67 protein-coding genes (1 of these 67 cut by a window edge) are annotated in these 54289 nt (G+C 58.7%); 37 read left to right on the top strand and 30 right to left on the bottom strand.

All coding sequences use genetic code 11. The annotated features are described in order from the left end of the window. From MHN28_RS20950 to MHN28_RS20940, 3 genes are all read left to right on the top strand, one after another. On the top strand, positions 1–2326 hold the 3' portion of the coding sequence (locus MHN28_RS20950; RefSeq protein WP_239344514.1) for an AAA family ATPase. Its footprint begins 1130 nt before the window's first position; only the last 2326 of its 3456 coding nucleotides appear in the window; its start codon lies off the left edge, out of view; its stop codon occupies positions 2324–2326. A gap of 54 nt (positions 2327–2380) precedes the next feature. Continuing rightward, complete coding sequence (locus MHN28_RS20945; protein WP_239344512.1) at positions 2381–2731, top strand: hypothetical protein; 351 nt, start codon at positions 2381–2383, stop codon at positions 2729–2731. Positions 2732–2868: 137 nt separating this feature from the next. Beyond that, entirely contained in the window at positions 2869–3546 is a 678-nt protein-coding gene (locus MHN28_RS20940) for a popeye domain-containing protein (protein WP_239344510.1), read from the top strand. A gap of 27 nt (positions 3547–3573) precedes the next feature. Here MHN28_RS20940 and MHN28_RS20935 read toward each other — a convergent pair whose 3' ends face one another. From MHN28_RS20935 to MHN28_RS20925, 3 genes are read right to left on the bottom strand one after another with little or no spacing between them, the layout of a single operon-like run. Then, the gene (locus tag MHN28_RS20935) at positions 3574–4737 is read right to left on the bottom strand and encodes a lytic murein transglycosylase (protein WP_239344509.1); all 1164 of its coding nucleotides are present in this window, start codon (positions 4735–4737) and stop codon (positions 3574–3576) included. Between the two features lie 11 nt (positions 4738–4748). Beyond that, the gene (gene cbiB, locus MHN28_RS20930; RefSeq protein ID WP_239344508.1) at positions 4749–5669 is read right to left on the bottom strand and encodes an adenosylcobinamide-phosphate synthase CbiB; all 921 of its coding nucleotides are present in this window, start codon (positions 5667–5669) and stop codon (positions 4749–4751) included. After that, positions 5666–6631: a threonine-phosphate decarboxylase gene (locus MHN28_RS20925; RefSeq protein ID WP_239344507.1), complete on the bottom strand. Its 966-nt coding sequence runs from the start codon at positions 6629–6631 to the stop codon at positions 5666–5668. The genes cbiB and MHN28_RS20925 overlap by 4 nt, the downstream gene beginning before the upstream one ends. A 183-nt stretch (positions 6632–6814) precedes the next feature. Here MHN28_RS20925 and MHN28_RS20920 point away from each other — a divergent pair, with 183 nt between their 5' ends. Then, positions 6815–7177: a response regulator transcription factor gene (locus tag MHN28_RS20920; RefSeq protein ID WP_239344506.1), complete on the top strand. Its 363-nt coding sequence runs from the start codon at positions 6815–6817 to the stop codon at positions 7175–7177. Here MHN28_RS20920 and MHN28_RS20915 read toward each other — a convergent pair. Beyond that, the gene (locus tag MHN28_RS20915; protein ID WP_239344505.1) at positions 7159–8148 is read right to left on the bottom strand and encodes a glutathione S-transferase family protein; all 990 of its coding nucleotides are present in this window, start codon (positions 8146–8148) and stop codon (positions 7159–7161) included. The genes MHN28_RS20920 and MHN28_RS20915 overlap by 19 nt on opposite strands. A 201-nt stretch (positions 8149–8349) precedes the next feature. Between MHN28_RS20915 and MHN28_RS20910 the strand changes: the two genes are divergently transcribed. Next, on the top strand, positions 8350–8703 hold the full coding sequence (locus MHN28_RS20910; RefSeq protein ID WP_239344504.1) for a hypothetical protein: 354 nt from the start codon (positions 8350–8352) through the stop codon (positions 8701–8703). Here the strand turns inward: MHN28_RS20910 and MHN28_RS20905 are convergent. Together MHN28_RS20905 and MHN28_RS20900 are read right to left on the bottom strand one after the other, a co-directional pair. Then, positions 8700–9131: a murein L,D-transpeptidase family protein gene (locus tag MHN28_RS20905; RefSeq protein WP_239344503.1), complete on the bottom strand. Its 432-nt coding sequence runs from the start codon at positions 9129–9131 to the stop codon at positions 8700–8702. The two genes, MHN28_RS20910 and MHN28_RS20905, sit on opposite strands and share 4 nt — an antisense overlap. A 99-nt stretch (positions 9132–9230) precedes the next feature. Further along, on the bottom strand, positions 9231–10403 hold the full coding sequence (locus MHN28_RS20900; RefSeq protein WP_239344502.1) for a MalY/PatB family protein: 1173 nt from the start codon (positions 10401–10403) through the stop codon (positions 9231–9233). Positions 10404–10497: 94 nt separating this feature from the next. Between MHN28_RS20900 and def (MHN28_RS20895) the strand changes: the two genes are divergently transcribed. From def (MHN28_RS20895) to speB, 6 genes are all read left to right on the top strand, one after another. Then, complete coding sequence (gene def, locus MHN28_RS20895) at positions 10498–11016, top strand: peptide deformylase (protein WP_239344501.1); 519 nt, start codon at positions 10498–10500, stop codon at positions 11014–11016. Beyond that, entirely contained in the window at positions 11013–11507 is a 495-nt protein-coding gene (def, locus tag MHN28_RS20890; protein WP_239344500.1) for a peptide deformylase, read from the top strand. Before def (MHN28_RS20895) ends, def (MHN28_RS20890) begins: the two co-directional genes overlap by 4 nt. A gap of 2 nt (positions 11508–11509) precedes the next feature. Beyond that, entirely contained in the window at positions 11510–12424 is a 915-nt protein-coding gene (fmt, locus tag MHN28_RS20885) for a methionyl-tRNA formyltransferase (RefSeq protein ID WP_239344499.1), read from the top strand. Between the two features lie 6 nt (positions 12425–12430). Next, positions 12431–12667: a hypothetical protein gene (locus tag MHN28_RS20880; protein ID WP_239344498.1), complete on the top strand. Its 237-nt coding sequence runs from the start codon at positions 12431–12433 to the stop codon at positions 12665–12667. A 1-nt stretch (position 12668) separates the two neighbouring features. Further along, positions 12669–12905 (top strand): GlsB/YeaQ/YmgE family stress response membrane protein, encoded by a 237-nt coding sequence (locus MHN28_RS20875; RefSeq protein WP_239344497.1) that lies wholly within the window; start codon positions 12669–12671, stop codon positions 12903–12905. Positions 12906–12968: 63 nt separating this feature from the next. Next, the gene (speB, locus tag MHN28_RS20870; protein ID WP_239344496.1) at positions 12969–13790 is read left to right on the top strand and encodes an agmatinase; all 822 of its coding nucleotides are present in this window, start codon (positions 12969–12971) and stop codon (positions 13788–13790) included. Here the strand turns inward: speB and MHN28_RS20865 are convergent. From MHN28_RS20865 to MHN28_RS20840, 6 genes are all read right to left on the bottom strand, one after another. Next, on the bottom strand, positions 13787–14410 hold the full coding sequence (locus tag MHN28_RS20865; protein WP_239344495.1) for a trimeric intracellular cation channel family protein: 624 nt from the start codon (positions 14408–14410) through the stop codon (positions 13787–13789). The genes speB and MHN28_RS20865 overlap by 4 nt on opposite strands. Next, positions 14407–14874, bottom strand: coding sequence for a ribonuclease HI (gene rnhA / locus MHN28_RS20860; protein WP_239344494.1), 468 nt, complete (start codon positions 14872–14874; stop codon positions 14407–14409). The genes MHN28_RS20865 and rnhA overlap by 4 nt, the downstream gene beginning before the upstream one ends. Further along, entirely contained in the window at positions 14867–15454 is a 588-nt protein-coding gene (locus MHN28_RS20855; RefSeq protein WP_239344493.1) for a class I SAM-dependent methyltransferase, read from the bottom strand. The genes rnhA and MHN28_RS20855 overlap by 8 nt, the downstream gene beginning before the upstream one ends. Then, positions 15451–15903, bottom strand: a complete 453-nt coding sequence (locus MHN28_RS20850) for a DUF3429 domain-containing protein (RefSeq protein ID WP_239344492.1) — start codon at positions 15901–15903, stop codon at positions 15451–15453. The genes MHN28_RS20855 and MHN28_RS20850 overlap by 4 nt, the downstream gene beginning before the upstream one ends. Then, positions 15900–16850: a 4-hydroxy-3-methylbut-2-enyl diphosphate reductase gene (gene ispH, locus MHN28_RS20845; protein ID WP_239344491.1), complete on the bottom strand. Its 951-nt coding sequence runs from the start codon at positions 16848–16850 to the stop codon at positions 15900–15902. The genes MHN28_RS20850 and ispH overlap by 4 nt, the downstream gene beginning before the upstream one ends. A gap of 192 nt (positions 16851–17042) precedes the next feature. Beyond that, positions 17043–17615 carry an NYN domain-containing protein gene (locus MHN28_RS20840; protein WP_239344490.1) on the bottom strand — a complete coding sequence of 191 codons (573 nt, stop codon included), beginning with the start codon at positions 17613–17615 and terminating at the stop codon, positions 17043–17045. A 141-nt stretch (positions 17616–17756) separates the two neighbouring features. Here MHN28_RS20840 and folK point away from each other — a divergent pair, with 141 nt between their 5' ends. The 9 genes from folK (at position 17757) to rnc (ending at position 25003) form a co-directional block, all read left to right on the top strand. Further along, on the top strand, positions 17757–18326 hold the full coding sequence (folK, locus tag MHN28_RS20835; RefSeq protein WP_239344489.1) for a 2-amino-4-hydroxy-6-hydroxymethyldihydropteridine diphosphokinase: 570 nt from the start codon (positions 17757–17759) through the stop codon (positions 18324–18326). Between the two features lie 94 nt (positions 18327–18420). Beyond that, positions 18421–18774 carry a DNA-directed RNA polymerase subunit omega gene (rpoZ, locus tag MHN28_RS20830; protein WP_155142277.1) on the top strand — a complete coding sequence of 118 codons (354 nt, stop codon included), beginning with the start codon at positions 18421–18423 and terminating at the stop codon, positions 18772–18774. Between the two features lie 26 nt (positions 18775–18800). Beyond that, positions 18801–20933, top strand: a complete 2133-nt coding sequence (locus MHN28_RS20825; RefSeq protein ID WP_239344488.1) for a bifunctional (p)ppGpp synthetase/guanosine-3',5'-bis(diphosphate) 3'-pyrophosphohydrolase — start codon at positions 18801–18803, stop codon at positions 20931–20933. Positions 20934–20949: 16 nt separating this feature from the next. Next, complete coding sequence (locus MHN28_RS20820) at positions 20950–21648, top strand: DUF2062 domain-containing protein (RefSeq protein ID WP_239344487.1); 699 nt, start codon at positions 20950–20952, stop codon at positions 21646–21648. Further along, positions 21641–22387, top strand: a complete 747-nt coding sequence (locus MHN28_RS20815; protein WP_239344486.1) for a pyridoxine 5'-phosphate synthase — start codon at positions 21641–21643, stop codon at positions 22385–22387. Before MHN28_RS20820 ends, MHN28_RS20815 begins: the two co-directional genes overlap by 8 nt. Beyond that, the gene (locus MHN28_RS20810) at positions 22384–23007 is read left to right on the top strand and encodes a LysE family translocator (RefSeq protein WP_239344485.1); all 624 of its coding nucleotides are present in this window, start codon (positions 22384–22386) and stop codon (positions 23005–23007) included. Before MHN28_RS20815 ends, MHN28_RS20810 begins: the two co-directional genes overlap by 4 nt. Further along, positions 23004–23423, top strand: a complete 420-nt coding sequence (gene acpS / locus MHN28_RS20805; RefSeq protein WP_239344484.1) for a holo-ACP synthase — start codon at positions 23004–23006, stop codon at positions 23421–23423. The genes MHN28_RS20810 and acpS overlap by 4 nt, the downstream gene beginning before the upstream one ends. Positions 23424–23480: 57 nt before the next feature. After that, positions 23481–24320, top strand: a complete 840-nt coding sequence (gene lepB, locus MHN28_RS20800) for a signal peptidase I (protein WP_239344483.1) — start codon at positions 23481–23483, stop codon at positions 24318–24320. After that, complete coding sequence (gene rnc / locus MHN28_RS20795) at positions 24317–25003, top strand: ribonuclease III (protein WP_239344482.1); 687 nt, start codon at positions 24317–24319, stop codon at positions 25001–25003. Before lepB ends, rnc begins: the two co-directional genes overlap by 4 nt. Here the strand turns inward: rnc and MHN28_RS20790 are convergent. Both MHN28_RS20790 and MHN28_RS20785 read right to left on the bottom strand, forming a co-directional pair. Beyond that, positions 25000–25662, bottom strand: coding sequence for a hypothetical protein (locus MHN28_RS20790; protein ID WP_239344481.1), 663 nt, complete (start codon positions 25660–25662; stop codon positions 25000–25002). The two genes, rnc and MHN28_RS20790, sit on opposite strands and share 4 nt — an antisense overlap. A gap of 95 nt (positions 25663–25757) precedes the next feature. Continuing rightward, on the bottom strand, positions 25758–26102 hold the full coding sequence (locus MHN28_RS20785) for a hypothetical protein (protein ID WP_239344480.1): 345 nt from the start codon (positions 26100–26102) through the stop codon (positions 25758–25760). 286 nt (positions 26103–26388) lie between these two features. Here MHN28_RS20785 and MHN28_RS20780 point away from each other — a divergent pair, with 286 nt between their 5' ends. Then, complete coding sequence (locus MHN28_RS20780) at positions 26389–26586, top strand: hypothetical protein (protein WP_239344479.1); 198 nt, start codon at positions 26389–26391, stop codon at positions 26584–26586. 39 nt (positions 26587–26625) lie between these two features. Here MHN28_RS20780 and MHN28_RS20775 read toward each other — a convergent pair whose 3' ends face one another. After that, a complete protein-coding gene (locus MHN28_RS20775; protein ID WP_239344478.1) occupies positions 26626–28002 on the bottom strand; it encodes a multicopper oxidase family protein in 1377 nt (458 codons plus the stop codon). 158 nt (positions 28003–28160) lie between these two features. Between MHN28_RS20775 and era the strand changes: the two genes are divergently transcribed. Both era and MHN28_RS20765 read left to right on the top strand, forming a co-directional pair. Beyond that, the gene (gene era, locus MHN28_RS20770) at positions 28161–29069 is read left to right on the top strand and encodes a GTPase Era (protein WP_239344477.1); all 909 of its coding nucleotides are present in this window, start codon (positions 28161–28163) and stop codon (positions 29067–29069) included. Beyond that, positions 29066–29395: a DUF1491 family protein gene (locus MHN28_RS20765; RefSeq protein ID WP_239344476.1), complete on the top strand. Its 330-nt coding sequence runs from the start codon at positions 29066–29068 to the stop codon at positions 29393–29395. The genes era and MHN28_RS20765 overlap by 4 nt, the downstream gene beginning before the upstream one ends. 3 nt (positions 29396–29398) lie before the next feature. Here MHN28_RS20765 and MHN28_RS20760 read toward each other — a convergent pair whose 3' ends face one another. Together MHN28_RS20760 and MHN28_RS20755 are read right to left on the bottom strand one after the other, a co-directional pair. Continuing rightward, complete coding sequence (locus tag MHN28_RS20760) at positions 29399–29704, bottom strand: hypothetical protein (protein ID WP_239344475.1); 306 nt, start codon at positions 29702–29704, stop codon at positions 29399–29401. Between the two features lie 105 nt (positions 29705–29809). After that, a complete protein-coding gene (locus tag MHN28_RS20755; protein WP_239344474.1) occupies positions 29810–30250 on the bottom strand; it encodes a cupin domain-containing protein in 441 nt (146 codons plus the stop codon). A 240-nt stretch (positions 30251–30490) separates the two neighbouring features. Here MHN28_RS20755 and MHN28_RS20750 point away from each other — a divergent pair, with 240 nt between their 5' ends. Both MHN28_RS20750 and recO read left to right on the top strand, forming a co-directional pair. Beyond that, positions 30491–31390 carry a porin family protein gene (locus MHN28_RS20750; RefSeq protein ID WP_239344473.1) on the top strand — a complete coding sequence of 300 codons (900 nt, stop codon included), beginning with the start codon at positions 30491–30493 and terminating at the stop codon, positions 31388–31390. A 79-nt stretch (positions 31391–31469) separates the two neighbouring features. After that, entirely contained in the window at positions 31470–32195 is a 726-nt protein-coding gene (gene recO / locus MHN28_RS20745; RefSeq protein WP_239344472.1) for a DNA repair protein RecO, read from the top strand. Here the strand turns inward: recO and MHN28_RS20740 are convergent. The 3 genes from MHN28_RS20740 to MHN28_RS20730 all read right to left on the bottom strand — a co-directional run bounded on the left by MHN28_RS20740 (position 32179) and on the right by MHN28_RS20730 (position 35072). Beyond that, complete coding sequence (locus MHN28_RS20740; protein ID WP_239344586.1) at positions 32179–32571, bottom strand: META domain-containing protein; 393 nt, start codon at positions 32569–32571, stop codon at positions 32179–32181. The genes recO and MHN28_RS20740 overlap by 17 nt on opposite strands. Positions 32572–32608: 37 nt before the next feature. Next, entirely contained in the window at positions 32609–33163 is a 555-nt protein-coding gene (locus MHN28_RS20735) for a hypothetical protein (protein ID WP_239344471.1), read from the bottom strand. Positions 33164–33380: 217 nt separating this feature from the next. After that, entirely contained in the window at positions 33381–35072 is a 1692-nt protein-coding gene (locus tag MHN28_RS20730) for an acyl-CoA dehydrogenase family protein (RefSeq protein WP_239344470.1), read from the bottom strand. A 145-nt stretch (positions 35073–35217) separates the two neighbouring features. On the opposite strand from MHN28_RS20730, the gene MHN28_RS20725 reads away from it, so the two are divergent. Next, on the top strand, positions 35218–35982 hold the full coding sequence (locus MHN28_RS20725; protein WP_239344469.1) for a sulfite exporter TauE/SafE family protein: 765 nt from the start codon (positions 35218–35220) through the stop codon (positions 35980–35982). On the opposite strand, the gene MHN28_RS20720 is transcribed toward MHN28_RS20725, so the two are convergent. The 3 genes from MHN28_RS20720 to MHN28_RS20710 form a co-directional block, all read right to left on the bottom strand. Next, complete coding sequence (locus MHN28_RS20720; RefSeq protein ID WP_239344468.1) at positions 35979–36521, bottom strand: hypothetical protein; 543 nt, start codon at positions 36519–36521, stop codon at positions 35979–35981. The two genes, MHN28_RS20725 and MHN28_RS20720, sit on opposite strands and share 4 nt — an antisense overlap. 33 nt (positions 36522–36554) lie before the next feature. Beyond that, positions 36555–36845, bottom strand: coding sequence for a hypothetical protein (locus tag MHN28_RS20715; protein WP_170764026.1), 291 nt, complete (start codon positions 36843–36845; stop codon positions 36555–36557). Between the two features lie 370 nt (positions 36846–37215). After that, complete coding sequence (locus tag MHN28_RS20710; protein ID WP_239344467.1) at positions 37216–38814, bottom strand: phosphoenolpyruvate carboxykinase; 1599 nt, start codon at positions 38812–38814, stop codon at positions 37216–37218. 348 nt (positions 38815–39162) lie between these two features. On the opposite strand from MHN28_RS20710, the gene MHN28_RS20705 reads away from it, so the two are divergent. Genes MHN28_RS20705 through MHN28_RS20675 form a run of 7 tightly spaced genes read left to right on the top strand, consistent with a single transcriptional unit; the run spans position 39163 to position 44575 of the window. After that, a complete protein-coding gene (locus tag MHN28_RS20705; RefSeq protein ID WP_239344466.1) occupies positions 39163–39867 on the top strand; it encodes a response regulator transcription factor in 705 nt (234 codons plus the stop codon). 32 nt (positions 39868–39899) lie between these two features. After that, a complete protein-coding gene (locus MHN28_RS20700; RefSeq protein WP_239344465.1) occupies positions 39900–41609 on the top strand; it encodes a sensor histidine kinase in 1710 nt (569 codons plus the stop codon). A 3-nt stretch (positions 41610–41612) separates the two neighbouring features. Next, on the top strand, positions 41613–42083 hold the full coding sequence (locus MHN28_RS20695) for an HPr kinase/phosphorylase (protein WP_239344464.1): 471 nt from the start codon (positions 41613–41615) through the stop codon (positions 42081–42083). Beyond that, positions 42080–42961 (top strand): RNase adapter RapZ, encoded by an 882-nt coding sequence (gene rapZ, locus MHN28_RS20690; RefSeq protein ID WP_239344463.1) that lies wholly within the window; start codon positions 42080–42082, stop codon positions 42959–42961. The genes MHN28_RS20695 and rapZ overlap by 4 nt, the downstream gene beginning before the upstream one ends. Further along, positions 42958–43350, top strand: coding sequence for a PTS sugar transporter subunit IIA (locus MHN28_RS20685; RefSeq protein ID WP_239344462.1), 393 nt, complete (start codon positions 42958–42960; stop codon positions 43348–43350). Before rapZ ends, MHN28_RS20685 begins: the two co-directional genes overlap by 4 nt. A gap of 17 nt (positions 43351–43367) precedes the next feature. Next, on the top strand, positions 43368–43637 hold the full coding sequence (locus MHN28_RS20680; protein WP_170428736.1) for an HPr family phosphocarrier protein: 270 nt from the start codon (positions 43368–43370) through the stop codon (positions 43635–43637). Positions 43638–43675: 38 nt separating this feature from the next. Beyond that, a complete protein-coding gene (locus MHN28_RS20675; RefSeq protein ID WP_239344461.1) occupies positions 43676–44575 on the top strand; it encodes a lysophospholipid acyltransferase family protein in 900 nt (299 codons plus the stop codon). Positions 44576–44651: 76 nt separating this feature from the next. Here the strand turns inward: MHN28_RS20675 and MHN28_RS20670 are convergent, their stop codons facing one another. Further along, positions 44652–45527, bottom strand: a complete 876-nt coding sequence (locus tag MHN28_RS20670; RefSeq protein ID WP_239344460.1) for a 3-hydroxybutyryl-CoA dehydrogenase — start codon at positions 45525–45527, stop codon at positions 44652–44654. 161 nt (positions 45528–45688) lie between these two features. On the opposite strand from MHN28_RS20670, the gene MHN28_RS20665 reads away from it, so the two are divergent. After that, the gene (locus tag MHN28_RS20665) at positions 45689–46510 is read left to right on the top strand and encodes a DUF6473 family protein (protein ID WP_239344459.1); all 822 of its coding nucleotides are present in this window, start codon (positions 45689–45691) and stop codon (positions 46508–46510) included. A 60-nt stretch (positions 46511–46570) separates the two neighbouring features. On the opposite strand, the gene MHN28_RS20660 is transcribed toward MHN28_RS20665, so the two are convergent. The 6 genes from MHN28_RS20660 to MHN28_RS20635 all read right to left on the bottom strand — a co-directional run bounded on the left by MHN28_RS20660 (position 46571) and on the right by MHN28_RS20635 (position 50807). Next, on the bottom strand, positions 46571–47500 hold the full coding sequence (locus MHN28_RS20660) for an electron transfer flavoprotein subunit alpha/FixB family protein (RefSeq protein ID WP_239344458.1): 930 nt from the start codon (positions 47498–47500) through the stop codon (positions 46571–46573). Continuing rightward, positions 47500–48258 (bottom strand): electron transfer flavoprotein subunit beta/FixA family protein, encoded by a 759-nt coding sequence (locus tag MHN28_RS20655; protein ID WP_239344457.1) that lies wholly within the window; start codon positions 48256–48258, stop codon positions 47500–47502. The genes MHN28_RS20660 and MHN28_RS20655 overlap by 1 nt, the downstream gene beginning before the upstream one ends. 184 nt (positions 48259–48442) lie before the next feature. Continuing rightward, entirely contained in the window at positions 48443–49015 is a 573-nt protein-coding gene (locus MHN28_RS20650) for a cob(I)yrinic acid a,c-diamide adenosyltransferase (RefSeq protein WP_239344456.1), read from the bottom strand. Continuing rightward, positions 49016–49219, bottom strand: a complete 204-nt coding sequence (locus MHN28_RS20645) for a twin transmembrane helix small protein (protein WP_239344455.1) — start codon at positions 49217–49219, stop codon at positions 49016–49018. 79 nt (positions 49220–49298) lie between these two features. Then, entirely contained in the window at positions 49299–50126 is an 828-nt protein-coding gene (locus MHN28_RS20640) for an SDR family NAD(P)-dependent oxidoreductase (protein WP_239344454.1), read from the bottom strand. A 69-nt stretch (positions 50127–50195) separates the two neighbouring features. Beyond that, positions 50196–50807: an SH3 domain-containing protein gene (locus tag MHN28_RS20635; RefSeq protein WP_239344453.1), complete on the bottom strand. Its 612-nt coding sequence runs from the start codon at positions 50805–50807 to the stop codon at positions 50196–50198. Positions 50808–51009: 202 nt separating this feature from the next. On the opposite strand from MHN28_RS20635, the gene MHN28_RS20630 reads away from it, so the two are divergent. The 3 genes from MHN28_RS20630 to MHN28_RS20620 all read left to right on the top strand — a co-directional run. After that, a complete protein-coding gene (locus tag MHN28_RS20630; RefSeq protein WP_239344452.1) occupies positions 51010–53358 on the top strand; it encodes a DNA topoisomerase IV subunit A in 2349 nt (782 codons plus the stop codon). 97 nt (positions 53359–53455) lie between these two features. Beyond that, the gene (locus MHN28_RS20625) at positions 53456–54049 is read left to right on the top strand and encodes a hypothetical protein (RefSeq protein ID WP_239344451.1); all 594 of its coding nucleotides are present in this window, start codon (positions 53456–53458) and stop codon (positions 54047–54049) included. A 113-nt stretch (positions 54050–54162) separates the two neighbouring features. Beyond that, positions 54163–54289, top strand: a 127-nt coding sequence (locus MHN28_RS20620) for a GTP-binding protein (protein ID WP_231739787.1), incomplete at its 3' end; no start/stop codon positions are given.

The following is a 54289-nucleotide window of genomic DNA, read 5'->3' as shown; positions in this document are numbered from 1 at the left end:
GCAGGATCGCGAAGATCACCTATCGCAGGAAACCGAGGATATGGCGCGACTGGTGGCCCGTCACCAGTCAGCACAACGTTTGGTCGAAGACAGCCGTAAGACATTGGCCCGGTCCGAGGGCGATGAAGAGAAAGCCCGTGCCGCTGTGGACGAGGCGCGCGAAGCTTTGACCCGCGCCAGCGAAGCGTTTGAAGCGGCGCAAGAGGGTGAAGAAGAAGCCCGCGAGGCCGCTGAGGCGGCAGAGGAGGCGTTGGCCGCAGCGGACGAACTGCGCAACGACACGCAAGCGCGCGAAGCCGAGGCGCGGGCGCAAAGATCCGAGGCCGAAGGCGAGTTGGGGGCCATCCGCGCCGAAACTACCACTCTGGCCAAGCTGGTCGAACGGGACACGGCCGAAGGCGGTCAGGTTCTGGACCTCCTGCGTGTTGAACCGGGCTTTGAAAAGGCGCTGGGTGCGGCTTTGGCCGATGATCTGCGCGCACCTTTGGTTGAGGGCGATGGCCCGTCTGGCTGGGTGCAGGTAGCAGGTTACGACGCTGATCAGCCGCTGCCAGATGGGGTTGAGCCGTTGGCGCTGCATGTTTCGGGACCGGACCGGCTGAGCCGCCGGATCGCTCAGATTGGGTTGGTCGACGCGGACCGGGGCGCGCGGTTGCAAGCTTCGCTGAAGCCGGGGCAGCGGTTGGTGTCCCGTTCGGGAGACCTGTGGCGGTGGGACGGCTTCCGTGCCTGGGCTGAGGATGCACCCAGCGCTGCGGCCCTGCGGCTGGAGCAGCTCAACAAACTGGAGGCGCTGAAGCAAGAGCTGACCCGAACCGAAGCGCAGGCCGAAGGCGCCCGCGCGGCGCATGAAGCCCTGTCGCAGCAACTGGCCGATGTAACCGAAGCAGACCGCCGTGCGCGTGAAGCACGGCGCGCTGCCGATCAGCGTATGGCCGAAACTGCACGTCAACTCAGCCGCGCCGAGGCGGATCGCAACTTGGCACAAGGGAAGCTTGAGACGCTGACTCTGGCCGTTGACCGCCACAAGGAAGACGCCATGTCGGCGCGCGCTCAACTACGCGAGGCTGAGGGCGCTTTGACCGAGCTGGGCGATCTCGACAGCGCCCGCGCGCAGGTCGAGGACATCAAACAAACGGTCGAGGCAGCGCGGATCACGATGTTGACCCATCGTTCGACCCATGACGAGCTGCGCCGCGAGGGCGAAGCACGGACCCGGCGTACGCAAGAGGTGACCAAGGACCTGAGCGGTTGGCGGCATCGGTTGGAAACGGCTGAGAAACGTATCTCGGAACTGGCCGAACGTAAGGAAAGCTCTGAGGATGAACTGTCCGAGGCAATGGCCGCCCCAGGTGAAATCGCCGAGGCACGCGAAGAGCTGAACGAGTTGATCGACGCGGCCGAAGCCCGCCGCGCTGAGGCCGCTGACAAGCTGTCTGAGGCCGAAACTCAGCAACGTGAGGTCGTGCTGGCCGAACGTGAAGCCGAACGATTGGCGTCTGAAGCCCGTGAAACCCGCGCGGCTGCCGAGGCGCGTTGCGACGCTGCCAAGGAAAGCGTCGTTGCGGCGGCGGAACGTATTGCCGAGGATCAGCAGCTGACCCCGAACCAGTTGCTCAACCAGTTGGACGTGAACCCGGATCAGATGCCCGCCGCCGATGCGCTGGAAGCCGAAGTGAACCGTCACAAACGGCAGCGTGATGCGATGGGAGCCGTGAACCTGCGCGCCGAGGAAGATGCCAAGGAAGTTCAGGAAGAATTCGACACGCTGAACAGCGAAAAAGCCGATCTGGAAGAGGCGATCAAGGCCTTGCGCAGCGGTATCGCCAGCCTCAACCGCGAAGGGCGCGAACGCCTTTTGACTGCGTTCGAGCAAGTAAACTCGAACTTCGCAATGCTGTTCAAGCACCTGTTCGGCGGTGGTGAGGCCAATCTGGTCATGGTGGAAAGCGACGATCCGCTGGATGCGGGGCTTGAAATCATGTGTCAACCGCCGGGCAAGAAACTCTCGACCCTCAGCCTGCTTTCGGGTGGAGAACAAACCCTGACCGCGACGGCGTTGATCTTTGGCGTCTTCCTCGCCAACCCCGCCCCGATTTGCGTGCTGGATGAGGTCGACGCGCCGCTGGATGATGCAAACGTCACCCGCTTCTGCGATCTGCTGGACGAGATGTGCCGCCAGACCGACACGCGGTTCCTGATCATCACCCACCACGCGGTGACCATGGCGCGGATGGATCGTCTGTTTGGTGTGACCATGCAGGAGCAGGGCGTCAGCCAGTTGGTTTCGGTCGACCTAAAGAAGGCCGAGCAGATGGTCGCCTGACCGTTCACCGCAACGTTATGCTCGTTTCACGCGCGCTCGGGGTAGGGTGTCAGCATGACTCGTTTTCTGATCCCTATTCTGTTGGCCGCTGGGCCACTTTCAGCGGCGGAATGGCCCACGAAACCCGGCGATGTCCCGCTTAATGCCGAAGAACTGGATGCTTTGGCCGGGCGGACGTTGACCTTCTATGATGACGGCCAGTCCAGATTCTCTGCGGGCGGAGCATACTCTTACACCTATGCCAGTGGAGAGTCGGCGTTTGGCACATACAGTGTTGCCGAGGATGGCAGTGTCTGCATCGCGTACCGTAACGGTTTCAGTCGCTGTGATCTCTATGTCCGCAGTGGTGAGCGGTTGATCCTGATCGACGAAAAGGGCGACCGGTATCCGGTGCGGCCCGAGTAACAGACCCTCGGTCTGCCACCGGGGCACCAGTGGTTTAGCGTTCGTTCTGGGCACCTGTAGGGTAATCATCTCCTACGTTGCTGTTTGCCTACAGTCCTTTACGGTGTTCCGCATCCGCGCAGAAACGAGGTGACGGTATGCTGGGTTTGGACGTATTGGTCAATGCGGCGAACATTTTCTACCTATTGTCTTATTCAGCAAAAGACATTTTTTGGCTGCGTGTTCTGTCCGTCATAGGCGCTTGTTTGCTGCTGCCTTACTACTACCTGCAAAGCGCACCGCTTTGGGCACCCATTGGGTGGAATCTGTTTTTCACCGTAATCAATATCTATTGGATTGTTCGAATAATGTTGGAACGCCGCCCCGTGCCTTTCACGGATGAAGAGCGGCATCTTTATGAAACCGCGCTTCGTAACTTTACGGAACAAGAGGCGTTCAAGCTTCTTCGGATGGGCGAATATGAGACCGTTCCATCGGGGACCAGCCTGCTAACACAAGGCGCTAAAGTTACTCAGCTTTCGCTCATCGTGGACGGCGCGGCCAGAGTTGAAATGAACGGATCACACGTGGACCAGCTGGGAAGTGACCGGTTTCTGGGCGGAACAGCATTTCTGAGTGACCACAACACGTTCACGGCCCCGGTGACGGTTGTGACAACTCGTGAGACGCGTGTTCTGGTTTGGAAGTTTTCAAAGCTTGAGGCCGAGTTCAAGAAGAATACGAACCTTCAGATTTCCATTGAGGCCAGCCTCGGGCTGGAGATCTCACGCTTTCTGCAATCGGCACGGCTACGGTTGCCGCAACCGGCACCATAGGGGGCCGATCGAAGCGTTCGTGTAGTCTTACAATTGGTTCAGCAGGTCCACGGTGGGCCATGCGTCTGCGGGCAGTCCCAGGCGCGCTTGTTCAGATTGAACCGCAGCACGCGTACCCGCCCCTAAAATTCCGTCGATGTTGCCCACATCGTGGCCACGCGCCTGTAGCTTGCTTTGCAGTTGCTTCATCTGAGCCCCCGAAAGCGCCTGCGCTGTGTTGCCTGCGTCATAGATCTGCGCGCCTTCCAGTCTGGTTCCAAAATAGGCGGCGGTTAGAACGTAGACAAAGCTCTGGTTCCATTCGAAATAGACGTCGAAGTTTGGATAGGCCAGAAATGCGGGGCCCTGATGCCCCTGCGGCAGGATCAGAGATGCGGGCAAGTCGCTCAATGACCCGCTGCGTGCCTGAACGCCCATTGCCTGCCACTCTGACACCGGGCGCGGTTTGCCGGGACCCGACAGCGACCAATCCATCTGCGCGGGAACTGTCACCTCTTGCAACCATGGCTCACCCGGTCTCCAGCCCAGATGAGACAACATCTTGGCCCCAGACATGAGTGCGTCCGGCGCCGAGGTTTTCAGCGACACCGTGCCGTCACCATCCCCGTCTACGCCATTTTCAAGAATGTCTCGGGGTAACATCTGCACCATCCCGATCTCGCCTGCCCAGGCACCGGTTGTGCGGGCGGGGTCGAAATCGCCTTGATCGTACAGCTCGATCGCTGCAAAAACCTGCGGTCGAAACAGCTCGGGACGGCGGCAGTCATGGGCCAGCGTCACCAGCGCGTTGCGTGTGTTGAAATCGCCCTGCACCGCGCCGTAGTCGGTTTCAAACGCCCAAAAGGCCAACAGAACACCACGTGACACGCCGTATTCCCGCTCGATCCGGTCAAACACGGCGTCGTATTTTCGAGACATGGCCTGCCCGCGATCAATGCGGTTTTGCGAGATCAGGCGACGCGAAAAGTCGACAAACGGTTTCTGGAACACCCCCTGCGCCCGGTCAGCCTTGAGCACGGCACCGTCCTGCTGAACGCCTTTGAAAAAGCTGTCCACCGTAGATTTGTCGAACCCTTGTTCAATGGCTTCGGCCTTCAGACCGTTCACGAAGGAGTTGAACCCGCCACCGCATTGGGCCAGGGCGGGCGAGGCGAAAAGGGCGGCGGCAACGATGCCTGAGAGAATATGCATGTTCGGGTCCGTCAGAATATGAAACTTGCCCCAACCCACACCGACACGAGGCCCAACGCAAGCCCCCAAACCTTCCAAAGCATATCGCATGCGCGGAAAACCTCTGACGCGCCGATTTCGCGCGGGGCTTCGCCGTTGACCCAGGCCAGGTCGCGGATCCGTCCGTCATAGCTGCGCGGCCCGGCGAGGGCGACGTTCAGAGCCCGCGCCATTGCAGCCTCGGGCCAGCCTGCATTGGGTGAGATATGGCGGCGCGCATCTGCGACCATCTCGGACCAGCGCGCCCATTGGCCAGACAAGGCGACGATCATCACGCCGGTCAGCCGGGCAGGGATCAGGTTTAGCACGTCGTCCAGACGGGCCGCGGCCCAGCCGAACTCGCGGTATTTTTCGTTACGGTACCCGATCATGCTGTCGGCGGTGTTGACCGCCTTGTAGATCAGCAGCCCCGGAAGGCCCGCGATCAGGAACCAGAATGCAGGCGCGATCACCCCATCGCTGAGGTTTTCCGCCGCGCTCTCAATGGCGGATCGGGCAACCTGCGCCTCAGTCATATCGCGTGTATCGCGTGAAACGATCATTGCGACTTTGGCGCGGCCCTCGGCTAACGAGATCCGCAACCCTTCGCCCACGTCGCGGACATGAGACACCAGCGATTTCTGAGCCAAGAGGATTGCGCAGATTATGACCTCGACCACCGGCCCAAGCAAAGTGAGCGCGTACCCAAGGACCAAGGCTCCGACGACCAGCACCAACACGACGGCAGCGCCTTTCAGGCGTCGCTGCGGACCCTGGTTCAGGCGTTTATCCAGCCACCCGATGACGTTGCCGATTATTACCGCTGGATGGCGGATGCGTGACCATAGCCAGTCGGGCTCTCCCAAGGCAGCGTCCAGACACATGGCGCAGACCAAAAGGAAAGCGGTGCTCACAGCGCCGCCTCCAGCCGGTCCCAGCCGTCAGAGGGGGGAAGGCCGAGGCGCAGATAGGTTTGCGAATAGGGGAAAACGCGGCTCCAGATTTGGTTGCGGGCCAGCTTGTCTTGCCAGTTCGCCGCGTTGTCGACCTCGTAAAGGCGGAACAGGGTGGTTCCGCCGACAAGCGAAGCCCCATTGGAAAGGACCAACCGATCGAGCCGATCGGCCGCATCGCTTAGTTTCTGACGTGCGGAATCGGCCCATTCGGTATCCCGCAACGCCTGTTCTCCGATCCGCAGGGCAGGGCCGGAAACGGACCATGGCCCGGTCAGATCGTTCAGCCGAGAGATCAGGTCGGGCTGACCGATCGCAAAGCCAAGCCGCAATCCGGCGAGCCCCCAGAATTTGCCAAAACTCTTCAGTACGATCACACCGGGTTGGTCAGACAGATGGATCAAAGATGCCTCAGGACAAACATCGCAAAAGCTCTCATCAATTACGGTCAATGGGGCATCCACGTCGGCGGTGGTCCAGATGCGGCCATCCGGGTTGTTGGGGTGCACGATGACGCGGGCTTCGGCTGGTCGGTCCGGCTGAACGTTCCAACCCTGCGCCGAAAAGGCGGCTGCATGTTCGTTGTACGTGGGGGCAGTGATTTGCACGCGTCCAGTCGTTGCAAGCGCAGGGATTCGGGCGATAACCGCTGACGCGCCGGGGGCAGGCAATATCGCGGCGCTGTCCGGTACTGACCAGAACCGGCGCGCGGCGATGGACAGCCGTTCGAAAGCGCCGTGATCGGGCAGCGCGGTCCAGTCAGAATGGATCAGACCCGATACTTTGTAAGGGTGTGGGTTGATGCCTGTGGACAGGTCTATCCATTCTTCCCGTTTGCCGCCGTATTGCGCGATGGCGCCGTCCAGACCGCCGCCGTGGTCGCGCGCGGCACGAGGGTTCAGTTTTTCATCTTGGCTTGCCATCGGGGTTCTCGCCGGAATTGCCTGTTTAGGCCTGCTTCAAGCGGATTTTTGCCGTTTGCACAAGCAAATCCGCGTGATCAGCCCGATTGGCCAGCGCCGTTAACACTTTGTTAAGGAATAAGCGTGATCACAAACCACGGGGGTCGGCACCACATACTCTACCAAGTGCCGAGGTTGTTGCAAATGAATGTTTTGATTGTTGAGAGTAACCCCGACCTTGGTCGGGTCTGGCAAAGGCATCTGGAACGGCAAGGCGCTGAAGTGACGCTTGTTGCCGGGCAAGAGGCGGCTATCCTTGCGCTTTATGGTACGGATTTCGATATCATCGTGCTGGATCTGGTTCTGGAAACCGGCAGCGCGCTGGCCGTGGCGGATTTCGCCAGCTATCGCCGCCCCGAAGCGCGGGTAATCTTCGTCACCAACACCACGTTCTTTTCGGATGGGTCGATTTTTGCCCATAGCCCGAATGCTTGCGCTTATGTGCAAAGCGGTACGCCGCCAGAGGATCTGGCGGCGATGGTCGAACATTACGCGGCGGGCCGCTGATCGCGCCCGTGCGGCTCCATGTAATCCAGCACCGGGTTTGTCGGGATGATGCGATGCGGATTGATGCTGTCGTGGCTGTAGTGATAATGGCGCACGATGTGCTGCATGTTCACAGTCGATGCGACGCCCGGCCACTGATATAGCTCACGGGTAAAGGCCCACAAGTTCGGGTAATCGATCAAGCGCCGCCGGTTGCATTTGAAATGCAAGTGATAGACCGGGTCGAACCGGATCAGTGTTGTGAACAACCTCCAGTCGGCCTCGGTTATGCGGTTGCCCATCAGGTAACGGTTCGAGGCCAGCCGGTCTTCGAGCCAATCTAAGGTTTCGAACAGTGGGTTCACAGCGTCGTCATAGGCTTGCTGGGTAGTCGCAAAACCGGATTTGTAGACGCCATTGTTGACGTTGGAGTAGATGCGCGCGTTCACCTCTTCAATCTCATTGCGCATCGCCTCGGGCCAGTAATCATCGGTATTGCCGGTGATCCCGTCGAAGGCCGAGTTGAACATGCGGATGATTTCAGAGCTTTCGTTCGAGACAATTGTCTGTTGCTCCTTGTCCCAGAGGATCGGCACAGTGACCCGACCGGAATAGGAGGGGTCGGCTTTGGTATAGACCTGATGGGCATGACTCAGCCCATAAAGCGTGTCACCCGTGGCCCCATGGTCGTCACGTTCAAAAGTCCAGCCTTGATCCAACATATCGGGATTTACGACGGAAACTGAAATGTGATCGCTCAGCTCTTTCAACTCGCGAAAGATCAGGGTGCGGTGCGCCCATGGACAGGCATGGCTGACGTACAGATGATAGCGGCCGGATTCGGCTTTGAAACCACCTTTGCCCGAAGGCCCGGCGCTGCCGTCGGCTGTCATCCAATTGCGAAACTGTGCTGCGCTTCGTTTGAATGCGCCGCCGGTAGATTTTGTGTCATACCACGTATCGTGCCATTTGCCGTCGACCAAAAGGCCCATCTTCAATCCTCCGAATAGCGGTTTGGTCAAACATAGTGGGTCGAAGATGCGGTTCCTACGCGAGCGCGCGCGCACTTTGCCTGCGCACATGCACAATTCGGCTGGGATTTCTGTGCAACAAATTTAAATTCGAACGCTCTCGTTCATTGGATTTTTACGATCTTGGCTTCACAATATAAGTCATTGCCGGGGGAAGGTTTTATGACGACATATATTTCAAAGGAAATAACGGCCGAACTGGATGCGGCGCGAATCGCGGGGTTGAAGAAGACCAGCCGTCTGCGTGTCAATATAGGCGACAATACCTACAAAATTTTGAGATTGTGGAAAGACGGTTTTACTGTCGAGGCGGAAACCACGCCGCAATTGCGTGGGCTTGTCGACATCTATGACGGGGCCAACCACCTGTATCAGTGTCTCATCATCGCGGATGAGGATGAGGCGGGTGAAATGCGCTATGAGTTCAAGCGTAGTACTGCCGCTGCTGACAAGGCGCCGCTCGACTTTTATCGCGCTCCGGACGCGCCGATCGCGCTGCTTGGGAACGAGGACTAAGGGCGGATTTCAACCACAGTGCCGTCGGGTGTTAGACTCCATAGGCGCTCCATTTCCGCATTCGACAAGGCAACGCATCCGGCCGTCCAGTCACCGGGTAGCGTCATACCGGCGACGCCATTTGGTTGTCCGTGAATAAAGATGTCGCTGCCCGGGTCAACGCCCTGAAGATTGGCACGTTCGATGTCATGCAACTGCGGGTAATCGATCCCGAGTGACAGGTGAAATGCGCTTTGGGGGTTGCGGCGGTCGATCCTGAAGATGCCGATCGGGGTTTTCCCATCTCCTTCTTGCTGCTTGTCGCCCTCTGGCGCAAACCCCAAGGCAACATCCGCTTGCATCACAACCGCGCCGTTTTGAGTTGCCGTTAGACGGCGAGCGGACTTTTCGATCAGGATGTGGTCGATCCATGCGGCTTGCGGCGCCATCGCCGGCGCGAGAGGGCGTGGACCAAAACGATGCCAGCCAAACCACGCCGCTCCCGCCACAATTGTAAGCAGTGATATGAGCGCAAACCGACGCACGGCTTACTGCAGATCGGCAAACGCCTGTTTCAGCCGCAAGCACGCTTCTTCAACCCGGTCGCGTTGGGTGGCCAGATTGAATCGTTCGAACGTCTCACCACCCATACCAAAACCTGGACCGGAAGATGTGGCGATCTGTGCGTCCTCACGCAGACGCCGTACAAACTCGTCGTGGTTCATACCCGTTCCCGAAAAGTCGACCCAAGCCAGGTAGGTGGCTTGCAAAGGCATGGACCACAGGCCGGGGATTTCGGCTATGGCCGCATCAAAGACGGCGCGGTTCCCCGCCAGATGCGCGACCTGATCATCGACCCACGCCGCGCCCTCGGGTGAATAGGCGGCGGTAATCATGGCCACCCCAAGCGCGCTGGGATCATAGTCCAGCGTCTGAATGCGGCGGCGCATCGCCGCGCGCAGCTTGGGATCGGGAATGATCATGTTGCCAGTGCGCTGACCGGCGATGTTGAATGTCTTGGACGCCGCGGTCAGGGTCACGGTCCAAGGTCGCGCGTCCGGCGCCGCAACATCCATCGGCACAAACTTGTGTCCGGGATAAACCAGATCGTGATGAATCTCGTCCGAAACAAGGATCAGCCCGTTGCGCTCTGCAAAGGCAGCCACGGCGCGCAGCTCGTCCGGCGTCCAGACCCGACCAGACGGGTTCTGGGGCGAGCACCACAGCAGCATCTTTTCTGACCCGTCCAGGCGCGATTGGGCATCATCCAGATCAAGTCCGTAGGTATCGCCCTGCCGAACCAATGGGCACTCAACGACGCTGCGGCCGGTTTTGTTCACCTTGTGCGCGAACTCATGATAGACGGGCGTGAAGATCACAACGCCATCACCGGGTTCGGTCCAGACGTCCAGACACAGGGCAATCGCGTTGCCCAAACCTTGCGAGGTCAGGACCCAGTCTGTGTCGATCTCCCAGTTGTGGCGGTTCTTCATCCACCACTGAACCGACGCCAGATAGTCCGGATGCATCCAGGAATAGCCAAAGACGCCGTGTTCTGCGGCTTTCCGGACCGCATCAATCACGCAAGGGGCTGTGGGATAGTCGGAATCTGCCGTCCACATGGCCAGCCCGTCTTCGGGCGAGACGCCATACAGCCGCTCCATCTTGTCCCATTTTGTACTGTTGGTTCCCCGGCGGTCGATCAGGTCGTTGAAAGTCATGTCTGCTCCATCTGTCCGGACGAAAGCTAGCCACAAATTCAGCAGGCGCAAGGGGGGCGTTGCGGCGGGGGGCGGGATGGCCTAAATCAACCCCATGAAACGCAATATCCTGATCCATCCCGATCCCCGCCTGAAAAAGGTCTGCGCGCCTGTGGCCGACATCAGCGACGAACTGCGCAAGCTGGCCGATGACATGCTGGAGACGATGTACGACGCGCCCGGCATCGGCCTTGCCGCGCCCCAGATCGGCGTGCTTGACCGGCTGATCGTGATGGATTGCATCAAGGAAGAGGGTGAAGCGCCCCGTCCGCTGATCATGTTCAATCCCGAGATCATTGCATCATCGGACGAAACCAACGTGTATGAAGAAGGCTGTCTTTCGATCCCCGAGCAGTTTGCCGAGGTAACCCGTCCCAAAGTGGTCGACGTGTCGTGGATCGACCGGGATGGCAACTTGCAGCAAGAAACATTCGACGGGTTGTGGGCCACATGCGTGCAGCATGAGATCGACCATTTGAACGGCAAGCTGTTCATCGACTATCTCAAGCCGCTGAAACGCCAGATGATCACGCGGAAGATGCAGAAACTGAAACGCGAGCAGGCCCGCGCATGACCGCCCGCACCTGCCTGCCATGGCCCGACAAACGCCTGCGGACCAAGGCCGAAGATGTTACCGAGATCACGGATGAAATCCGCGCTATCTGGGACGATATGATCGACACGATGGAGGCGATGCCCGGTGTTGGCCTCGCTGCGCCCCAGATCGGGGTCATGTTGCGGCTGGCCGTTGTCGATGGGTCGACCGAACGAGGCAGGGCCGTGCGTCTGGCGAATCCGAAGATCCTGCACAGCTCAATCGAACTGCGCGAACATGACGAGGCCAGCCCGAACCTGCCTGGTGTCTCGGCCAAGGTGAAGCGACCGCGTGCGGTTACGGTCAAGTTTCTGAATGAACAGGGTATGGTGGATCGCCGCGACTTTGTCGGGATCGAGGCCACTAGTGTTCAGCATCAGATCGACCATCTGAATGGCCAGATGTATTTCGACCGGCTCAGCAAGGTCAAACGGGACATGCTGCTGCGCAAAGCCAAGAAACAGGGGTAATCATGCGCGTCATTTTCATGGGTACGCCCGACTTTTCAGTCCCGGTGCTGGATGCACTGGTCGAGGCGGGGCATGAGATCGCCGCCGTCTATTGTCAACCTCCGAGACCGGCGGGGCGGGGCAAAAAGGACCGCCCGACGCCGGTTCACGCACGGGCTGAGGCCCTGGGGCTGACCGTCCGCCACCCGGATTCTCTGAAATCGGCCGAGGAACAGGATGCCTTTGAGGCGCTGAACGCGGATGTCTCCGTCGTGGTGGCTTATGGCCTGATTCTGCCGCAACCCATTCTGGACGCGCCAAAGCAGGGGTGTCTGAACATCCACGCCAGCCTGTTGCCGCGCTGGCGCGGGGCGGCCCCGATTCATCGCGCAATCATGTCTGGCGATGCGCAGACCGGTATCTGCATCATGCAGATGGAGGCCGGGCTGGACACAGGTCCTGTTCTGCTGCGCGAGGAGACGGATATCGGCATCGAAGAGACCACCGATCAATTGCACGACCGCCTTTCGGTTATGGGTGCGAACCTGATCGTTGAGGCTCTGCGTGATTTGCCCAACCTGACGCCCGAACCCCAGCCCGAAGTTGGCGTTACCTACGCCGCCAAGATCGACAAGGCCGAGGCCCGGATCGACTGGTCCCGGACTGCGGTTGAGGTTGACCGGCAAATTCGCGGACTGTCACCGTTTCCCGGTGCCTGGACCGAGTTCGAAGGCGCGCGCATCAAGCTGCTGGCCTCACGAATGGCTGAAGGGCAAGGCATACCCGGTCAGGTTCTGGATGATGCCCTGACCGTCGCCTGCGGCGAGGGCGCGGTAGACCTGTTGCGCTTGCAACGGGCGGGAAAAGGCGCGCAGGATAAGGAAACCTTTTTGCGGGGCTTGTCCATTCCGGCTGGCAGTCGCCTGTCTGCGGAGTAGCGCCCAATGTTCATGGTTCTTATGGGCACTGTCGTGATTGCCGGGATCGTCGGCTACCTGTCCGAGGCGACGGGTTTTACGCACAACGGATACCTGCCATCCATCATCATCTGTGTTGGTGGCGCATTTCTGTTCTATTTCGTGCGTATCATGTTCGGCATCAGCTTTGGCCCACCGGGCCTGAACGCCGTAATCTCATCCATCGGTGCGTTGATCATCGTGCCGACCCACTGGAGGAAGTGACATGCCCGTCATCGCCCTGATCGTCATCGGTGCCGCTGCAGGGTTCCTAGCCACGCGCCTTATGCGGATCGAGGCGAGTATTCCCACCACAATGCTGATCGGCATCGTCGGGGCGCTGGTGGGGGGATTCCTGTTGCGTGCGTTGATCACCGTAGCGGGCTGGCTGTCGGGCTTTGTCGGTGCGGTGCTGGGCGCCTTGCTGGTGATCTGGATCTGGCAGACTTACCTGCGCCGCTAACCTCTTGACCTTTGGGCGGGATAACGGCCAGATCGCCGGAACACATTGCCCAAAAGGTATCTCATGCCCCATGATCTGAACCCTGGTGACGTTGCCCTGATGGGCGTTCCGCTGGATCTGCACTCGTCCTTCCTGCAGGGTCCTGCTTTTGCGCCGGGCCGTATCCGCGAGGCGTTGCATTCCGGTGCCGCCAACCTGACCGCTGAGGATGGAACAGATCTGGGCGCAACGGATCGCTTCAGGGATACCGGCGATCTCGACGTGTTCGAGATGGCGGGGCAGGAACCCATTGACCGGATTGAGGCCGGGGCAGCCGCCCGTATCGAAACCGGCGCACGGCTTTTGTCGTTGGGAGGTGATCACTCGGTGGCTTTTCCACTGATCAAGGCCCATGCCGAACGGTACGGGGGGTTGAACATCTTGCATATCGACTCGCATCCGGATCTCTATGACAGTCAGCAGATCGGCCCTCTGGGCCACGGCTGCCCGTTTGCGCGGGTGATGGAAACCTGCAAGATCAACCGACTGGTGCAGGTGGGCATCCGTACCATGAACAAGCATCAGCAGGAGCAGGCCGACAAGTTCGGGGTCGAGGTGATCGATATGCGAAACTGGCGGCCAGATCTTGAGATCAGCTTTGACGGCCCGGTATATCTGTCATTGGATCTGGATGCGCTGGACCCGGCCTTTGCTCCGGGCGTTTCGCATCATGAGCCCGGAGGACTGAGCACCCGTGAGGTCATCAACCTGATCCATCGATTCGAAGGCCAGTTGGTCGGTGCGGATATTGTCGAGTTGAACCCGCATCGTGATCCTTATGGCATGACCGCAATGGTGGCAGCGAAGTTCGTCAAAGAGATCGGTGCGCGACTGTTGTCACGCTAATGACGCGGTGGCCGGCTTTTGTAGACCGGTAGTTGCCATCCGAATACCAGCGACCCCGCCCGTAAAGCCCAGCAAATCAGGGCGCAAGCTGCCAGCGTGGCCAGCTCGTCGAACCCAAGGCGGTCTGCCACCACAGCGGCCAGAGCGCCGCTGAACGCGCAAGAAACATAAAGCTCGCCCTGTTTCAGAACCAACGGCACCTCGTTGCAGACCACATCGCGCATCAGCCCACCCAGGCAGCCGGTTGTGACACCCATCAGCACCACGATCACGCCGGATTGGTTCATGGACAAGGCCGCTCCGGTTCCTGCGGCCGCGGCGATGGCAAGGGCGAAACTGTCCAGCCAGACCAGCCAGCTATACCGGCTTTCGACCATGTGAGCAGTGAAAAAAACCAGCACCGCCGCCGCTGAGGCGATCAGGATATAGTCGGGTTGCCCGACCCAGAACACCGGGTGCCGGTTCAACAACAGATCGCGGATGGTGCCGCCACCCACCGCTGTCAGGCAGGCAATAAAGGCGAATCCCACAAGGTCCAGTTGCGCCCGGCTGGCAACAAGGGCACCTGTAAGGGCAAATACCAGAACCGAGGCGTAATCGAGCAGTGCAAGACCGCTCACGCCTGCGCCTTTTTGGGTTTGAAAGGGGCCATACCTGCACGGGCCAGTTCGTCAGCCTTTTCGTTTTCAGGGTGGCCTGCGTGGCCTTTGACCCACTCCCATGTCACGTCATGACGGGTCTGTGCTTCATCCAGTCGTTGCCATAGATCGACATTTTTGACGGGCTTTTTGTTTGAGGTCTTCCAGCCGTTTCGCTTCCAACCAAAAATCCAACCGGTCACGCCGTTCTTCACATAGGCGCTATCAGTAACCACAGTGATCGTCGAAGCGCGTTCCAGCGTCTCAAGCGCACTGATCGCCGCCAGCAATTCCATTCGGTTGTTGGTGGTCTCGGCCTCACCGCCGTTCAGCTCGCGCTCTTTAAGGACAGTGTCGCCGTCCATTGCACGCAGCAGCACGCCCCAGCCGCCGGGGCCCGGATTGCCCGAACACGCGCCGTCGGTATAAGCAAACAAATCAGGCATGGGCGATCACCAGAATAAACCCGTCATAAGATCCTGCCAGACCTTTGCCCATGCCGGTTGTAATCTGGTCGATGGTGAATCCGGCCACGGCCAGCGCCTCTTCGATCTCGGTCTGTGAGAAATAGGTGTAATAGCGACCAAGATCGTCGCGGTGTTCTCCGGTTCCCAGTTTCAGACCGAGGAAAAAGATGCCCTCTGGCTTTACCGCACGATGTATGGCCGCCAGATGGCGCGGGAAATCCTCACGTGGTGCGTGCAGCAAGGAAAAGCTGGCATAGATGCCGTCATACGTGGCCACTTCGGTCACGTCTTCGAAGGTGCCCAGATGCGCGTCCACACCGTTTTCGCGCGCGTGTTCCACAAAGGCAGGGGTCGCATCCAGCGCCCGCACTCGTAGCCCTTCCCGCATGAAAAACGAACTGTCCGCGCCGGGCCCCGAACCGAGATCCAGCACATAACCCTCTCGGACAACAGCCTCGGCAAAGGCCATGCGTGCTTCGATCTGCTCAGGGGGCAGGGGGACGCTCAGATACTCGGCAACGCGGTTGGTGTAGGCGTCGATTGTCTTTCGGTCGGTCACAGATAAACTCCTACAGCGAGGCAAAGCAGGACGATAACGGTCAATAACAGGCGCAGGCGCAGCCACCATGTGGGCGTCAGCCGCCAATATGAGAACATCGCGTCCAGCACCAGCAATCCGGCAAATCCATACATAAGGTTGATGCCCGCTGTAACAGGGCCTCCCCCTGTCATGAAGAATGCCCACAGGACCGGTAAAACCGACAGCACGTAACATGTCGCCGCCTTGCTGCCCGAGGTTTTGGTGGCGAACCCCCAGAGAACCCCGGACATGAAGCTGAGAACCACCGAGCCGTAAAACAGTTGAATATACGGTCCGACAAAGCGTGATCCGAGCGTCTGTCTGCCCCAGTCCTGCAGTTCGCCATTCAAGTAGGTCAGTGCGCCCCAGATGAACGGTATCAGGCCTGCCAGTGCGAGGATCAGCGGAGCCCTGGGCACGCCCCTCATGCGGGTTGCCTTAGGACGCGCGGGACTTTGAACTCTACGTTTTCGACGGCGGTTTCGACCATCTCGACGGTCACGTCGTAATGCGCGCGAAAGCCGTCGATCACCTCGTTGACCAGAACTTCGGGGGCCGATGCACCAGCGGTGATCGCAACGCTGGAAATCCCATCCAGCGCTCGCCAGTCGATGTCACCGGCGCGCTGCACAAGCTGGGCATAGTTGCACCCGGCACGCGAGGCGACTTCGACCAGACGACGTGAGTTCGATGAGTTCGGTGCACCGACGACCAGCAAAGCGTCCGATTTCGGTGCCACGGCCTTGACGGCCTCTTGCCGGTTGGTGGTGGCGTAACAGATGTCTTCTTTATGTGGGCCGACGATCGCAGGGAACCGTGTCTCGAGGGCCGCAATGATGTCTTTGGTGTCATCCACCGACAGGGTGGTCTGGGTGACAAAGGCCAATTTGTCCGGGTTGCGAACCTGAACCGAGGCAACGTCATCCACGGTTTCGACCAGCAGGACTTCACCATCGGGCAATTGGCCCATCGTACCAACGGTCTCCGGATGGCCCTTGTGACCGATCATGATCATCTGCAGACCGGCATCCGCGTGTCGTTGCGCCTCGACATGCACTTTCGACACCAGCGGGCACGTGGCATCGACATAGATCATTTCGCGCTGGGCCGCCGCGGCCGGAACGGATTTCGGCACACCATGCGCCGAGAAGATCACCGGGCGGTCATCGGGGCATTCGTCCAGTTCCTCGACAAATACGGCCCCCTTGGCACGCAGGCCATCGACAACGAATTTGTTGTGCACGATCTCATGGCGCACATAGACAGGTGCGCCCCATTTCTGCAGCGCCATTTCGACGATCTTGATCGCCCGGTCCACGCCGGCGCAGAACCCGCGCGGGGCGGCGAGGTATAGGGTAAGGGGCGGCTTTGTCATGTCGTGGTCTCCATAGGCCACAGGTAAGTCTTTTCCCGGTCATGGTCCAGACAGGACGACGTCATTGATCTGACATGAATCAGTGCTAGCCAGTAGGTGTTTCAGCACCTGACCTTAGTTAAAGAGGCGCGGTCAGGCAGATAAAGCCTGACCGCGCCAATTTCTTCCCCCGGGTAAGTGAGTGGCCGGGTATTACTGCCCACCTGCAGCGACGCTGCGGGGTTCCATCGGTACCTCGCGCGGAGGACGTCCGATCACGTCGCGCAGGTCCTCAAGCTCGATGAAGTTGTCTGCCTGACGGCGCAGCTCGTCCGAGATCATCGGCGGCTGGCTGCGAATGGTCGAGACTACCGATACACGCACGCCCTGACGCTGCAGGCTGGCAATCAGCGGGCGGAAATCCCCATCGCCCGAGAACAGCACGATGTGATCCACGCGCGGCGCCAACTCCATGGCGTCGACGGTCAGTTCGATGTCCATGTTTCCTTTGACTTTCCGACGCCCCATGCTGTCGGTGTATTCCTTCGCCGGTTTCGTCACCATGGTGAAGCCGTTGTAGTGCAGCCAGTCAACCAGGGGCCGGATCGGGGAATACTCGTCGTTTTCCAATAGCGCTGTGTAGTAAAAAGCTCTGAGCATTTTGCCACGTCGCATGAATTCCTGGCGCAGCAATTTGTAGTCGATGTCAAACCCCAGTGCCTTTGCGGCTGCATAAAGATTCGAGCCGTCGATGAACAGCGCTAGCCGTTCGTCTTTATAGAACATAAATAGGTCCTTCCGGTATAATACAGAGCGCCTTGGTGTTACGTGAGTGGGTATTGGAAATAAGCGGCGCGCTGGTACTACTATAATTAGGCCATTTCGGACGTATCGCAAGCATGCAATTCGCCGAATATAGGGAGTAGAATGCACAAAATCATGTCAGAAGCCGTTATCGCGCTGGGCGCAAATCTCAAATTGAGAGAATATGGGCCCAAGGTGACACTTCAAAGGGCTATTGACGCGATTTTGCGTCAAGGGGTGGTGATTCGCGCCACCAGCCGCTTCTTCGAGACCCCTTGTTTTCCTGTGGGGGCAGGGCCGGACTATGTGAACGCCGCCGCTTTGATCGAAACGGACAGGACACCGCCCGAATTGCTGAATCTACTTCACCAGATTGAGCATGAGTTCGGCCGCGAAAGAGTGCAGCGCTGGGGTATGCGCACATTGGATCTGGATCTGGTGTGCTATGACGACCTGATTCTGCCGGATCGCCCCGAGTTTGACCGTTGGCTGACCCTGCCGGCAGAGGAGCAGACGCAAAAAGCACCCGATCAGTTGATCCTGCCGCACCCGCGTCTGCAGGACCGGGCGTTTGTACTGGTTCCTATGGCCGATGTTGCCCCCGACTGGCGCCATCCGGTGCTAGGCCGGACGGTGACTGAAATGCTTGCCGACCTTCCTGCGGGGGATATTGCGGCGGTCAAGGCCGCGTGATTGGTGCATTTGCAGCATTTCTTGCTTGTCAAGGCAGGGATTCGCCCTTAGATAAACCCCTTCCTGACTTGGATTCAGTAACGGAGAGCGCCCAATGGCCCGCGTGACGGTTGAAGATTGCGTAGACAAGGTTCCTAACCGGTTTGAACTGGTGATGCTTGCCGCCCATCGTGCGCGCGAGATTTCCGCCGGTGCGGCGATCACTGTGGACCGTGACAACGACAAAAACCCTGTCGTTTCGCTGCGCGAAATCGCTGATGAAACCCAAAGCGCTGATGAGCTGCGCGAGCGCCTGATCGAGGCCAACCAGACTCAGATCGAGGTGGATGAGCCGGAAGAAGATCAGATGGCTCTGCTGATGGGGGCGGAATCCGACAAGCCTGCGGATGACGATATGTCGGAAGAGAAGCTGCTGCGCGCTCTGATGGAGGCTCAAGGCCAGGGGTAATCCCCAAAGATGAAGGTGCGGACCGGATGATTTCTGCAGACGACCTGATTGCGCTGGTCCGCAACTACAACCCAAAGACAAATGCTGACCGCATCGCCCGGGCCTATGAGTTCGGCAAGCAGATGCACGACGGTCAGTTCCGCCATTCCGGCGAGCCCTATTTCACTCATCCCGTTGCCGTTGCCGCCATCCTGACGGAACAGCGTTTGGATGACGCGACGATTATCACGGCCCTGCTGCACGACACGATCGAAGACACCAAAGCCAACTACGGCAAGGTGTCCGAGTTGTTCGGGGAAGAGGTCGCCAAGCTGGTCGACGGTGTCACCAAGCTGACCAACCTGCAGCTGTCCAGCCGTGAAACCAAACAGGCCGAGAATTTCCGCAAGCTGTTCATGGCCATGTCCAAGGACCTGCGCGTCATTCTGGTCAAGCTTGCCGACCGCTTGCACAACATGCGCACGATCAAAGCTATGCGGCCGGAAAAGCAGGTCGTCAAAGCGCGCGAGACGATGGATATCTACGCGCCGCTTGCAGGCCGCATGGGTATGCAGTGGATGCGGGAAGAGCTTGAAGACCTCGCCTTCCGCGTTCTGAACCCCGAAGGGCGCCAGTCGATCATACGCCGCTTCATCACCCTTCAGCGCGAAACCGGAGATGTGATCCACAGGATTACCGGTGATATGCGCCATGAATTGGAAAAGGCGGGTATCGAAGCCGAAGTATTCGGCCGCGCCAAGAAACCTTATTCGATCTGGCGCAAGATGCAGGAAAAGGATCAGGGCTTTTCACGCCTGTCCGACATCTACGGCTTTCGCATCATCACGCAATCTGAAGAAGATTGTTACCGTACGCTCGGGGCAATCCATCAGCGCTGGCGCGCGGTGCCGGGTCGGTTCAAGGATTACATCAGCCAGCCGAAATCGAACGGGTATCGCTCGATCCATACGACGGTCTCGGGGCGCGACGGTAAGAGGGTCGAGGTGCAAATCCGCACCCGCCAGATGCACGACGTGGCCGAAACCGGTGTCGCGGCGCACTGGTCCTATCGCGACGGTGTCCGCTCGGAAAACCCCTTTGCGGTTGACCCGGCCAAGTGGATTGCGAACCTGACGGAACAGTTCGACAGCGAGGACGATCACGAAGATTTCCTCGAAGCCGTTAAGCTGGAGATGTATTCGGACCAGGTGTTCTGCTTCACGCCCAAGGGTGATGTGGTGAAACTGCCGCGCGGGGCGACGCCGATTGACTTCGCCTATGCGATCCACACGCGCATTGGTCACGCTTGCGTCGGGGCCAAGGTGGACGGAATCCGTGTTCCGCTGTGGACCCGGATCAAGAATGGTCAGTCGGTGGACATCATCACTGCCGATGGCCAGACGCCGCAGGTCACGTGGCTTGAGATCGCCGTCACCGGCAAGGCGCGGACCGCCATCCGGCGCGCCTTGCGCGAGGTCGATCGCGAGCGGTTTATCAAGCTGGGCAAGGAACTTGCGCGCTCTGGGTTTGAGCATGTCGGACGCAAGGCCACCGAAAAGGCGCTGGATACGGCCGCCAAACACCTGCGTTTGAAAGACCGGCACGAATTGCTGGCCCGACTGGGCAGTGCGGAACTGACGGCGCATGACGTGGTCAGTGCGGTCTACCCTGAACTGACGCAAGATGACGGCGATGCCATTTCCCCGCGCCGCGCGGTGATCGGCCTTGAACCTGGGCAGAAATTCGACCGTGCCCCGTGTTGTCAGCCTCTGCCGGGCGAACGCATCGTTGGCATCACCTATCGCGGCAAAGGCGTTGTTGTACATGCGATCGACTGTGATCGCTTGTCCGAGTTCGAAAGCGAACCCGAACGCTGGGTCGATCTGCATTGGCACTCGGGCACGCACCCGGCCGTTTATGGGGCTACCCTGGACGTCACCATTGGCAATGACGCTGGGGTGCTGGGGCGCATTTGCACATTGATCGGCGAGAAAAAGGCCAATATTTCGAACCTGGAATTCGTAGACCGCAAACCGGATTTTTACCGCCTTCTGGTCAGTGTCGAACTGCGCGACCTGGAACAGCTGCATTCGCTGATGCTGATGCTTGAGGCTGAAAGCGACGTTGCCGCGGTCGAACGCTATAGGGACAGGACCAAAACCGCAGTTGCGGCCGGCTGAGAAGGGGTGATCAGGAGTGGTTTTCAAGCGCCGAGATCGACGCTCGCCTGTCCAGATCGCGTCTGAATTCGTCTATCCCAGGGGGGGATGGACGCGTGCCTTTCACTACGTCAAACACCGCGTTCGCAGGTTGCCGGATTCCCCCGAGCGCATTGCACGCGGGGTCGGCGCAGGGGTGTTTACGGCCTTTACGCCATTCTACGGCCTGCATTTTCTTTTCGCCGCGATTTTTGCGCGCCTGATTAATGGCAACATACTGGCCGCGCTCAGCGGCACGTTCTTTGGCAATCCGCTGACCTATGTTCCGATTGGCGTTGTTTGCCTGCAGACCGGGCATTTCCTTTTGGGTGACAGTTTCGAAAAGGAAGAAACCAAGGGCCTGATGGATAACTTCGTCGACGCGCTGGGTGATCTCAAGAACAACTTCTTTGCCCTTTTCACCGACCGCGTTGCCGATTGGCACGGGTTGGACGTGTTTTATGACGAGGTGTTCTTTCCCTACCTGATCGGCGGCATACTGCCCGGTTTGCTCGCGGGGGCGATCTGTTACTACCTCAGCCTGCCGCTGATCCGCACCTATCAGCAGCGTCGCCGCGACAAGATCAAGGCAAAGTTTGAAGAAATCAAACGCTTGGCCGAAACAAATCCTGCCGTTCCGCAGACGAATACCCTAGGCTCGGCTCAAGGGCTTAAGAAGGATTCGAGCGATGTCTGACAACCACTTGCGTTTGGGCGTGAATATCGATCACGTGGCGACCGTGCGTAACGCACGCGGCGGGGCCTATCCCGACCCGCTGCGGGCCGCCAAACTGGCTGAGGAGGCCGGGGCCGACGGCATTACAGCACATCTGCGGGAAGACCGCCGCCACATCTCGGACGCTGATATCGACGGGCTGATGGAGGTGCTTTCGGTGCCTCTGAATTTTGAGATGGCAGCGACCCCAGAGATGCAGCAAATCGCCTTGCGCCACAAACCGCACGCGGTCTGCATCGTGCCCGAAAAACGTGAAGAGCGCACGACCGAAGGTGGACTGGAGGTCGCGCGCGAGGAAAACAAGCTGGCCCATTTCATCGCACCCCTGCGCGACGCCGGCTGCCGTGTGTCGATTTTCATCGCCGCCGATCAACGTCAGATCGAAGCCGCGCATCGCATCGGCGCTGAAGTGATCGAACTGCATACCGGCGCCTATTGCGATTTCCACGCCGAAGGTCGCATGGACGACGCCGCGCGCGAGCTGGAAGCCCTGCGCGAGATGTCCGCCTTTGCCCATTCGCTGGGCCTTGAGGTCCACGCAGGCCACGGCCTGACTTACGACACGGTTCAGCCGGTCGCGGCCTTTCCTGAGGTCCGTGAATTGAACATCGGCCATTTTCTGATCGGTGAAGCGATCTTCCGCGGCCTCACGCCCGCGATCAAGGAAATGCGCCGGATGATGGATGAGGCGCGGGCATGATAACGCCCGGTTTCGTCGCCATCTGGTTTGCCTGGCTGATGGCCGGGGGCTCTCCCGGACCGGCGACGATGGGGATTGCGGGCACCGCGATGAACGAAGGCCGCAAGGCAGGATTGGTTTTTGCGCTGGGCATCTGCGCGGGTTCCGCCGCTTGGGGCATCGCTGCCGCGCTGGGGCTGTCGGCGATTATGCTGGCCAACGTGTGGGTGTTCGAGGTGATCCGCTACGTCGGTGTAGCTTATCTGGGCTGGCTCGCGTTCAAAGCTCTGCGACGGGCGATGACCTCGGACGAGGTTGCCCTGGGCAAACCTGTTACCGGCTCGCTACCCACCATCTTCGCCAAAGGCGCGGCCATTCATCTGACCAATCCAAAGGCGATCCTGAGCTGGGGGTCCATCTACGCCATTGTCGCACCGAATGACGCGAGCCTTGCGATGTTGCTCGGCTACTTCTGCTTGCTCTACGCGGGCTCCTTGATGATTTTCATTGGCTATGCGTTTTTGTTTTCATCACAGCGCATGGTCAGCGCCTACCGTCGCGCCCGCCGCTGGTTCGACTTTGCGTTTGCAGGTTTCTTTGGGCTGGCGAGTTACAAAATTTTGACGGTTCGGCTCTCATGATCCTGGGCATTGGCACAGACCTCGCGAATATCGACCGCATTCAGGGCACGCTGGATCGGTTCGGGGACCGTTTTCGCAACCGTGTGTTCACTGACACCGAACAGCGCAAGGCCGAACTGCGCCACGACACCGCAGGCACTTATGCCAAACGCTGGGCCGCGAAAGAGGCGTGTTCCAAGGCGTTGGGTACCGGTCTGCGCATGGGGATTGCCTGGAAGGACATGGCCGTTACCAATCTGAAGACCGGCCAACCGGTGATGCATGTCACGGGTTGGGCGGCGGAACGGTTGAAAGAGATGACGCCCGAAGGGCATGAGGCGATCATCCATGTCACCTTGACCGACGATCACCCCTGGGCCCAAGCCTTTGTCGTGATCGAGGCGCGCCCGCTTCACGATGCGCCCGCGCAGCCTTGACTTGCCCCCACCTGACCCGCATGTAGCACCCCAACGAACTAACGACCGGAGAGCAGTATGGCCGAGGAAACCAAAACAGGTAGCGGCGTCTGGGAGACGATCAAAACCATCGTCTATGCCCTGCTGATCGCGGGCGTATTCCGTACGATCCTGTTTCAGCCTTTCTGGATTCCATCCGGCTCAATGAAGCCCACCCTGTTGATCGGGGACTTCCTGTTCGTCAACAAGATGTCTTATGGCTATTCCTATGCGTCCTGTCCCAGCGTGATCATCCCAAGCGTTGGTCTGAACATTGACGCAGAAGATATCTGCGGCTGGATGCGGAGCGACGATAACACCCGTATCTGGGGGGGCGAACCGGAACGCGGTGACGTCATTGTGTTCCGTCATCCGGTCAGCGGTCGGGATTACATCAAGCGCTTGATCGGCCTGCCCGGAGACCGCATTCAGATACGCGAAGGCCAGATTATCCTGAATGGAACTCCGGTACCGCAAAAACCCGATGGTGTGTTCACCGAGGTGGCCGCTCCGCAAGGATCGCAGGGGCTGCGCCCGCGTTGCGAAAACGGTCCGGTTGGCTTTGGCGGCGTATGTGAAAAGTCGCGCATGATCGAAACCCTGCCGAATGGTGTGTCCTACGAAGTTCTGAACATCGGCAATCAGGCGTCGGACAACACAGGCATCTATACCGTGCCCGAAGGCCACTATTTCTTTATGGGTGACAACCGCGACAATTCCAGCGACAGCCGCCTGCCGCAATCTGCAGGTGGCGTAGGCTATGTGCCCTACGAAGGCCTGATCGGGCGGGCAGACCGCATTCTGTTCTCGTCCGCAGGCCGGTCGATGCTGTTCTTCTGGACATGGCGTGGCGACCGTTTCTTTAAGGCGGTCAATTGAAACTATCGTCCGAAACAAAAGCGTTCCAGCAGCGGCTTGGGTATGAATTTGCCAAACCCGAGTTGCTGGTCCGCGCGTTGACCCATGGTTCGGTGTCGTCGTCGACACGCCCTGATAACCAGCGGCTGGAGTTTTTGGGCGACCGTGTGTTGGGGCTAGTCATGGCCACTGCACTGCTAGAGGCCGACAAGAAAGCCTCGGAAGGGCAGCTTGCGCCTCGTTTCAATGCGCTGGTCCGCAAAGAGGCGTGTGCCGATGTGGCCCGCCAGATCGATCTGGGCGCGGTGCTGAAACTGGGTCGGTCCGAGATGTTATCGGGTGGTCGCCGCAAGCAGGCTTTGCTTGGTGACGCGATGGAGGCGGTGATCGCCGCAGTTTATCGCGATGCAGGTTTTGAGGCCGCACGCGACGTAATCCTGCGCTTGTGGGGCGATCGCGTTCACAACGTCGAGGCCGACGCGCGCGACGCCAAGACCTCGCTTCAGGAATGGGCGCAGGCGCGGGGGCAGAAACCGCCGTCATATGTTGAGATCAAGCGCAGCGGTCCCGACCATGCTCCGGTCTTCACCATTGCCGCGCGCCTACAGGATGGCACCGAAGCGCAGGCGACGGCCGGGTCCAAACGTCAGGCTGAACAGGCCGCTGCCAAGGCTATGTTGGCCCGGTTGGACGCAGCGAACTAGCGGGCGGGTGGCAGCACCCCTTCGCTCTGTAGAACCTTCAAAACGCTTACGATGGTCTTGGTGCTGACATCGATTGAACCGGTTAGCGCGACTCCAATGCCGCCGTTGCCGATTTCCACCGTGCCGCCGCTATCATATTTAGGGGACAAGGATGCCAACTCGGGCGGTGTTTTCGGGCAGACCGGTGTTTTTCTCAGAATTGCATCGCCGGCTTTCAGAAAGATGGCACGGGCATCCTGCAGAATTATCTTTACGTCATCTGAGACCAGATTTTGATCCGCGAGGGTCAGATCCAAATTCGACAGTTTGAAAAACACACACTGATCCTTCACGATGGCGGAAGCTGAGGTGGAAAAGGACAAAGCATATGTGGCGGTTTTTTCCTGCCGCTCGGGCGTCTGGCCAAGTGCCCGGTCGCACTTGAACGTGTCCATTTCAAACCGTCCCTGTATCGAGATTTCCTGACCATCCGCCACTGCATCGACGGTGTCCAAGGCGATCTCAACATTGCACCCGTCCGTGAAACTGGTATCCGCGAGGGCTTCAGGTAAAGCCGCCTGGATATTGCTCAAATCTAACAAAGCGTTGACGCCGATACGGGTAGGGGTCTGATCCGTCAATGTCAGGGTCAATTGGTAGGGCGCTTCGGTGTCCTGCAAAGTGAAGGACTAAAGAAAGTCCAGCGTGACGTCTTTTGCGCCCGCGACCGAGCCCACCGACAAAAGCGCGCAGATCAACGGGACCAAGCGGTTCTTCATTTGATGATCCCCAGCCCACGTTTGTCCTGCAGCAACGCAACAAGCTCTAAAAGTGTGGTCGAACTGGTATCGACCGACCCGCTCAGTGCGGCCCCGATGCCGCCCTCGCCGATTTCCCGTATCCCGCCGGACGAAAAATTGGGATCAAGCCCGGCTAGTTCCGGGCAAATCGGGTTCTCGGCCAAAACCTCGCCGCCTTTTTCCAGAATGAGCGCGCGCGCTTTGTCGGTGATACCGATCCAATCGGAAACGGTGCCAGCAAATTCCTGCAAGTCCAGTTCGACGCCCTCCAGACGCAAGAGGATGCAATTCCCCTTGGCGTCTGCGCCTGCTTTGCCCACGACATCAACGTTGTGGCCGAACAGCAGGACACCCCGGTAGGCACTTTGGGATCGTCGGTGTCACACGCATGAAATTTGGCCTGAACCTATCCGTCGACAGTCAGGGCATCGCCCTCTGCAGCCGTCTCGGTAACTGCCAAAGCAAATCTTTGTTTGCAGGATTCTTTAAGAACGTTCGAAAAGATCCACGGCGCGCTCTTTTGCAGCGCTCCGAGGCCTAAAAACGCCTCAACCCCAAGTCGGGGCGTCAGACACGTCGCTGAGCGAGAGGTAGAGCGAGTAGGGGATGTCCTTTCCTTTGACCGAAACGCTGTCGGCCACTTTGAAAGCGACGTCGTTCGCGTGGGCTGTACCGGCCGGCAATGCCAATGACACAAGCGCGGCACCAATGCGCAGTGCTGCGGTGCTTCAGGCGATGCACCCCACGCGGTTTGCCGGATTTATAAGCCGGTTCATTCACAGCCCCCATTTCGTAGCGGTTTAGCAGCTTTAGCCATAGGGGGCTAAGATAATACCCGTTGGGTTACTCCACTCGAATAAATCCGGTCAGCCCGGTCTTTTGGTGTTCGATTACATGGCAATGAAAGGCCCAGTCTCCCGGGCTGTCGGCGACCAATGCAATCTCGGCCACTTCGTCTTTCAAAAGCAGCATCGTGTCTGTCACAAGCGGCGGCAGTTGGCGCAGGTTCGACCGCAGCGGAACGAAGGCCAACCCATGCAGGTGGATCGGGTGCAGGTTGGGGGATTCGTTTCGCAGCCGAAGGATGTAGCTTTTGCCCATTTCCAGCGTTGCCAAGGGTCCAACGCCTTGCGCGGCGTCACCCGGCCAGGGTGTGCGGTTGATGGACCAGAAATTATACCCCAATGAGCCACAGAAGCCGTTATTCGGCTCGATCCCTTCCGGAGTCCAGCCAAAAACAAAATCATGCACTTCGGCATTGGCCAAATCGGGTTTGGCGATGGGGTTCACGGGCAGTGGCCGCAATTCTTGCAGATCCCGCGCTGCTGATGCTCCGTTTGAGCGCAATTGCGCCATGGCTTTGTGCGGCTGACCAGGGAGCTTAGCCATCAATGAAATGGTCTTGCCCTCGTCTGCTGGCATTGACACAGCAAAATCCACACGCTGACCCGGACCGACCAACAGCGCGTCGTCTGTACTGGGCATTGGGACCTCGATCTCAAGCGGGTGCCCATCCCATGCGATGATCCGTGCGTTTCCGCCCTCAAGATGCAGCTTGTAGATGCGGGTTGTGTCCGTATTGACCACCCGCAGCCGCACCAGACCGCCTGTCGGATGATCGTAGACAGGATTTTGCAACCAGTTGGCGGTGTGCACGTTGCCGAAGGTACCAGCCCGTGCCGCTCCACGCTGCGTGTAAGCGGGTAGAAAGGCACCCTCTTCGTCCAGTCGGAAATCGCGCAGGTTGATCACCTGTTCGCTGTCGAAGCCCGGGTTTTCGGGCTCGGCAATCACCATGACGCCAGTCAGACCGTGGGCCATTTGTTCCATCGTCATGCAATGGGGGTGGTACCAGTAGGTGCCTGCATCCGGCGGGGTGAATTCATAGTCAAACAGCTCGCCCTGACCCATCGGCATCTGGGTCAGGTAGGGCACGCCATCCATCCCGTTGGGAATACGTAAGCCATGCCAGTGCATCGCGGTATAATCCGGCAGCGCGTTGCGCACCGGCAGTCGCATGGCCTCGCCTTGTTTGCCATAAAGAACCGGTGGAGGCGCGTCCGGTGACAGGCTGACGATCCCGGTCGTGACCGTATCGCTCAGGGCGAAGCTTGCCGGTTGGATCGTCAGCTCTTGAGTGCCGTTTGCCAATCCGAAACCGCCCAGGGTCAGCGCGCCAGTGGCGGCTCCGCTGGCCAAAAGAAACTCCCGACGTTTCATGTTGTGCCTCATCATCTGAATGATCGCCTGGCTGGCAATGGCGCGGCGTTACCCCCGATTGCCACTGTATTTGCATGGCTGCAATGCGACAAAACCCTCTGGCCCGCCGGGCCTTTCTGCTATAGGGGTGCGCACTTGCAAACAGGATCGCCAGAAACATGACCACAAGCGCCGGATTTATCGCCCTGATCGGAGAGCCCAACGCGGGCAAATCCACCCTGCTGAACCGCATGGTGGGGGCCAAGGTTTCGATCGTAACGCATAAGGTGCAGACCACCCGCGCCCGTATCCGCGGTGTGGCGATGGAGGGCGACGCGCAACTGGTTTTTGTCGACACGCCGGGCCTGTTCAAACCGCGCCGCCGTCTGGACCGTGCCATGGTCGCCGCTGCGTGGGGCGGGGCTGCGGATGCCGATATCGTCGTTCTGCTGGTCGAAGCCCATCGCGGCATCACCGAAGGCGTCGAGCGGATCCTCGAAGGTCTGGAAGAGATCGGGCAGGGCCGCACGGTCGCCCTGGCGATCAACAAGATCGACAAGGTGCAATCTGAGGTGTTGTTGGCGCTGACCAGTGACCTGAACGCGCGTTATCCCTTTGCCGAAACTTTCATGATTTCTGCCGAAAAGGGTTATGGTGTCGACGATCTGCGCAAGTGGCTGGCTTCGGAGCTGCCCGAAAGCCCTTGGCTCTATCCCGAGGATCAGATCGCCGATCTGCCCCTGCGCATGATTGCTGCCGAAATGACGCGCGAGAAACTGACCCTGCGCCTGCATCAGGAATTGCCCTATCAGCTGACCGTTGAGACCGAGAACTGGGAAGAACGCAAGGATGGCTCGGCCAAGATCGACCAGGTCATTTACGTCATGCGCGACGGCCACAAAGGCATCGTGCTGGGAAAACGCGGCGAGACGATCAAAGCCGTCAGTCAGGCTGCCCGCGCCGAACTGGAAGAGTTCCTCGACCGCAAAATCCACCTGTTCCTGCAGGTCAAAGTCCGGCCCAACTGGTTGGAAGAATCCGAGCGTTACTCGGAAATGGGACTGGATTTCAAAGACGGCAACGCATGACCCGCCTGACGGCTGATTTCTGGGTTCACGCCTATCTGGCGCGGCTACGGTTTCAGGAGATCCCGGCTTTTGTCGTGGCCCATGGCGACGACACTGCCGGTGCGGTCTTGGTCAAACTGAATACTCTCGACGGTCGCGCAACAGCCTTCCAACGTAGCTTTGATCTGATGAGCGGCGAACGCAAATGGGTTGAGCTGTCCAGCGGTGAGGAAACCGAGGTGGACGACGCCATCACCCGCCAGCGCAGCTTTGACCCCGACCTCTGGGTGATCGAGGTCGAGGACCGGCAAGGTCGGCACCTGTTGGGCGAAGAAGGCTTGGAATAACCTCTACCACCCAGTCGACTTTCCTTTGACGTCATGCCCGATTGCGTTGGGCGCGCCGCCCGCAAACTCTCGCACTTTCCCGGCGAACGTTTTGAAGTACGGTTGAGACTGCACATGCGCCAGTGTATCGGCGCTGTCCCAGCGACCCCAGTGAAACCGGGAAACCCCGTCATCGGCGACCGCAACCTGATAGGTGAACTTACCGGCAGCGTCCGGATCTGCATCGACGGCTGCAATGAAAGCGTTGGTCGTGGCTTCCCAATCGGCTTCGTCCCCGTCGAAGGTGTAAGTGATGGTGATACCTCGCATCGCGGCCTCCTGTTTAACGTTATTGTTAAATAAAGGATGGTGACAGCGTAATGTCAAGCCATAGAGCGTGCGATGACCCGCCAACAGTCGAGTTAACTGGCTGTGTTACCCGGTCAGTTCAACACCTGTTTGCCGCAGGACGTCTGCCAGTTTCGCTACGTCCTGAACCGGCCCCGGCACCTCACGGTCTAGGGCGGTGAACATCTCGACCGCTTGCGAGCCTCGGCCGCTGATCTCTAGCAAATGCGCGCCTCCGGGTCCGAATTTGAAGCTGTGCACCATACCTGCCGGGAAATGGACCAGAGTGCCCTCGGTCGCGACTTTGGTCTCTCCGTCGATAGTGAAATGTACCTCGCCCTTCACAACGAAAAAGGTTTCGTCCCATGGGTGCGTATGCGGGGGCGGCCCGTTCCCTTCGTGCCCATAATTCAGAGTGACGGCATAGTCACCAATTTGCTCAAGGCGCGCAAGCACCGTGATTTTGTCCCCCAATACATTCAGAGGTTCGGGGTAATTGGACGGAGACGTAAAAAATGACTTCTTCATGCTGTTCTCCAAAAGGCGTCGAGCGTGTGCCCCGCTCAAACCGATCAACACTAAAAATCCGGCGTAAATGCCAGCATCCCGTAGTTTAGCACAAAGGCCGTCGACAGGCTCTGACACCGGAACAGGGTGCGCAAGCGACGGCGACGACACATTTCAGAATTTTGGTTCCTGCACTCGTTTGAACAAGCTCTGCGGAATACTATCTGGAGATGCGTGCATATCCCTATCGAGTTGAAAAAGATGAAGTCTCTTGCCTTAAACTGCGGTTCCGCAGCTCTCGCCTTGGGCTTCATGTCAGTACCTACACTCGCGCAACAGCGACCGGGTTGGGTGTATCAGATCGACGGGCAGGTGGCCTATCAGGGCGATGCAAATCTGAGTGAGGGCGGCGATTTCTCGGCGAGCCGCGCCTTTTTGCGTACCACGGCGTTGTACAATTTTGATGGCGGAGCGTCCGCGGGACTGTCGGCCAGCATCGGTAGGTTTGACTACAACTTCAGTCAGGCGGACAACCAGCCATGGCAAGATATCCGCGATATAAGGATCTCGGTGCCGGTGCGGTTTCGTTTAGGCAATACAGCGAGCGTTTTTGTGTCGCCGCAGATCAGGTGGGACTATCAGAGCGGTGCCGAGGCGTCAGACGGCAGAACCTATGGCGTTTTCGCCGGTATCGCCTGGAAAATAAATGAAGGCCTGACCATCGGTCCGGCCTTTGGGGCGTTTTCACAACTCGAAGATGACGACGTCGACTTTTTTCCGGCGCTGCTGGTCGACTGGGACATCAATGACCGTTGGAACCTGAACACCGGCTCGGGAATTGGGGCCACGCAAGGTCCGGGCTTGACGCTCAGCTATGCGCTGAATGACACGATGAACGTTGCCTTGTCCGCGCGGTCAGAGAGAATTCGATTCCGGCTCGACGGCGATGGGCTGGCACCGAACGGAGTTGGTGAGGACAAAAGCATCCCTGTGGTTCTGTCCTTTGGCTATAACCTCAACCCCGGCGTCTCGCTGAACCTGTTCGCGGGGGCCGAGTTGGATGGGCGCCTGACGCTGGATGACGCGAATGGCACGGAACTTAGCCGCCAGAGCTATGAGACGGCTCCTCTGGTAGGGGTGGCTTTCCGAGCCCAGTTCTAAGTCCAAGGACCCTTGCAGATGCGCGCGCCTTGCGATCTGTTGCGCTGATAGGCCGAGCCGTACAGGAAAGGAGCCTGAATTGGACTGGCGCGATCACGGCATCCTTTTGACCACCCGCAGACACGGTGAAACTGCGGCGATTATTGAGGTGTTCACCGAAGATCACGGTCGACATGCCGGTGTCGTGCGCGGGGGCACCAGCCGTAAGGTCGCCCCGATCCTGCAACCCGGTGCGCAGCTGGATGTGCTTTGGCGCGCGCGGCTAGAAGAACATCTTGGCACCTTTCAGGTCGAGCCTCTGCGTTCGCGCGCGGCAGCCGCGTTCTCGGGGCGGATGGCGCTGGCGGGGCTGAACGCGGCCGTAGCGCTTTTGTCCTTTTGCCTGCCAGAGCGCGAACCGCACCCGGCGATCTACAAGCAGACCGAACAGTTGATGGATCTTTTGGGGCAGGACGAGATTTGGCCGCTGGCCTACCTGCGATGGGAGTTGGCCCTGCTGGAAGAGCTGGGGTTCGGTCTGGACCTGTCGGCTTGTGCCGTTACCGGGGCCACCGAAGGGCTGGTTTATGTTTCGCCAAAAACCGGACGTGCCGTCAGTGCTGAGGGGGCCGGGGAATGGGCGGACAAGCTGTTGCCCTTGCCGCCCTGCCTTCGCGGGCAAGGCACTGCGCCGGATGCCGAGATTGCGTCAGGGCTGAAAACCACCGGTTACTTCCTGGAAAATCATCTGGCGCCGTCATTGGGTCACCATCCTTTGCCCGTAGCGCGGGCAAGGTTCGTCGAGCAGTTCACTCGGCGGCTTTGAAAACCATTTCGTGCCCGTCTTCATTGCGCAGGATCAGTACGTCACCGGACACTTCGGATTGGGTCATGGCCATGAGGGCAGCGAAGTAAAACCCCTCGGCCTCTAAGCCGGCGCAGGCTGCGCGGGTTGCGCTGAGGTCCTGTATCTCGAACCACGGATAGGGCGCGTTCAATATGCCACTATAGCTGTTACAGGGAGCATTTCCGGCGATTTTGCCCTCTTCCGGGAACTGCAATAAAGCGCTGGCTTCAAAGGGCTGCCCGTCTATTTCCTGCAGGACCCACGTCTGGTCCGCCGCGCCATAGGCCGCGACGGATTCGTCCTTGTCGCATTGAAACAAGGCAAGCAGGGGCAAGGTTAAGATCAGGCGCATGATATGAGTGTCTTACCTGTGTACTGGCACGAAGGGAGCTTTAATAGGGTATCGCACCGCTTAGCAGCTCTTCGCGGACTTCCAAGCGGGGACGCCAATTGTACCGGGTGTCTTCGCGCACCAGATCCCAGAACAGCGCTCCGCTGTTGCGCCATGGGTCAAGGATGATGCCGTCAAGCATCGCGTCTCCTTTGGCGCTGATCCCGGCCGAATGGTGAATGATCCGGAAAGCGGTCGGGGGTGAGGTGGCCCAGTGCACGTCCAGCGTGCGGAAATTCTCCTGCTGCAGGCGGCGGGTCATGGCCTGAGCCCAATCATTGCACAGACCCTTTTCTCGGAATCCGTTAATGACCTTGGCATTATGAACGATCGCCGGATCGGTGACGTTCCAATCCCGCTTTAGCTGTTGGGAGTACGTGTAGGAGATCGTGGCGGCCCGTTGCGCCTCAACCGGATCGACGTTGGGACCAAGATCCTCAATCGCCTGCGCCAGAGTGTCAATATCGCTTAGACCTGCAGTCGGCTGAACGGTGGCACAGCCGCCTAAAGCAAAGGCTGCGAGTGTCGCCCAAAGCGCAAAGATTAGTCGGGTCATTTTATGCACACCATTCCCATGGTCCGGTTTGTTTCGCAGCGTGGCCTACCGGGGTTCGGGCCGAAAGCAAAGGGGGAAGTTTCCGCGCCGCGGGATCAGATTGAATCATGGTAGTCTTTGCACAAAATGAAAGTAGGGATGCGCGTAAAGCTGCCAACAAAAGAAAAGACCCGGCACAAGGCCGGGCCAGTTGGGGAAACGGGATACCGAAGTCTGGTTAGCCCAGCAAACGCCGTGCAATCACCTGTGCCTGAATTTCGGCAGCCCCCTCAAAAATGTTCAGAATGCGCGCGTCGCACAGAACGCGGCTGATCTTGTATTCCAATGCGAAACCGTTGCCGCCATGGATCTGCAGACCGTTATCCGCCGCTGCCCATGCCACGCGCGCACCCAGCAGCTTGGCCATGCCAGCCTCAAGGTCGCAGCGCTGCCCGTGGTCCTTTTCCCAAGCCGAAAAATAGGTCAGCTGACGTGCGATCATGATTTCGACCGCCATCATGGCCAGTTTGCCGGAGACGCGGGGGAAGTTGATCAGCGATTTGCCAAACTGCTTGCGATCCTGCGCGTATTGCATGGCGATATCCAGCGCGCTTTGGGCCACGCCAATTGCGCGGGCAGCGGTCTGAATGCGGGCGGACTCAAAAGTCTCCATCAGCTGTTTGAAGCCTTTGCCTTCCTCGCCGCCCAGCAGGTTTTCGCCTTTGACTTTGAAACCGTCAAAGCCCAGCTCGTATTCCTTCATGCCGCGATAACCCAGAACCTCGATCTCACCACCGGTCATGCCAGGGGTGGGGAATGGGTTCTCATCCGTGCCCGGTGTCTTTTCGGCCAGGAACATGGACAGGCCGCGGTGATCAGTTGTGTCCGGATTGGTGCGAGCCAGCAGGGTCATCACATGGGTCCGGGCCGCATGGGTGATCCAGGTCTTGTTACCGGTGATTTCGTAATCACCGTCGGCATTCTTGACCGCGCGAGTGCGCAGGCTGCCGAGGTCCGAGCCGGTGTTGGGTTCGGTGAACACGGCGGTCGGCAGAATTTCTGCGCTGGCCAGTTTCGGCAGCCAGTTGGCTTTCTGCTCGTCGGTGCCGCCCGCGATGATCAGCTCGGCTGCGATCTCGGATCTGGTGCCGAGTGATCCGACGCCGATATATCCGCGCGACAGCTCCTCGGACACGACGCACATCGAGGCTTTGGACAGGCCGAACCCGCCGAATTCCTCGGGGATAGTCAGACCAAAGACGCCCATCTCGGCCAGTTCCTCGATGACTTCCATCGGGATCAGTTCATCCTTGAGGTGCCATTCATGGGCATAGGGCTCGACCTTTTCGACCGCATAGCGACGGAACTGGTCGCGGATCATCTCAAGCTCTTCGTCCAGACCCGAGGCACCGAACATGGTGGCGCCTGCCTGATCTTCCATCAGCTCGACCAGACGACTGCGGGCAGCCTGCGAGTTGGCCTGCGCCATCAGCGTTTGAATTTCGGAAATCTGGAAGCCGGACAGAGCGTCCCAGCCCAGACCCATATCCTGAAGGCGAACAACTTCGCCCTGGTTCATGGGAATGCCGCCCGCAACCTGATGCAGGTACTCGCCAAAGGCGATCTGATGCAGCAGTTGTTCAATCTCGCCGAATTTACCATCGGCTTCCAGCGCCTCGGCCCAGCGTTGCATCTGTTTCAGCGACTGAGAATACGTGGCCAGCCAGGACAGGCCGTGGGCCGCTGTCTGGTTGGCTTCGATCAGGGCACCGGAGACCCGGCCATCCGCTGAAACCATGCCGCGAACAGACTCGCGCGCGCGCTCGAACACTGTTTCAACGGCGGGTGCGGCCGCACGGGTCAGCGTCAGAAGATCGGGCAAAATCGCGGTTGTCGTCATCTGGGTCATATCCTGTCCGTCATGGGCCATGAATCGTGTCCTTTTCTCGTGTCGTCTGGTCATATCATGCTGCACGTGCAGCGCAACAAAAATACGTATTACGTGGCGAAAAAGTTCTAAAATTGCTTTGACGTTTTTGCAGTGCAGCGCCCGTCAGAGGTGATATCACGGGGTCATGACATTGTTTTCCATAATAACTCTGCACGATCTTCTGTTCGCCATGGGCGTTGCCTTTCTGGCGGGCTGGGTCAAAGGAATAGTCGGCTTTGCAATGCCGATGGTGCTGGTATCCGGGCTGAGTATCTTCCTTCCGCCCGAGCTGGCCATCGCCGGACTGATCCTTCCCACACTGGTAACTAACGTCTTTCAGGCCTTGGGGCAGGGCGTTCCGGCCGCTGTGTCATCGATCAAGCAGTTTCGTATTTTCCTGATCGTGGGTTTGATGTTCCTTCTGGCGGGTGCGCAGTTGGTCACTTTGGTGCCAACGTCGACCTTTCTGTTGATGATCGGCATTCCGGTCGCGTTTTTTGCGTTGATTCAGGTGTTGGGTGTGAAGCTGGTACTGGAAAAGCCATCGGCCCGGATCGAGGTTCTCATGGGAGCGGTGGCAGGCTTCATTGGGGGCATGTCAGGTATCTGGGGGCCGCCGACCGTTGCATATCTGACGGCTTTGAATACTCCAAAAGCGGTTCAGATGCGGGTTCAGGGTGTCATTTACGGCCTTGGCGCAATTGCGCTGGTACTGGCGCATCTGGGGTCGGGCATTCTGAGGGCTGACACGGCGCCATTCTCCGCTGCACTGATTGCGCCGGCGGTGGCCGGGATGTGGGTTGGTATGCAATTGCAGTCACGGATCGACCAAGCGCTGTTTCGCAAGGTGACGCTGATGGTGCTGCTGGTTGCCGGACTGAATCTGCTCCGCCGCGGGCTGATGGGTTAACCCCTGCTATCCACAAGCCGGAGCGTGTAATACAGCCCGAGCATCAGGAAAAACAGCCCCGAGATATCGCCGATCAAAAAGGCAACGTATTCCACCCTTGCGCTGCCAAAGGCCATATTGGTCAAAGCGGAAACAAGGAAGGACGTGACGACACCTACTCCCATGACGCACGACCAACAGGGCTTTCGGTCGGGGCTGGGAAACAGATCCCAGCCTGCCCATTTACACAGGTAGAAAACGGCCGGAACGGTTGTAACAGCGATGACGATCGCCAGCAGCCGGCTGGGTAGAAAGACATCCGTGCCGCCAAGAAACGCAAATACGACGAAGACCCCGGGCAGCAAGGCGAAAATCGCGCGCCATCCCAGCAACCACGCTGCCAACACGCGCACGCCATGCGGCAGAAACAGAAGGCTGGCCCGGCTTGGGTATTCCGGAAAAAACACGTTTTGCAGCGGCATCAGGACCTCGAAGGTGAGGAATGACGCAACTACATAAGCCAATGAGGCGAAGAATGTGTCAGAGGCCCATCTGCGCACGGTGTTTAGCCATCGGTGCGCAGGTTGGGCGCATCATTTGGGCGCATGAACGATATACCGTCCCCGGTTGGCGCTGCCGCTTTGGGACAGGTAGCCCTTTTGTACCAACGATTTCAGCGCACGGAAAAACGTCGGGCGCGAAACGCTTTGGACAAGCGTGTGCTCGATCAGACCGAAGGTGCGGACTTCCTGATCAGCTTTGGACAGTTCTTCGGCCGCATAATAAATGTCGCGCTCAACCGGAGAGAGTTGCTCAAGGCCCAGAGTCCGTTCCATACTCTGCATCAATTTGCGAAGTTCGGTCAGTTTCGAGATTTCCGTCATTTCTTTTTACCTGTTGTTTCCTTGTCGTCTTTCGCGCGTGCGCGAAATTTGAGAAGCTTGCTGAATTTCAATGATACTCAGTGCGTCTCATATTGACACCCATCCCCGGTGGATTACACTAGATAGTTGATTAGGTTGCTCAAATCGCGAATGTGAGTGCGCGCTCATGAGTAGCCCCAAGGTCTTTTTACTTCCCGCCCGGTGCGCAAGCGCCGGGCTTATTCATCCTAATGACATCGGGAAATACTCTAATCCAGTGGGTCGGGCAACGTATTTGTATATGCATTGTGCATTATACAACTATAAGGTGATGGTCTTGATTCCGCTCGCCTGACGCAAAGAAAAGGGGGCGAGATCGCCCCCTATAATTTTATCCGATTGCGACGGCTTTGATGTCATCGTCAATAAAGGGAAGATATTGCTCAAAGTTTTCCGCAAACATCTGCACCAGTTTTTCCGCCTGCTTGTCAAAGGCGGCCTGATCATCCCAGGTGCGGCGCGGGTCCAGCAGCACTTCGGCCACGCCAGGCACCGAGACCGGGACGTCAAAGCCAAAGTTGGCATCCTTGCGGAACTCAGCATCACGCAGCGAACCTTCCAGAGCAGCAGTCAACAAGGCACGTGTCGCGCGAATCGGCATCCGGCTACCAACGCCATAGGCGCCGCCGGTCCAGCCGGTGTTGACCAGCCAGCAGGTCGCGCCGTGCTGGGCGATCTTGTCGCGCAACAGATTGCCATACTCCTCGGGGCGGCGCGGCATGAAGGGCGCACCAAAGCAGGTTGAGAACGTTGGCTGAGGCTCGGTGATACCACGTTCGGTGCCGGCAACCTTCGAGGTGAACCCGGACAGGAAGTGATACATCGCCTGCGCCGGGGTCAGCCGCGCGATCGGAGGTAGTACACCGAACGCATCACAGGTCAGCATGATGATGTTCTTCGGGTGCCCACCCAGCGCGCTGCTCGACGCGTTCGAGATGTACTCCAGCGGGTAGGCACAACGCATGTTCGCGGTCAGCGAGTCATCCTCGAAATCCAACTCCTTGGTTTCGGGATCGAAGACCATATTCTCAATCACTGTGCCGAATTTGCTGGTCGTCGCGTAGATTTCAGGCTCGGCTTCGGCGTTCAGATTGATTGTCTTGGCATAGCAGCCGCCTTCGAAGTTGAAGGTGCCGCGATCCGACCAGCCATGTTCGTCGTCACCGATCAGGGTGCGCGACGGGTCGGCCGACAGGGTGGTCTTGCCGGTGCCGGACAGGCCAAAGAACACTGCGGTGTCGACCGGGTTGCCGACGGCGTGGTTGGCCGAGCAGTGCATCGGCATCACACCTTTTTCAGGCAGCATGTAGTTCAGAAGGGTAAAGACCGATTTCTTGTTTTCGCCCGCGTATTCGGTTCCGCCGATCAGGATCACCTTACGGTCGAAATTCAGGGCGATCACGGTCTCGCTGTGGCAGTCGTGTTTAGCCGGGTCAGCTTTGAAGCTGGGGCAGTTGATGACGGTAAAGTCAGCAACGAACTCTTCCAGATCTTCGCGATCGGGACGACGCAGCAGGTGGCGGATGAACAGGTTGTGCCAGGCCATTTCGGTGACCATACGCACGTTGATCGAGTAGGCCGGATCGGCACCGCCAACGAGATCCTGCACGAAATAATCGCGGCCCTTCATGTGCTCGAGCATGTCGGCATACAAGGCGTCAAACCCTTCGGGGGTCATCTCGGCGTTGTTTTCCCACCAGATGGTGTCAACTACGCTGTCGGTTTTGACGACGTGCTTGTCCTTGGGCGAGCGGCCGGTGAATTTGCCGGTGGTGACCAGGAAGGCTCCGCCATTGCCAAGGGTGCCTTCGCCGCGCTTCAGCGCTTCTTCGATCAGCGCCGGTTCCATGAAGTTGTAATAGACATTGCCCAGACCCTCGATGCCCTGATCTTCGAGGCGGAATTGCGGGTTAACCCGTCCAGATGTCATGCGTTTCTTCTCCTGTGGCGGCGCGCCGGCGGTTGGGCCGGGGTGCGCTCTTGGGGCAGTATACCGGGAAAAACCGGCGGATGAGCGCGTCTTATCACGGTCGTTCAGGGCATGAACAGCACGGTTTGGCGTAGTTAGCGCAACCAAGTCAAAGTTTAGCGCCACCACAAATTTCCTGTCGGAAAACAAGGCGCTTTTCCGCGCGTATTAACGGCTTTTTTGCCGCAACTGTGTGACAACAATCGCACGATTCGCAGATACGGATTGATTCGGGGCCGTAAAAACGCCAAAGATGCCTTACTAATAAGCGAATTATTGCGTGAGTGAGCAGGAATAGGGGTTAACCCGATGTCGAAGATTGCATTGGTAGACGACGACAGAAATATTCTGACGTCCGTTTCTATGACGCTCGAAGCCGAAGGGTTCGAGGTCGAGACATATAACGATGGGCAGGCAGCGCTGGACGCTTTCAACAAGAAGCTGCCGGATATGGCCGTTCTGGACATAAAGATGCCGCGAATGGATGGGATGGACCTGTTGCAGCGGCTGCGGCAGAAAACCCAGATGCCGGTGATTTTCCTCACATCCAAAGATGACGAGATTGACGAAGTTCTGGGTCTGCGCATGGGTGCGGATGACTACGTCAAGAAACCATTTTCGCAGCGCCTTCTGGTCGAGCGCATTCGTGCGCTGCTGCGCAGGCAAGAGGCGACGTCGGGCGATGTGACAACGGCCAGCACTGGTGATGCCAAGGTTATGGAACGCGGTGATCTGCGGATGGACCCGCTTCGCCACGCGGTCAGCTGGAAGGGGTCGGACGTTTCTCTGACGGTGACCGAGTTCCTGCTATTGCAGGCGCTGGCGCAGCGACCGGGCTTTGTCAAAAGCCGTGATCAGCTGATGGACGTTGCCTACGATGATCAGGTCTATGTGGATGACCGCACGATCGACAGCCATATTAAACGCCTGCGCAAAAAGATGCGCGCCGCGGATCCGGAGTTCTCGGCGATCGAAACACTGTACGGAATTGGGTACAGGTACAACGAAGAATAGGCGTGGCCACACACTAGGGGTAAGCGGGTCTCGTGCGCGATACCGAACAAGCCAGCGAATTGCGGGACGGTGATGTCGTTCTGGGGGATGATTGGGTCATCCCGCAGGACCCCGAGTCGGCCGAGCTGAGGGCGTCGCGTCGCCGTCGCAACCTGTTCGCAATGCGTGGCTCGCCGCTGGCCCGCAAGATCATCACCTTCAACCTGATTGCTCTGGTGACCCTGGTCACCGGGCTGCTCTACCTCGACGATTCTCGCGATGAGCAAGTTCAGCAGACTGCACGCAACCTGATTGGTGACGCGCAGCTGGTCAGCAACGTGTTTGAGACGCAGTTGCGGCAGAAAACCCCCGGCTTGTCTCAGGGTACAAGCGCGCTTGACGTGAAAGACACGCTCGCAGGTCTCAGCCTTCCCGCGGGGGGCGAGGTCTTTGTTTATGATGCGCGTGGAACGCTGATCGGTTGGGCGCGCGGGGCGGCTTCGCAGTCATCGCCGCTGATGGCGGAAGCCGAGCTACAGACAGGCAGCACGCTGATCAGCGATGCCTTGAACGCCGTCTGGACCGGTTTGTCACGCGTGTTCACGGGCGCCGAACCTAATGAGGCGCCGACTCTGGCTCAAAGGGTTCAGGCCATCATTCCCGGCGCGTTGCAAGGGCAAATGCAGGTGCAAGCGGTCAAGGATGACTTTGGCGAAACGGTGATCGTGGCCGCAGCACCGATCCTGCAAAATGGCGCTGCCGTTGGGGCCGTTGCCATGGCTGGACCATCCGGGGAAATCGACGCACTGGCCCGCCGCGAGCAAGAGCGCATCCTTCAGATGTTTGTTGTCGCATTGCTGGTCTCGATCGGGCTTAGCCTGGTTTTGGCGTCGACCATCGCGAACCCGCTGGCCGATCTGGCCGCCGCTGCTGAATTGGGCAAGGATCGGGGGGCAGGCGTGAACCCGGGCCGAATCCGTATTCCAGACCTTACCGCACGTCCGGATGAGATCGGACTGCTAAGCCGGTCGCTGCGCGGCATGGTCACCGCGCTGTACAACCGGATCGATGCGAACGAACAGTTTGCCGCCGATGTGGCGCATGAGATCAAGAACCCGCTGGCCAGTCTTCAATCTGCAGTGGGAACGTTGCGGATGGTCACACGTGAGGACCAGCGCGAAAAACTGATGGGCGTGATTGAACATGATGTGCGCCGGCTGGATCGTCTGGTCAGCGATATCTCGAACGCATCACGCCTGGATGCCGAACTGGTCAAGGAAGAAGAGCAGCCCTTCGACCTTTTGAAACTGGTTGGAAATATCAGCCAGTATCTGGGTGAAGAGGCGCGGACCAAAGGCATCGACTTTATCACCGATCTGCCGGCTGATCCGATCGTTATCGACGGACTTGAGGCGCGACTGGCGCAGGTTTTTGTCAACCTGATCACCAACGCGATTTCGTTCTGTGAGGAAAGTGATGCCATTCGTGTCTGGGTTCGGCGGCGTGAAAACCGCGTGCTGGTCGTGGTCGAAGACACGGGCCCAGGTATCCCGGAACAGGCTTTGACCAAGGTCTTCAAAAGGTTCTATTCACAGCGCCCAGCCGAACATTTCGGCAATAATTCGGGCCTTGGGCTGGCGATTTCCAAGCAGATTGTCGAAGCGCATGGCGGCGTGATTTGGGCCGAGAACATTCGACCGACCGAAGCCGACATTACCTCGGACCCGCTGGGTGCACGCTTTGTCGTTGGGTTGCCCGTATAAGTCATGAATGGCGCGACCCTCTTTGAGTCAGAAGACAAGGACACGGCCATTATCCACGCAAGCTGCGTCGCCGTTGAGGGGCGAGGCGTGCTGATTGTCGGGTCTTCGGGGACGGGGAAATCGTCTCTCGCTTTGCAGATGATAGCCCTGGGGGCCGATTTGGTCGCGGATGACAGGGTGGAGTTGCGCGACGGTGAGGATCAGGTGATGGCTGATGCGGCACCGAACATCCGTGGGATGATCGAAGCCCGCGGTGTTGGATTGCTCCGGGCGTCATCGATAGGGCCGGTTAGCGTAAGCTATGTCGTGGACATGGATCAGCCCGAGCCGGAGCGTTTGCCGGAACCGGTTTCGGTCCGAGTCCTGAGGCAAACTGTTCCCTTGCTTCGGGCGTGCGGCGTCCCCAATTTGGCAGCAGCACTTATGCAACTGACAAAGATGGGGCGCGTGGACCCGGAATGGCCCAGCAAATGAAACCGCAGCGGCGCATCGTTCTGGTGACCGGTCCCTCGGGGGCCGGGCGGTCAACAGCGATCCGTGTTCTTGAAGATTTGGGTTTTGAGGCCATCGACAATCTGCCGATGGGTCTTTTGATGCGCCTGTTGGACGGTTCCGAAAATGATCGCCCGATGGCGCTGGGCATCGACGCGCGCAACCGCGATTTCTCGACCATCGGGTTTGTTGAACTTGCCGTTCGCCTGCGTCGGATGGAGCAGGTTGACCTGACAATACTCTATCTCGATTGCAGCGACGAAGTGCTGTTGCGCCGGTTCTCGGAAACCCGCAGGCGCCACCCGGTTGCGGCCGATGCCAGTCCTGAAACCGGTGTTCGGCAGGAGAAAGAGCTGTTGGCCCCAATCCGCGAGATCGCCGACACCCTGATCGATACCAGCCCATTGAACGTTCACCAGCTGCGCGAGGAGGTCGAGCGTTGGTTCGCGCCGAAAGGCGGTCGGCATCTGGCCGTGTCGATCGAGTCGTTCTCATACAAACGCGGCCTGCCGCGCGGGCTGGATATGGTCTTTGATTGCCGGTTCTTGGCAAACCCATATTGGCGCCCGGAACTGCGGGCGGAAGATGGTCGAAACCCGGACGTGGCGCACTATGTTCAGTCAGATGCGAACTATGCGCCGTTTTTCGACCGGGTTGTCGATCTGTTGAAATTGTTGTTGCCGGCATACCGGGCCGAGGGCAAAGCGCACCTCTCGGTAGCCTTCGGGTGTACAGGAGGGCAACACAGATCGGTTGCAACCGCCGAAGCGGTTGCAAAGGCACTTGCAGAAGAGGGGCAGCAAGTGGCAATTAGGCACCGCGAAATGGAACGTCGATCGTTGAATGTGAGGCCGGATTGATCGGGATCGTACTCGTAGCACATGGCGGGCTGGCTCAGGAGTATCTGGCCGCAATGCAGCATGTGGTGGGGCAGCAACCTGGACTGGCCGCGATCTCGATCGAGGCCGACCATGATCGTGAAGCCAAGCAGGCCGAAATCTGTATTGCTGCAGACAGTGTCGATGTCGGAGACGGTGTCGTCGTGGTAACTGACCTGTTCGGGGGAAGCCCATCGAATCTAAGTTTGAAGGCCTGCACGCCGCAGGATCGCCGTATCCTTTACGGTGCAAACCTGCCTATGCTGATTAAACTGGCCAAAAGTCGCCACCTGCCGATCGGAGATGCGGTCCGGCGGGCGATGGAGGCTGGACGTAAGTACATTAACGCGCAGAACGTGACGTTGGATTAAGACCGGATTGATTAAGAATGACCAATCGAAGCTTGAAAATAATCAATGAAAAGGGGCTGCACGCCCGCGCCTCGGCCAAGCTGGTAGAGGTCGTGGAAGGATTTGATGCGCAGGCCGAGGTGTCCAAAGACGGACTTTCTGCATCAGGGGATAGCATCATGGGTCTTTTGATGTTGGCAGCCTCGCGCGGAACGACTATTGACGTCGAGACGTCCGGACCGGATGCTGAGGCGTTGGCTGATGCATTGGAAACCCTGGTGAACGACAAGTTTGGGGAAGGGTTCTGATCGCTCAGTCGCGACATGAAGAACGGGAAGACCAGGAATTGGCGGAAACGACGCACGAGACCAAGACAGGCCCGGTTGTGGATGGGACAGAAGACCAGGGCGAAATCTACGACCGTAGAACCCTGACCTATGCGAACTCATTCGACGATGCCTGGACGTCTACGGCCATCCGCGCCATCGAATGGTGCACGGGTAAGCTGACCATTCTGCGAATGGTGAACAAGTTCGAGAAAAAGAACGAATACTATCGCGGCCAACGGTTCTGGGGCGGAGCCCTCAAGACTATGGGAATCGACCTGACCACACCGCAGGAACAGATTGCGCGTATCCCTAAGAAAGGGCCTGTCGTCGTCGTTGCCAACCACCCGCATGGGATGGTCGATGGCATGATCCTGGCCGAGCTTATCGGACAGGTGCGCAGCGACTACCGTATCCTGACCCGCTCGGTCCTGACAGGTCTGGATGAGGCGGCGACGTCTTTCATGATCCCGGTGCCATTTCCACACGACCCCGAAGCGCAAACCAAAATGCTGGAAATGCGCGGCAAGGCGATGGAGCACCTGAAAGACGGCGGCGTTGTTGCGCTGTTCCCGTCGGGCGTCGTGATGTCCTCAGACGATTGGTTCGGACCAGCGCTAGAGCGTGAATGGAACGTTTTCACCGCCAAGATGATCCGCCGTTCCGGCGCGCAGGTAGTGCCTATTTTCTTCCCCGGCAGAAACTCGCGTGCGTATCAGATCGCTAACAAACTGTCGCCCATCCTGCGGCAGGGGCTGTTGCTGCATGAAATCGTCCGCTCCTGCAACAAGCCGCAGTCGCCGGTGATTGGCGATCCGATTTCGGACGAAGACATGCAACTGCTGGAGCGTGATCCGCGCGGCTTCATGGCCTGGCTCAGAAAACACACCATGGCGCTTGGCCAATCACTCAAGCCCTGATCCGCTTTTCATCTGGCTGAAAATACCTCGGGGGTGAGCCCGGATGAAGTCCGGGCGAGGGGGCTGGCCACCTTGCTTAGCGTGTCGGAACCGGAGTTTCGCCCCGGTAATCATAGAACCCGCGTTCCGTCTTACGCCCCAGCCATCCGGCTTCGACGTATTTCGTCAACAGCGGGCAGGGGCGATACTTGGTGTCAGCCAGTCCGTCATGCAGCACGTTCATGATGGCCAGACATGTGTCCAACCCAATGAAATCCGCCAACTCCAATGGGCCCATGGGGTGGTTCGCACCCAGTCGCATCGACTGGTCAATCGACTGAACGCTGCCGACGCCTTCATACAAAGTATAAACCGCCTCATTGATCATCGGCATCAGGATGCGGTTCACGATGAAAGCCGGGAAGTCCTCTGCGCTGGCTGCGGTCTTACCAAGTCGGTCTACAACCGCTTTGCAGGACTTGAACGTCTCTTCATCCGTGGCAATTCCCCGGATCAGTTCGACCAACTGCATAACGGGCACCGGGTTCATGAAGTGGAACCCCATGAATCGTTCGGGCCGGTCCGTGCGGCTGGCCAATCGTGTGATCGAGATGGAGGATGTGTTGGACGTCAAAATCGTGTGCGGCTGTAGATGCGGCTGCAGGTCCTCGAAAATCGCCTGTTTGATGGCTTCGCGTTCGGTGGCGGCTTCGATCACCAGATCGGTCTGGCCCAATTCGGGCAGGTCAAGCGTGGTGTTGATCCTGCTAAGCGCCGTTTGCACATCCTCATCCGAGATTTTGCCCCGAGACGCCTGGCGTGCCAGATTGCCCTCAATCGTCGCCATAGCGCCATCCAGCGCGTCCTGCGATACGTCATTCAGCAGAACGTCATACTCCGCCAGTGCCAGAACATGAGCAATGCCATTGCCCATCTGCCCTGCGCCAATCACTCCGACTGATTTTACATCCATGTTCAGGTGCCTTTGTGTCACGGGATACGGCGACAGTATCGACAGATCGGGGTGGGCGGCAAGGGGATCAGGCCGTTCGAATTTGCTTCAAATGCGCACATTAGGAAATTCTCAAGATTCGCGGCTGCAAGATGGCAACCGGGTGAAAATGGGTGAATGTTATGAGCTATCATCAAACAGGCTCGGGGGAACCCGGGCATGACGTGTGTCAATATGACGGGTCGCGGCTGTGGTTTCGCGGTGCGCGGCGTGTGTTGGACTGGCCGTATATGGCGTGTGCAGGCGGGGATGAGACATACGGGCGATTTGTGGAGCGCCCGTTTGCAGCGATTCTTGAAGAGCGGTTGGAGCGGCGGATTCTCAATTTGGGTTGCCTGTTCAGCGGTGTAGATGCTTTGTGCCACGATCGCGGGCTGTTCGAACTGCTCAACGGTGCTGATATTTGCGTTGTTCAGGCGCCCGGGCTTCTCGGGCAATCCAACCGATTCTACCGCGTACATCCCAGGCGCAATGACCGATTTCTGGCACCAACGCAGGATTTGAGGAACCTTTACCCTGAGCTCGATTATACCGATGTGCATTTCGTGCGCCATCTGCTGACGTGTCTTCAGGGGTTTCACGACGCGCGATTTGAGGTTGTGGTCGATGAGCTCCGCCGCGGTTGGATTCGGCAGGTCGGCGATTTTCTGCAGCGGCTGAAAGCGCCGGTGGTTTTGCTGCGACTGCAAGTGCTTCGAGATGCGGAAGGCACGGATCATCCGGAAATTGCAAAGGTGTGCGTAACGGATCAGATGATAGAGGCCATTGGCGTACACTGTGTCGCCTGTGTCGACCTAAAAACGCAGGTGTGTGGGCAATCCGATGAACTCGAGGACATGTTGTTCGGAACGATGCAGCAGCCAATGGCGGAGCACATGATCGGCCCAGCTGCGCATCGGGCTATTGCCGCAGCGTTGACTGGACCAGTCCGAAATCTACACTAAAAAAAGCCCGCCTATTGGCGGGCTTTTTAGGTCTTTCAATGAAGAACCTTGTTCTCAGACTTACCCGAGTTTTTCGGTGAGTTCCGGCACGGCCTGGAACAGGTCTGCGACGAGGCCGAAGTCGGCGACCTGGAAGATCGGGGCCTCTTCGTCTTTGTTGATCGCGACGATGACCTTCGAGTCCTTCATGCCAGCCAGGTGCTGGATCGCGCCCGAGATGCCGACGGCGACATAGAGATCGGGGGCAACAACCTTACCGGTCTGACCCACCTGCCAGTCGTTCGGGGCATAGCCCGAGTCGACGGCAGCGCGCGATGCACCAACGGCGGCGCCCAGCTTGTCGGCCAGGGTTTCGATCAGTTTGAAGTCCTCTTCCGAGCCGACACCACGGCCGCCCGAGACAACAACGCCTGCCGAGGTCAGTTCCGGGCGGTCGCTTTCGGCAACCTTGTCCTCGACCCACTCGGACAGACCCGGGTTGTCGCCGACCGAGATGGTCTCAACCGAGGCCGAGCCGCCTTCGCCCGCTGCGTCAAAGGACGCGGTGCGGAAGGTGACGACTTTCTTGGCGTCGTTCGATTTCACGGTCTGGATCGCGTTGCCCGCATAGATCGGACGCTCAAACGTCGAGCCGTCAACCACGCCGGAGGCATCCGAGATCACCATCGCGTCCAGCAGGGCTGCAACGCGGGGCATCACGTTCTTGGCGTCGGTGGTGGCAGGGGCAACGATGTGCTCGTAGCCATCGGCCAGGCCCACGATCAGGGCTGCGGTCGATTCCGCAAGGCGGTGACCCAGCGATGCGTCTTCGGCAACCAGAACCTTGGACACGCCGTCGATCTTGGCGGCGGCCTCACCGGCAGCAGCGGCAGACCCGCCCGCGGCCAGAACGGTCACGTCACCCAGCGCCTTTGCGGCGGTGACAGCCTTGGCGGTGGCGTCCAGCGCCAGTTCGCCGTTGTTAACCTCTGCGAGAAGAAGAACAGCCATTACACAGCCCCCGCTTCTTTGAGTTTCTCGACCAGCTCATCAACCGAGCCTACGACGATACCGGCGGCACGTGCCGGCGGCTCTTCGGTTTTGACGACTTCCAGACGAGGGGTCACGTCGACGCCATAATCGGCGGCAGTTTTCTCATCCAGCGGCTTTTTCTTCGCCTTCATGATGTTCGGCAGCGACGCATAGCGCGGCTCGTTCAGGCGCAGGTCAACGGTCACGATGGTCGGCATCTTGACGCTGATGGTCTGCAGACCGCCATCAACCTCGCGGGTGATCTTGGCGCTGTCGCCTTCGATGTCCAGCTCGGACGCGAAGGTGCCCTGGCTCCAGCCCAGCAGGGCCGACAGCATCTGACCGGTGGCGTTCATGTCGTTGTCGATCGCCTGCTTGCCCGCCAGAACGATGCCCGGCTGCTCTTCCTCGACCACTTTGGCCAGGATCTTGGCAACGGCCAGCGGCTCGATGTCCTGATGGACGTCATCGGCAGCGACAACCAGAATGGCGCGGTCGGCGCCCATGGCCAGAGCCGTGCGCAGGGTTTCCTGCGCCTGCTTCACACCGATCGAAACCGCAACGACTTCGTCAGCCTTGCCCGCTTCTTTCAGGCGAATCGCCTCTTCCACCGCAATCTCGTCGAACGGGTTCATCGACATTTTGACATTGGCGAGATCAACACCGCTACCGTCCGCTTTGACGCGGACCTTCACATTATAGTCAATCACGCGTTTGACAGGCACGAGTACCTTCATTTTGCGCTTGCTCCTCACAAAAAACGGTAAGCCGCGTAGCGACTCCACCAATGCTCTCGGGGGACTGAATAGCGTCTCAGTTCATGCTGCAACAGAGCAAAATCGTCACGTCATGAACTTGAGACGTCGCGTTTCGTATATTTTGACGCCACGGCGCGAAAGAAAGTTGTTTCCGCAGTCGGCTTCAGCGGTTCGCGCCCGGAACCCACAACACGTCCGCCGTGCCGTTTTTGTTGGCGCAGCGGGCAGCAACAAAAAACCAGTCGCTGAGGCGGTTGAGATATTTTACAGCGACCGCGTTCACAGGCTCCATGTTGGTCAACTCGACTGCCAGCCGCTCGGCGCGGCGGGAAACCGTGCGGCAAACGTGCAGATGCGCCGCCAAATGCGAACCACCGGGCAGAATAAAGCTGCGCAGCGGCTCCAGTGTTTCATTCATGACGTCGATCTCGGCTTCCAGTCGGTCGATCTGAGCTGCAACGATCCGCAGCGGCGGGTAGTCGGCCTCGGCGTCCTTTTCCATGTCGGGGCGACAGAAATCCGCGCCCAGATCGAAAAGGTCATTTTGAATACGCGCCAACGCTGCATCGACATCGCCAACCGCCTCGGTCCGCGCGACGCCGACAAAGGCGTTCAGCTCGTCCACAGTGCCATACGCTGCCACGCGCCCCGAGTATTTGGCGACGCGTTCGCCATTACCCAGAGCAGTTTTGCCATCATCGCCGGTACGTGTGTAGATCTTGTTCAGAACGACCATTTATTGAACTCCCTGTCCGCGCAGGTAGACGTAAAGCACGATCAGCACCACGGCAATGAACTGAAACAGGATGCGCAACCGCATCATCTTGTTGCTTTTCATCGCGGCAGTCTTGCCGCTTTTGCCGAAATTGGAGATTCCAATCGCCAGCACGACGACGACCGCCGCCATGGCCAACAGCAAAACGACCATCAATAGGTCCATGAGTACACCGTCCGCGTTTTCGTTTCGTTAGGCTACCATGTAGCCGGACCGCCGTGAAAAGCGAACGAGAATCTTCGCCTCAGACGTCCGAAAGGATTCGGTCGATGGTGCGGGTTGGCAGAAGGCGGCGTAGGTATCCCGCGATATAGGTCGGTGTCGTAACATAGTACCGGGCACGCGGTCTTTTCGATTCGACCGCGTGGGCCAGCTTTTTGGTCACGGCCGATGCGGGAAGCTCGAAACGGTCCGGTCCCGAAGATTCGTACAGTCTTTTCAACAACGAAGACTCGTATTTTTCGCGCAGGGCTGAGTTCTCCCAGTTGACGAAACGCTCGAAAAAGGGGATCGAGTTTTCGCGGATTTTTGACGTGATTGGACCGGGTTCGATCAGGATTGCTTTGATGTTCGTTCCAGCCAGTTCCAAACGCAGAGTGTCGGTTAAACCTTCGACAGCATATTTCGTGGCCACATATGCACCGCGCCATGGAAAGGCGACGAAACCCAACACCGATGAATTCTGAACGATTCGTCCGTGCCCCTGCGCGCGCATGACGGGAATCACCTGGCGGGTCAGTTCGTGCCAGCCAAAGAAGTTGGCTTCGAAGATCAGGCGCAGTCCCTCGGTCGGCAGATCCTCGACCGCACCGGGCAGGCCGTGCGCACCGTTGTTGAAAAGCGCATCCAGCGTGCCACCGGTGGCCTCAAGCACTTCGGCGAGGCCTTTGGTAATGCTCTCGGCATCCGTGTAGTCAATGCGCGGGCTTTCAAAGCCCTGTGCCCGCAGCCGGTCGCAATCGCGCTGTTGACGGCAGGACGCAAAAACGCGCCAACCGCGCGCACGCATGCCGTGTGCCGCGTCCAGACCGATGCCCGATGAGCAACCGGTGATAAGAATGGTTTTCTGCATGATCTTCCTGAAACTTAACTCAAGCCAAAGCTATGGCGAGGTTGAGGTCAGGACAATGACGGCACTACGTCAGTTTGCTGTTTTTCTGACCAGCGAAGCCGAAATCCAGCCGACCTGTTGCGCAGGCAACACGCGCAGGCGCAGCCAGCCGGTTCCCGAGTCGCTTAGGACTTCGACCTTTTGGCCAATGGTCGCTTTGCCGATGATGGGATAGATCGTGCCCGGCCCGTCGCGCATGTTTACACGGGTGCCCGAGATTTCGCGGATGTCCTTTTCAGGCTCGGGAATTACGTCGGTTTCTGCTGCCTCCTGCGTCACGTCTTCGGTGATCTGGCGCAGCCCCGCCACTCCATCCTCAAGTGAGGCAAGCGTGATATTGGCGCTTGGATCGTCGAACACCGAAATGCCCGAGAGCGATTGAAGGCTGGCCGGTTCCGGCACGATCTGGACGATTTCTTCGGTTGCGGGGTTCGGTTGCAAGCGTACAGTGGGGGTGACCGCCGCAACATTGGTCACCAGATCTTCGGCTTTGTTGGCAGTTGCGGGTGCAGGTTTTGGCGCTGTCGCTACGCGCACAGGTTGTTCGCTGCGCTGGCCGCGCGGTTCAAAGTCCGGCCCGCCGCTCACAACATAAAAACACCAGCCCAAAGCAGCGAAAGTGATAACAATAAGGCGCGTCATGGCGCATCCCCCAGATCAATCGTAAGAAACAAGAATTCGGCAGCAGTCTAATCAAGACAGCCTACCATATTTCGGGGTTCGAGTCGAAAGATGGGGGAAATCCGGGACTTGTCTCCCCCTGTTGCAAAAAGCGCCACTTGTCCCCAGCAAAATACATGCTGATTGCTTTACCAGCGGCCTCTTGCGGCGTATCACATCATCTATGACCGACACGATCGACGACCCCAATATGGAGGCCCCTGAAAACGGGGGCGAGATAGCCGAACCACTGCGCCGTGCGATTGGCGAACGCTATCTGACCTATGCGCTTTCTACCATTATGCACCGTGCCTTGCCCGATGCGCGTGATGGGTTGAAGCCGGTTCACCGGCGAATCCTCTACGCAATGCGCGAGTTGCGACTCAGCGCGACGGGCGGTTTCCGTAAGTCTGCCAAGATTTCGGGCGATGTGATGGGTAATTATCACCCGCACGGTGATGCCGCGATTTACGACGCGATGGCGCGTCTGGCGCAGGATTTTAACGTCCGCTATCCTCTGGTCGACGGGCAGGGGAACTTCGGCAATATCGACGGTGATAACCCGGCGGCCTCGCGTTACACCGAGGCGCGGATGACCATCGTGGCCGAGGCGCTGCTTGAGGGTCTGAACGAGGACGCCGTCGATTTCCGCGATAACTATGATGGAACGCTGACCGAGCCGGTCGTGCTGCCAGCTCAGTTTCCGAACCTGTTGGCCAATGGGTCCAGCGGCATTGCGGTGGGTATGGCGACCAACATCCCGCCGCATAACATTGCAGAGCTTTGTGACGCTTGCCTGCATCTGATCAAAACGCCAGATGCGCGCGACGACACGCTATTGAACTATGTTCCCGGGCCGGACTTCCCGACTGGTGGCGTGATCGTCGAGCCACCTGAGAACATCGCGCAGGCCTATCGCACCGGGCGCGGGTCCTTCCGTTTGCGATGTAAGTTCGAGGTCGAGGATCTGGGCCGCGGCCAGTGGCAGATCGTCGTCACCGAGATTCCGTATCAGGTTCAGAAATCCAAGCTGATCGAAAAGATCGCCGAGCTGATCCAGACCAAGAAAATCCCGATTCTGGCGGATGTGCGCGATGAATCCGCCGATGACATCAGACTGATCCTCGAGCCGCGCTCAAAGAACGTGGACCCCGAGGTGCTGATGGGCATGCTCTATAGGAACTCGGATCTTGAGGTGCGGTTCAGCCTGAATATGAACGTGCTGATCGACGGTGTGACGCCGAAAGTCTGCTCGATGAAGGAAGTGCTGCGCGCCTTCCTAGATCACCGGCAAGAGGTGTTGCTGCGTCGCTCGCGTCACCGCATGGCCAAGATCGATCACCGTCTGGAGGTCTTGGAAGGCTTTATCGTCGCCTTCCTGAACCTCGACCGTGTGATCGACATCATCCGCTATGACGACGACCCCAAAGCCGCGCTGATGCGCGAGGATTGGGGCATTGACCATGTCCGCGCGACAAGCGAGGCCGACTATGTCTCGCCCAAGCCGGGTGAGGGCGAACTGTCCGAGGTTCAGGTCGACGCAATCCTCAACATGCGCCTGCGCTCTTTGCGCCGTCTGGAAGAGATGGAGTTGGTTCGCGAACGTGATGCACTGATGGAAGAGCGCGCGAATCTCGAAGACCTGCTGGCTGATCCCGCCCTGCAATGGGCCAAGATCGCTGAACAGCTGAAAGAGACTAGGAAAACCTTCGGTAAAGACTATGAAGGCGGCGCACGTCGGACCCAATTCGCGGAGGCGGGTCAGGTCGAGGACGTGCCGCTTGAGGCGATGATCGACAAGGAACCAATCACGGTTGTCTGCTCGCAAATGGGCTGGATCCGCGCCATGACCGGCCATATCGACCTGAAGCGCGAATTGAAATTCAAGGACGGCGACGGCCCGCGTTTCATCTTCCACGCGGAAACGACGGACCGGTTGCTGGTTTTTGCCTCGAATGGCCGATTCTACACCCTGAGTGCTGCGAACCTGCCCGGCGGGCGCGGCATGGGTGAACCGCTGCGCCTGATGGTCGACTTGCCGAACGAGGCGCAGATCATCGATATCCTGATCCACAAGCCGGGGCGCAAGCTGCTGGTGGCCTCGGATGCGGGCAACGGCTTTATGGTGCCCGAGGATGACGTGCTGGCCCAGACCCGAAACGGCAAACAGGTGCTGAACGTCAAAGGTGACGAGACCGCGATGATCTGCAAGCCGGTTGCGGGCGACCATGTGGCGGTGGTGTCCCAGAACGGCAAATTCCTAGTGTTCCCGGTAGATGAGCTGCCGGAAATGGGGCGCGGCAAGGGTGTGCGCCTGCAGAAATACAACATGGCACGTGGGCGTCAGGGGACGCTGGAACTGGATGGCGGATTGTCGGATATCACCACGTTTAACTGGGAAGAAGGCTTGAAATGGTCTATGGGCGGCGACAAAACACGGCACGAAGCGGATTTGTCCCAGTGGCTCGCCAAACGCGCCAGCGTAGGGAAAAAGCCGCCCTATGGGTTCCCGCGGGACTATAAGTTTTCGTGATCAAGCAGCCACAACAGTGAAATTCCGCCGATACGGCTTGGCACAGGCCGCATCGGTGCGCTAGATCAGAGAAAAACAAGCCTATCGAGACGAGAAAATGCTAAGAGCTTTGACCCTGATTACCGGACTTGCCCTGATGGGCGCATGCACGCAGACGCAAGTCTACGAAGAACCCGAGTCTCTGGGCGAGTTCAAACTGCGTGTCAACTACGCCTTCGCAGAGAAGGCCAAGAAGGGCCCTGTGTCTCGGGATGCCACCCCTAAGGAATGGGAAGACGCCATTCAGAAAGCGGTGGATGTTCGTCTGGGCCGATACGAAGGTGCGCAAGAATACGACATCGGTATCAGCCTCGAAGGTTATATGCTCGCACCTCCCGGCGTGCCCGTGATCTATAATCCAAAGAGCACGGCTATCGTCCTGGTGAACGTCTACGATGTCCGCAACAAAGAGTTCCTGGCCAAGGGCAAACAGTTTCAGGTGCTTGAAGACACAACCAGCGAAAGTGCTCTGGCAGGCTCAGGTCACACCCGCACGAGAGAAGAGCAAATGGACGGTCTTGCACTGAAAGTAGCCGATCGTGTCGAAGAGTGGTTGGCCGAAGAACACAAGGACAATGGCTGGTTCGACAGGCGGCCAGACTTGATCCAGCCGCTGGATTCCGTCGAGGTTACGCAAAATCCGGCGTCATGAACGGGTTTTAACGCAGGATGTGCTTGATTTTCCCCTTTGAACCAAATATCTCGCGCGCGCAGATGTAACCACGGGACCAAGGGTCCCCCAAATCGCAAAAGGGCGCCTGAGGAATGGCAAAGGAAAAGTTTGAGCGTACAAAACCGCACGTCAACATCGGCACGATTGGCCACGTTGACCACGGCAAGACCACGCTGACCGCAGCAATCACCAAGTATTTCGGTGACTTCAAAGCGTATG

This window comes from Ruegeria sp. Ofav3-42 (genome assembly GCF_022347725.1).
Taxonomy (GTDB): Bacteria; Pseudomonadota; Alphaproteobacteria; order Rhodobacterales; family Rhodobacteraceae; genus Ruegeria.
This window is presented reverse-complemented; position numbering and strand designations above follow the sequence as displayed.

Coding starts and splice junctions, on each gene's coding strand:
- speB (WP_239344496.1), top strand. CDS start 12,969: ATGCCCCATGATCTGAACCCTGGTGACGTTGCCCTGATGGGCGTTCCG.
- MHN28_RS20625 (WP_239344451.1), top strand. CDS start 53,456: ATGCTAAGAGCTTTGACCCTGATTACCGGACTTGCCCTGATGGGCGCA.
- MHN28_RS20920 (WP_239344506.1), top strand. CDS start 6,815: ATGAATGTTTTGATTGTTGAGAGTAACCCCGACCTTGGTCGGGTCTGG.
- MHN28_RS20655 (WP_239344457.1), bottom strand. CDS start 48,258: ATGAAGGTACTCGTGCCTGTCAAACGCGTGATTGACTATAATGTGAAG.
- MHN28_RS20910 (WP_239344504.1), top strand. CDS start 8,350: ATGACGACATATATTTCAAAGGAAATAACGGCCGAACTGGATGCGGCG.
- MHN28_RS20645 (WP_239344455.1), bottom strand. CDS start 49,219: ATGGACCTATTGATGGTCGTTTTGCTGTTGGCCATGGCGGCGGTCGTC.
- MHN28_RS20900 (WP_239344502.1), bottom strand. CDS start 10,403: ATGACTTTCAACGACCTGATCGACCGCCGGGGAACCAACAGTACAAAA.
- MHN28_RS20695 (WP_239344464.1), top strand. CDS start 41,613: ATGAATGGCGCGACCCTCTTTGAGTCAGAAGACAAGGACACGGCCATT.
- MHN28_RS20660 (WP_239344458.1), bottom strand. CDS start 47,500: ATGGCTGTTCTTCTTCTCGCAGAGGTTAACAACGGCGAACTGGCGCTG.
- MHN28_RS20925 (WP_239344507.1), bottom strand. CDS start 6,631: ATGGCAAGCCAAGATGAAAAACTGAACCCTCGTGCCGCGCGCGACCAC.
- MHN28_RS20750 (WP_239344473.1), top strand. CDS start 30,491: ATGAAGTCTCTTGCCTTAAACTGCGGTTCCGCAGCTCTCGCCTTGGGC.
- fmt (WP_239344499.1), top strand. CDS start 11,510: ATGCGCGTCATTTTCATGGGTACGCCCGACTTTTCAGTCCCGGTGCTG.
- MHN28_RS20665 (WP_239344459.1), top strand. CDS start 45,689: ATGAGCTATCATCAAACAGGCTCGGGGGAACCCGGGCATGACGTGTGT.
- MHN28_RS20815 (WP_239344486.1), top strand. CDS start 21,641: ATGTCTGACAACCACTTGCGTTTGGGCGTGAATATCGATCACGTGGCG.
- ispH (WP_239344491.1), bottom strand. CDS start 16,850: ATGACAAAGCCGCCCCTTACCCTATACCTCGCCGCCCCGCGCGGGTTC.
- MHN28_RS20670 (WP_239344460.1), bottom strand. CDS start 45,527: ATGGATGTAAAATCAGTCGGAGTGATTGGCGCAGGGCAGATGGGCAAT.
- acpS (WP_239344484.1), top strand. CDS start 23,004: ATGATCCTGGGCATTGGCACAGACCTCGCGAATATCGACCGCATTCAG.
- MHN28_RS20935 (WP_239344509.1), bottom strand. CDS start 4,737: ATGCATATTCTCTCAGGCATCGTTGCCGCCGCCCTTTTCGCCTCGCCC.
- MHN28_RS20755 (WP_239344474.1), bottom strand. CDS start 30,250: ATGAAGAAGTCATTTTTTACGTCTCCGTCCAATTACCCCGAACCTCTG.
- MHN28_RS20945 (WP_239344512.1), top strand. CDS start 2,381: ATGACTCGTTTTCTGATCCCTATTCTGTTGGCCGCTGGGCCACTTTCA.
- MHN28_RS20650 (WP_239344456.1), bottom strand. CDS start 49,015: ATGGTCGTTCTGAACAAGATCTACACACGTACCGGCGATGATGGCAAA.
- lepB (WP_239344483.1), top strand. CDS start 23,481: ATGGCCGAGGAAACCAAAACAGGTAGCGGCGTCTGGGAGACGATCAAA.
- rapZ (WP_239344463.1), top strand. CDS start 42,080: ATGAAACCGCAGCGGCGCATCGTTCTGGTGACCGGTCCCTCGGGGGCC.
- MHN28_RS20760 (WP_239344475.1), bottom strand. CDS start 29,704: ATGCGAGGTATCACCATCACTTACACCTTCGACGGGGACGAAGCCGAT.
- MHN28_RS20780 (WP_239344479.1), top strand. CDS start 26,389: ATGTCCTTTCCTTTGACCGAAACGCTGTCGGCCACTTTGAAAGCGACG.
- MHN28_RS20940 (WP_239344510.1), top strand. CDS start 2,869: ATGCTGGGTTTGGACGTATTGGTCAATGCGGCGAACATTTTCTACCTA.
- MHN28_RS20915 (WP_239344505.1), bottom strand. CDS start 8,148: ATGGGCCTTTTGGTCGACGGCAAATGGCACGATACGTGGTATGACACA.
- MHN28_RS20640 (WP_239344454.1), bottom strand. CDS start 50,126: ATGCAGAAAACCATTCTTATCACCGGTTGCTCATCGGGCATCGGTCTG.
- MHN28_RS20730 (WP_239344470.1), bottom strand. CDS start 35,072: ATGGCCCATGACGGACAGGATATGACCCAGATGACGACAACCGCGATT.
- MHN28_RS20775 (WP_239344478.1), bottom strand. CDS start 28,002: ATGAAACGTCGGGAGTTTCTTTTGGCCAGCGGAGCCGCCACTGGCGCG.
- MHN28_RS20825 (WP_239344488.1), top strand. CDS start 18,801: ATGATTTCTGCAGACGACCTGATTGCGCTGGTCCGCAACTACAACCCA.
- MHN28_RS20765 (WP_239344476.1), top strand. CDS start 29,066: ATGACCCGCCTGACGGCTGATTTCTGGGTTCACGCCTATCTGGCGCGG.
- MHN28_RS20875 (WP_239344497.1), top strand. CDS start 12,669: ATGCCCGTCATCGCCCTGATCGTCATCGGTGCCGCTGCAGGGTTCCTA.
- MHN28_RS20905 (WP_239344503.1), bottom strand. CDS start 9,131: ATGGCGCCGCAAGCCGCATGGATCGACCACATCCTGATCGAAAAGTCC.
- MHN28_RS20840 (WP_239344490.1), bottom strand. CDS start 17,615: ATGTTCTATAAAGACGAACGGCTAGCGCTGTTCATCGACGGCTCGAAT.
- def (WP_239344501.1), top strand. CDS start 10,498: ATGAAACGCAATATCCTGATCCATCCCGATCCCCGCCTGAAAAAGGTC.
- folK (WP_239344489.1), top strand. CDS start 17,757: ATGCACAAAATCATGTCAGAAGCCGTTATCGCGCTGGGCGCAAATCTC.
- MHN28_RS20810 (WP_239344485.1), top strand. CDS start 22,384: ATGATAACGCCCGGTTTCGTCGCCATCTGGTTTGCCTGGCTGATGGCC.
- MHN28_RS20680 (WP_170428736.1), top strand. CDS start 43,368: ATGACCAATCGAAGCTTGAAAATAATCAATGAAAAGGGGCTGCACGCC.
- MHN28_RS20725 (WP_239344469.1), top strand. CDS start 35,218: ATGACATTGTTTTCCATAATAACTCTGCACGATCTTCTGTTCGCCATG.
- MHN28_RS20635 (WP_239344453.1), bottom strand. CDS start 50,807: ATGACGCGCCTTATTGTTATCACTTTCGCTGCTTTGGGCTGGTGTTTT.
- MHN28_RS20880 (WP_239344498.1), top strand. CDS start 12,431: ATGTTCATGGTTCTTATGGGCACTGTCGTGATTGCCGGGATCGTCGGC.
- MHN28_RS20735 (WP_239344471.1), bottom strand. CDS start 33,163: ATGACCCGACTAATCTTTGCGCTTTGGGCGACACTCGCAGCCTTTGCT.
- rpoZ (WP_155142277.1), top strand. CDS start 18,421: ATGGCCCGCGTGACGGTTGAAGATTGCGTAGACAAGGTTCCTAACCGG.
- MHN28_RS20850 (WP_239344492.1), bottom strand. CDS start 15,903: ATGAGGGGCGTGCCCAGGGCTCCGCTGATCCTCGCACTGGCAGGCCTG.
- rnhA (WP_239344494.1), bottom strand. CDS start 14,874: ATGCCTGATTTGTTTGCTTATACCGACGGCGCGTGTTCGGGCAATCCG.
- MHN28_RS20705 (WP_239344466.1), top strand. CDS start 39,163: ATGTCGAAGATTGCATTGGTAGACGACGACAGAAATATTCTGACGTCC.
- MHN28_RS20715 (WP_170764026.1), bottom strand. CDS start 36,845: ATGACGGAAATCTCGAAACTGACCGAACTTCGCAAATTGATGCAGAGT.
- era (WP_239344477.1), top strand. CDS start 28,161: ATGACCACAAGCGCCGGATTTATCGCCCTGATCGGAGAGCCCAACGCG.
- MHN28_RS20710 (WP_239344467.1), bottom strand. CDS start 38,814: ATGACATCTGGACGGGTTAACCCGCAATTCCGCCTCGAAGATCAGGGC.
- MHN28_RS20630 (WP_239344452.1), top strand. CDS start 51,010: ATGACCGACACGATCGACGACCCCAATATGGAGGCCCCTGAAAACGGG.
- def (WP_239344500.1), top strand. CDS start 11,013: ATGACCGCCCGCACCTGCCTGCCATGGCCCGACAAACGCCTGCGGACC.